This is a genomic window from Chitinophaga sp., from assembly GCF_035761305.1.
Taxonomy (GTDB): Bacteria; Bacteroidota; Bacteroidia; order Chitinophagales; family Chitinophagaceae; genus Chitinophaga.
Genome location: NZ_DASTRI010000023.1, coordinates 1 through 56717 on the forward strand (window position 1 = coordinate 1; position 56717 = coordinate 56717).

Here is a 56717-nt window from a genome sequence, read left to right on the forward strand (position 1 = left end):
GTGCAGTACAATATGCTAAAAACAGCATTCGATAAGGTGTACGGCAAAACCCGGCTGAACGACGACCTGGCGCTGGTAAGCTATTATATTGAGAACGGCGATTACTGGAAGGTAGACAACATTACTATCGGCTATAATTTCAATACCAGCCGGCTGCGTTACATTCAAAATGCCCGTGTATATGTAGCTGCCCTGAACCTGGCTACCATTACCGGCTATAAAGGAATAGACCCGGAGGTGAACCGTACCGGCCTGGCGCCCGGTGACGATGAGCGGGACAAATACCCTACCACCCGCACCTTTACCCTGGGCGTAAACCTTATTTTTTAAAGCTTAAACAGCAGTTGTTATGGAAAACAGGCATTACACATATATGGGACTGGTTACCGCAGCCATGCTTTTATTTGCCGGCAGCGCGTGCACCAAGCTCGATCCTGAAACCTTTTCAGAAATAGTAGAGGAAAATATTGTGTACAAAGAGGCTGATACGGCCGCTATTATTGCACAGGCCTATAGCCCGTTACGGCCGGTAATGGCAGACTGGATGGGATTGTTTGACCTGGAAGAGGAAAGCGCCGACGAGATCATAACCCCCGCACGCCCCAACGGCTGGTACGATGGCGGCACCTACCAGCGTATGCACCGCCATACCTGGACATCGCTGCAGGAACAGCCAAGCGCTTTATGGGGGCGGGTGTACAACGGCGTTGCAAACACCAACCGCGCCATATGGTTAATTGAATCAGGCACCCTGCCTGTGCAGGAAGCCAAAGGCAGCCTGCTGGCGGAGCTGAAAGCCTTACGCGCTTACTACTATTATCTTTTATGCGACAACTTCGGCAATGTGCCGCTGGTAACAGACTACCAGGATCTTTCTGTTCCCAAACAAAGCAAGCGGCAGGAGGTGTATGATTTTATTGTAAAGGAGCTGAACGATAATATGGCGCAGCTGCGCGAATCAGCCGGCACCGGTATGTATGGCCGCTTTAATAAATGGGCAGCCAAAACACTGCTGGCAAAAATGTACCTGAATGCAGGCGTGTACACCGGCACTGCCGCATGGGCGCAATGCCTGCAGCAATGTAACGATGTAATACAGGCTGCGGGTGAAGCAGGGTACATGCTGGAGCCCAAGTACCGCGATAACTTCAAGACCAATAATGAAACTTCCCGGGAGCTGATCTTCACCATTCCTTATGATGAGATCAATGCGCCGGGGTTTATTATTCATATGAAAACCCTGGACCCTTTAAGCCAGCAGGTGTTTCGCATGGAAGCGCAGCCCTGGGGCGGCAACTGTGCGGTGCCGCAGTTTATTGACACCTATGATGCTGCTGATACGCGCCTGCAGGACACCTGGCTGCAAGGGCCGCAGAAAACGCCGGCCGGCGTGGAGGTGATCAATTATGTAAAATTTGTGGAGAGCATTGAAAAAAGTAAATCCAATGAGGGGTACCGCATTGGCAAGTACGAGATAAGGGTGGGCGCCAAAGGCTCGCTGAGCAACGATTTCCCGGTGTTCCGCTATGCAGATGTGCTGATGATGAAGGCCGAATGCCTGCTGCGCACCGGCCAGGCAGCTGAGGCTGCGGCACTGGTAACACAGGTGCGGCAGCGCGCCTTTGCAGCCACTGACCCGGCTAAGGCTACCGTTACGGCAACAGCGCTGCAGCAGGGCAGCCGCTACCAGTATGGTTATTGGGATAACGGGCAAGTAACGGAGCTGCAGGGCGGCGCCGACATTCCATACGGCCGTTTCCTGGATGAGCTGGGTTGGGAATTTGCAGCAGAGGGCCATCGCCGGCAGGACCTGATCCGTTTTGGCGTGTTTACCACTAAAAAATGGTTCCAGCACCGGCCTAATGGAGATAACCGTAAACTGTTTTTTATACCGCAGGAAGAGATGAACAAGAACCCGAACCTGGTGCAGAACCCGTAGTGCCTTTATCATCATCCGTTGGCAGGGAGCTGCCGGCGCACACAAAACCGGCAATGTGCCATTGACGTCAGCTGGCCTGGAGCTGGACCACCGCCATACTGGTCAGTGTTCACGAATGCCCTGTAACAGCCCGCCGTAATTTATTATGGCGGGCGTTTTTAATATATAACAGCGGGCTTTTATTCCTTAAAAATACCTTTTGGAATTGCAGGTAAAACCCTTATTTTTGCATCCCTGAATTAAGATTTCAACCGGAGAAGTGCAGGAGTGGTTGAACTGGCACGCCTGGAAAGTGTGTAAACTCGAAAGGGTTTCAAGGGTTCGAATCCCTTCTTCTCCGCAAATATTTTATTTTCAATGAATTATGGCTTGTATATAAACTATACAGGCTATTTTTTTGTGTTAACCCTCCATAACTAAGTAACCCATCTTCTCTAACTGGTAACCTCTCAATTCATTTAAAACTAATTAGTTATGTAATTTCTTAAACTTTAGCTTCATTCTGAATATACAAGTCTAAAATCAATAAAAAAAGTCAATCACCTATATATTTTCGGATTTCAGTTGGTTCGCAAAAGAGTTGAAATTACGACAGGCATTTATGTTAAGGCTATTAATTGGAATGGAAAACGGCAGATAACATTGCACAAAGAACCGGACAGTGATTTAAATAATACTAAACTGGAACAACTAAGAAAATCCTTTAAAATATCTATAAAAACCTTGTTAAAAACGGCATAACCTACAACGCGGAATTTATAACGAACCGAATGATAGGTAACAGTGCTGAACATAGAACATTACTGGAAATAATCAAAAATCATAACCATCTTTGAACTCATAGGGGAATATGGCCGACTACACAAAAACAGGGGCATAAAGTCCAGTACACAATTTTCTTTCAGAATGATTGCCCTGCATCAACCTATCAATCCGCCAAAGAAAGTGTGTATAATGGACTGTAATTACATAAAAACAAACAGATGGAGGGTTTACTCCATCTGTTTGTATGAGGATTTAATATACTGTTATTTAGTCCATGTGCGATACAGAAGCCGGTACTTGTTAAGGGTATCGAAATCAAGAAAGAAACGAAATGTGATACACTCTAATCCACTATCCAAATCATTAGGCACCAGGTAATGGACATCTACCTTTTTTTCCCAATTCCACATATAATGATATGGATTGACACCTTCAAGCATATTACCATGTGCCACACTACCAATGCCAAAGATTTTATCTAGATAATCAACGAGGGAATATCCCGTATGATCATGTGGAAAAACTTTTATTGAGTTTATTTTTTTATCATCTTTGGTCGAAAAATAGATATATCGTGCTGAAAAGCTATCGCCAAACCCATTCTCAATACAGCTGGCATCACCTGAAAATCTATGCCAGTATTCCGCAGCAGGACCAGGCACAAACATTTTCTTATCGGCGGCATTGAATGGTTCATGATCGGGAAGGTTTATAATGTCCTCACCCAATTTGATTGAATCAATACCAAGTGGTTGCAATAACATTTTTAGCTATTTTTTACTAATATAAACAAACGTATTAACAGTCGCGACCCCTAAACTTCAGTGTCTTATATTGGGTGCCATCTTTGAGTGAAAAAGATGATGGGTCGAGATTAACACGAGCCGGATTTGCAGTAGGGGCATAGTCCCAATCATTGCGCAATAGGTCATTCAATGCCTCAATATGCGTTTTTGAAGTGCTGTCTTAGTTTGGCTTGAAGTGAAGCGCTATTTATCACCATTGAAGGTGTAATTTCCGGATTGGCAATTACTATCGCACTAAGAACCCCCGCAGTGGCCTGCTCGGCATCTGTAGCAGCTAATGTAGACATACCTTGTGCTATATTGGCTTGAATAATAGAACCGTCAAAGGTAATATATGGTAAACCCACCTCAATTGGGCCAACGTTTATAAATAATACTGACCATTACCAGCTCTATTATATAAACCAAATTTATAATCTACGATAACGGCACTTTGCCAATTACCTTGCCGAATGAAATTGTATGAAGCGCTGCAAGGGATATTTAAGACATCTGCTTCAGCGGCGGGAGCTGCTGATGGCAATTCAACATTAACAAAAGGATCAGGATTTGTACCTCCTGGTGGTGGAGTAGGCGGATTAGTCGGATCAGTAGGGGGTGTTGGAGGCGTTGGATCATCCGGTGTTTCAATACATGTAACACTGGTAGGCTCGCTACCATTCGGTGACCACATGGTACCTGGGCATAATCCACCAGCCGTAGTATGAGGTGCACAATCTTGACTGCCTTCTGTAGCTGTAACCTCTACTTGATTGCCTGAACAAATTCTGCTCCAAAAGCACCTGTACCTCGTAAAACACTCAAGATTTTCTGTGGTTGGACTTCTATGTCCATAATCTTTTGATGATGTACCGTCTTTATACTTCAAAAAATAACGTTTGCCATTAGCCTTTTCCTGAAGCAATACACCACTCCAACCTACCTTGCTACTTGATACGTTCTGAATATAGAGGCCAATAGATAGATCAATTGACCCATCAATGATTCTGCCTATTAAGTAAGGAGAATTACCTGATTGAACAATTGCATTCTTTACGTGGGAATGAGTTAACAACATAATAGGGTATATGTCAACAAACTTTTAATTTTTGAAAGGTATAGTTTTCAAAACTATTGTCCCTCATTTCTGCTAGACGGAACAAATATATAAAAGCAACTGAACTTTAAAACTATTTTTCAAGATTCAGGTTAATAAGAAGGGGCATGTTGTCAATGCCCCTCTTAGTTTCATTATATTGTTATTATTCCTGCCACGGCGACTGCCGGATAGCATCACAAAAATCTTTTCTTTGATAGCCGGGGATCATACAGGCACAAATGTCTGCATTAATGCTGCCATAGGTGGTATGTGGTTTATGTTTAAAGCCATCAAAGAAAGCCGGGATAATTTGCTTCTTAAACCCGTTGCGCGGAAATTGCCTGGTTATTTCTTCGCGGTAATTTGCCGGTAATTTGTCGTAACCCCGGCCTACTACATCCAACGCAACGCCATAGTTCAGTAATGCTACTTCCGGTTCTTTATACTCCGCAATGCCGGGCGACGTGTGAAGCGCAATGGCATCCCAAACCAGCTGAAGCATTTGGGGTGACACACCGTAGCTTTTAAGGAAATCGCGTGCTGCATTGGCGCCATCCACTTCAAATCTTTTATCCTCACTACGGTAATGCGGTGTTAAACCTAAGTCGTGAAACACTGCGCTCACATATAAAAGCTCCGGATCGTACCGGGTATTGTTTTGCTGCCCTTCCAGGGCAGCGAAAAGAAACGTCCTTAATGAATGGTTGTACAAAAGGTCGGAGCCATGTTCGCGCAGCAATTCAGTTGCCTGACCTGCAATTGCGCTGTCTGGTATTTTAATTCCGGCGATCACTTTACCTGTTGCCATGTTTTTCCTTTTATGAGTAAACGGATGTTTTAGATTGCTTCTGTTTTAGTAGAAATGCCTACCCGGTTTAAAAAGTTCATGTGGCAAATGCAGATGATAATATCAGTTATCCCTTGTTCTGTAAAATAGGATCTGAGATTTTCATATGCATCGTTTGAAAGACCATGAAAAAAAATATTGGTTATTTCGTCCGTTACCTGCAGAACAGCCCGTTCAACGGCGGTAAACAGCGGACTTTCCTGCCATGCAGACAGCGCGAATATCCGGCGGGGCGTTTCCCCGTTTTTCAGCGCTTCCTGTGTATGATAGTCAATACAAAAAGCACACTTGTTGATTTGCGAAACCCGGATTTTGATAATTTCCAGCAGGCTTTTGGGTACTGTTGATTCGTATAAGCGTTTGTCTATTTTCGATACCAGGTCCCAGTATAAAGGTTCCTCCTTCCATACATCAAGGCGATGTTTAATAACTTTAGCCATAAAGTTCGTTTGTTTTGTTTCGGCAAAGTTCGAAAACATACATCCCGCATCGCTTAAACCTGTTTAAGAAAGATACTTTTTCCTGATTTCACTCAGGTATTCTGGTGTGAAACCCAGAAAAGAAGCAAGCAGGTATTGAGGCACACGTTGCGTAAACGCAGGAAAATGTTGTAAAAAATGCTGGTATAACTCCTCTTTCGAAAACTCAAAAAGAAATCTAAATCTCATTTGGCACGCAGCATATGCCCGCTGGAACACCAGGTGAAAATATGCATGGAGTTCAGGCATTTGTTTGAAAAGCGCTTGCTGACGATCAGCTGTAATAGACAGCACTTCTATATTTTCTATGGCACGAATGGAAAATTGCGCGGGAGCGCCTTGCTGGAAAGCTGTAAAATCTGAAGTCCACCAGTCTTCCAACGCAAAGTCAATCGTTTGTTCAGTTCCATTTTGCCTGAGATAGTATAAATGAACGCAGCCTTTTATAATAAAAAACTTTTCGTAGCACCGGTGTCCCTCTGTCAGCAACAGCTCTTTCTTTTTATATTTTTTATGCTCAAAGAAAGATTCCGGCAAACCGGCCTCACTTACATGAATTGTGCTGACTTTTTCTATGTGATCTATAAGGTGTTGTATCATTACCAATGCATTTGCCGCCCAACAAAATTATTACAATTTGGAATGCGGACTGATGGGCAAAAAAATTCCGACCGTTTTGCCGGGCTAAATCGTCAAAAGATAAATTTAAACAACATGCAAAATCTAAAAGACAAAGTAGCCGTTGTATTTGCCGCATCCGGTGATATTGCGGGAGCAGTTGCACGGTCGTTTTCACAGCACGGGGCAAAGGTGTATGTTACCGCCCGGAACCTCAATGCCGTAAATGTATTGGCCGGGGAGATCAGGGCCAGCGGCGGACACGCGGAAGCTGCCAAAGTAAACGCATTGAACGAGATGGAAATTGATACCTTTTTAAAGAAGGTGGCATCGGACAACGGCAGGCTGGATGTGATATTCAACGGCATCGGGGTTGATTATAGCGAAATGGGGGGCCGCCCGCCTACAACAGCGGCAACTTTTGAACAATTTATGGCCCCCATGGAAAAGATCTGCGGATCGCAATTCCTTACTTCAAGGGTAGCGGCGAAGTATATGATGCAAACCCAATCGGAGGGCACTATCCTGCTGCTCACAGCTGCATTATCCAGGTCAAAGCTTCCCAACCTGGCGGGTATTACGGCCGCCAGCGCAGCGGTAGAAGGGTTAACCCGGGTAATGGCGGCCGAATGGGGAGGCAATGGAATAAAAGTGATCTGTATCTGCGCCGGCGCACTGATGGAAACAAGGCGGATTTCCGGATGGATAGATGCTGCCGCAAAACATCTCGAAATGCCCACGGAACAGCTGGTGGCGCAGTACAAGGCCTTTGACATATTAAAAACAAGTCCCACACTGAAACAGGTGGGTGAAACCGCTGCTTTTCTCGCCTCTGAAACGGGGGTAGCTTTCAACAGTCATATTGTGGATGTGGATTGCGGTAAGCTGAATATTTTGTAGCACATAACCTTTCTTATGGTACATTAGCGGTTGCGGCCCCCTGGTGGAGGGCTGCAACCTCATTTTTATTAATGAATTGAATGGAAAGAGAAGATATCCTCCAATCGGCCATAGCCGGCGATGTAAATGCATTCCAAACACTGTTTGCCGAATTTCAAAACCAATTGAAATCGTACCTGTACCGTTTGCTCACCGACCGGGATGATGTAGATGACCTTACCCATGATACTTTTATCAAGGCGTTTACCAATATATCTACCTTCAACCAGGCGTCTTCGCTGAAAACCTGGGTATTCAGGATAGCCACCAACCTTGCTTATGATCATTTAAGAAAACTAAAAAGATGGCGGCCGGATGCCCAGGACCGGGCCGCAGACCTGGCCATAAGTTCAGAGGAGATCAGGCAGGTCTTTTGGATGGTTCACGATACGTCGCCTGCGGGGGCTTACGAAATGAGAGAGCATATCGACTACTGTTTCACCTGTATTTCAAAGACGCTGCCCATAGAAAACCAGGTAGCGCTGATCTTAAAGAATATCTATGATTTCCAGGTAAAGGAAATTGGTCTTATTCTCGAAAAAACAGAAGGCGTGGTAAAACACCTGTTGAACGATGCCCGGAATACAATGACAGATATTTTCGAGCACAGGTGCGCGTTAATCAACAAGAACGGCGTTTGCCACCAATGCAGCCATATAAATGAAATTTTCAACCCTAAACAAAATCAGCAGGAAGCGCTGATGAAGCTGGAGCTGGTAAAAGCCTCAAAGAAATATAACAGGGAGCAGCTTTTTACGCTGCGCACATTATTGGCAAAAGCAATCGATCCCCTGCACGCTGCAGGCACCGACTTTCACGAAGAAATTATGAGATGCCTTAGAACGGCCATTGGTGAAAAAAGTGATTTTTTTGAGCGGAAACCGGGTAAAGACCGCAATAGCAGCTAATTCACAAGTATTTCATCTGCAAACAGCCATGCTTTCTGCCCTTTAGCTGCATGCCAGCCCGGCAGCTTCGGCAGCGGTTTTGCAACAATCTTGATATAGCCCAGGTTCGTGGTTTGGAAGGGGCAATCTATGCGAATGCTGCCGGGAGGCTCGCTCTTACCGGGCATTGGCGGCCTGCACCTGTTAAGGAGCCGCAATTGCGCAGGGCTGCTGCCGCCCCATACCTCTACCATGGCGGGCGGAAACACCCAGCCGCCGGTATTCCGCAGCATAGAGAGTGTGACGTTCTTTACGGGCTGCGGCTCCCTGAAGGTGAGCAACAGCTCCATGGCGCCGTTCTGGTAGCCCAGCCACTTGCCGTTGCCGTAATCCATATCGCCCTTTTCCATATCCACCAGCGTTTGCCCGCCGTTGCCGCTGTATTTGGGCGCGGGTGCGGTTAGCAGCACAATGCTGTCGGGTTTATAGGTGGTTTTATAAAAGCTGAACTCCGCTACATCACTGCCATACCAGCCGGCTTTGTAAGCTTTTGCGCGGATAACAGCGCTGCTGTCCAGCTGCATGCCTGGCCGGAACACGTTGGAGTGAATGCTGTCGGGCATAGAACCATCGGTAGTGTAACGGATCTCCGCACCGCGTACGGGATGTTTTAGCTGGATGGTTGTTACGCCGGAAAATATAGGCGTGTAGTTGTCTGCCAGGGGCTGGGTTAGTTTCAGCGGCTCGCCGCCATCGTCCGTAAAACCTTTTATAAAGGCAATTTGCCGGTGCTGCTTTGCCAGGCTGTCAAGCTCTTTACCCGTGAGGTGAGTGTTCCAAAGGTATAGCTCGCGCAGACTTTTACTTTTCAGCAGCGGCTGCAATTGCGTATAGCTTACGGGGGTGCCGCTGATGGCCAGGGATTGCAGGTGCGGCAATGCGGCCAGCTCGGATAATGTATTGCCTTGTATGGAGCTGAAATCCAGGTTCAGCCGCCGCAGCTGCTCAAACTGCAGGATGGTCCTCATGTCTTCATCCTTCACCGGCATCTTTTGCAGGTGCAGCTCTACAATCTGTTTCTTCAGCGGCAGCAGCTCTTCCAGCGCTTTGGCGGTATATTTATCCCTGTTATAGAAGTTGACCACCAGCGCCGGGGAACTCATGGCAACGGGGTAAATAACGCGGTAATTGTTATTGAGCTGCCGGATGGTTTTTTCATCTGCCGCGGCAAAGTCGTAAACAGGCGCGGAAGCGCCGGCAGCGGGCTGCAACCGCTCGGCAGCAAGCAGCCGCAGGCTGTCTGTAGCCGCCAGGGATATAACCGCTTTATCAAATGGCGCTCCTGCTTTCACCCAGTAATACAGCAGCTGCATTTCCTCTGCGGTCAATTGCGGCTTGCCATCCGGGGGCATATGTTTCTTTTCAGCTGCCGGCAGGTGAATGCGCTGCAGCAGCAGGCTTAGTTCCGGTGCGCCGGAAACCCATAACGGGCCGGTTTTTCCGCCGGCCAATAATTTTTCCCGCGTGGTCATTACCAGGCCTCCTTTGGCTTTGGAAGCGTTGTGACAGCCGAAACATTTTTCTTCCAGCACCGGCTTTACCAGGTGCTCATATACCATTGCTTTGTTCAGCGGTACTGCTACCGGCGTGCGTACAGGCGTTACCGGCGCCAGCAGAAAATTATCGCCGTGCGTGATGCCTGCGCCCAGGTGCCCTGCCAGCAGCAGGCAAACGGCGGTGAGCACTGCGCCGGCCTTTGACAGCAGCTGCTTTTGCATACGCCGCTGCTTGTACCAGCACAGTAATGAAGACAAGGCCACGATGCCTGTGCCGGTCCATTTATGCCAGCTTAGCGCCTCACTTTCGTACCCGCCTTCCCGTGAGAGGAACAGGCCCATGATCACCGTAAGGGCGGCTGTTAATGCGCCTGCCAGCAGCACGTCACCGGCAATGTCTTTCATGCGGGGAGTAAATTCAAGGAACGCTGCCAGTAACAGCAGCACAATAGGAAAGTGCAGCAGCAGCGGGTGCATGCGCCCAAGTACCTGCAGCCATGCCGGTATTACGATCCGTTGTTCAAATACGAGAAAAAAGAGAATGAAAATATCCGCGGCAAATAACAAGTTAATAGCCACACGCCTGAGTTGCTGCATCTATGGTTTGTTTACTAAGCAAGAATGTCCTTCACTACGGTACCCGCTACATCGGTTAAGCGGTAGCGCCTTCCCAGGTGTTTGTATGTCAGCTGCTCGTGGTTCAGGCCCATGAGGTGCAGGATGGTGGCATGAAAATCATGCACATGCACCGGGTTTCTTGTAATGTTGTAGCCCAGTTCATCTGTTTCGCCGTACACCAGCCCGGGTTTTACGCCACCGCCGGCCATCCATACGGAGAAGCAGCGTGGATGGTGGTCCCGGCCGTAGTTGTCCTTTACCATTTTGCCCTGGCAGTAGTTGGTGCGGCCAAATTCACCGCCCCATATCACCAGTGTTTCATCCAGCAGCCCTCTTTGTTTGAGGTCTGTGATCAGCGCAGCGGAGGCCTGGTCCACATCCCTTGCCTGCCCGGCCATCTCCTGCGGAAGATTGCCGTGTTGATCCCATCCCTGGTGGTAGAGCTGTACAAAGCGAACACCGTTTTCAGAGAGTTTGCGGGCCAGCAGGCAGTTGGCGGCATAAGTGCCGGGCACCAGGCAATCGGGGCCATAGAGGCGGATGATATTATCCGGTTCCTTTGAAAGGTCTGTTATTTCCGGCACCGCAGTTTGCATGCGGTAAGCCATTTCATATTGCTGGATGCGGGTGTTGATTTCGGGATCGCCGAATTCCTGGTACGAGAGCTGGTTCATTTCGGCCAGCTTGTCCAGCATTTTACGGCGGTCTGTTTTGCTCATGCCACCCGGGTCATTCAGGTACAGCACCGGGTTTTCACCGCTGCTGAACTGCACGCCCTGGTGAATGCTGGGCAGGAAGCCATTGCTCCACAGCTTGGAGTACACGCCCTGGCCGTTGCCTTTGCCGCGTGACAGCAGCACGCAAAAGGCAGGCAGGTTTTTATTCTCGCTGCCCAGGCCATAGCTAAGCCAGGCGCCCATGCTGGGCCGGTTGCCCTGCTGCGCGCCGGTTTGGAAGAAGGTGAGCGCGGGATCATGATTGATGGCTTCCGTGAACATAGACCGGATGATGCAGATGTCGTCTACTACCTTGGCCGTATGTGGAAACAGGTCGCTCACCCACGCGCCGGCAGCGCCATATTGCTTGAAATCGTAGAATGAGCCTACCAGCGGAAAGGAGGCCTGCCCGGAGCTCATACCGGTAAGGCGTTGGCCCATGCGCACAGAGGCCGGCAGCTCCTGTCCCAGCATTTCGCGGAGCCTGGGTTTATAATCAAAACTTTCCAGCTGTGAAGGCGCCCCGTTCTGGAACAGGTAAATCACTCTTTTAGCCTTAGGCGCAAACTGCGGCATGCCGGGGATAAAGGCGCTTTCCGCCGCATCACTGCCGCCGCCGAAGAGATCCGGTATCAGCAGGGAGCCCAGCGCCACGCTGCCCAGGCCAAGACTAAGCCGGGAAAGAAAGCGGCGGCGGTTCATATTGAGGCCATGTTCTAAAAATTCTTTCATACAAATTATGTTTTTGTAATGGCTTCTTCCAGGTTATACACCATGGTTACCACCTGCATCATGGCGGCCAGTGCGGGTTTGCTAATGTTCTGCGGCAGCGGGTACTCGCCTACGGAAAGTATTTTCTCCGCTTTGGCGGGCGCTTTTGCAAAGGTTTGCTGCTGATCATGGTAATAGGCCGTGAGCAGCGCCATCTCCTTTTCTTCGGGCTGCCTGCAGATGATGAGGCGGAACGCTTTCCGCAGGCGTTCATTTTCCGCGCCGGGCGTTTCCAGCAGGCGGGCTGCCAGCACGCGCGCGGCTTCTAATACCTGTGGATCATTCATCATTACCAATGCCTGCAGCGGCGTATTGGTGGTAAGGCGTTTTACTTCGCACTGATCACGGTTGCTGCCGTCAAATATCATGAGGACGGGCGGGGGCACCGTTCTTTTTATAAAGGTGTACAACCCGCGCCGGTACAGGCTTTCATTATGATCCTGGCGGTAGGTAGCCAGCTGTCCCCTGCCGGAGGTAGCCATTTCCCACAGGCCGGGTGGTTGGTAAGGTTTTACGCTGGGGCCGCCTATTTTATGCACCAGCAGCCCGCTGCTTTCCAGCACCAGGTCGCGCACCAGCTCTGCCGGCAAACGGAAGCGGGGTCCCCGCGAAAGGTAAATGTTCTCAGGATCGGTGCCGAGCTTATCGCCGGTGATCGCAGACGATTGCCGGTATGTGGCCGACATTACTATCTGCTTCATGAGCCGTTTAATGTTCCAGCCGTGCTCCATGAAATCAACTGCCAGCCAGTCCAGCAGCTCAGGGTGTGAAGGCAGCTCGCCTTGCATGCCAAAGTCGCCGGCTGTTTTCACGATGCCCCTGCCAAACACTTCCTGCCACATGCTGTTCACGAAAACACGGGCTGCAAGCGGGTTTTTAGGGCTAAAGAGCCATTGGGCAAGCCCCAGCCTGTTGGATGGGTATTGTTTATTGTCAAACGGCAATATGGCCTTTGGCGTTGCGGGATAAACCTCCAGCGTAGGCGCGTCATAGTTACCACGGTTAAGTACATACGTTTTACGTACCGTATCGCGGTCACCCATAACAGATACTATCAGTTTATTGGTGTCTTGTTTGTTAATGAATTTAAGCACGTCATGGAGGTCTTCTTTGGAAATCTCCATGAAGGGTTTTTTGGCATAGGTTTCAGGGCCGCCCACTAACGACTCCAGGCCTACTTCCTTTACGTTGTTGAAGAAGGCATAGAGCTCGTAATATTCTTTCTGGGAAAAGGGGTCATACTTATGATCATGGCAGTGCGCGCATTCAATGGTAACGCCCAGCAGCGCCTTGCCGAAGGTATTGGTACGGTCGGTTACATATTCCACGCGGTATTCTTCATCTATTACGCCGCCTTCTTCGGTGATCTTGTGGTTGCGGTTGAAGCCTGTAGCCAGCAGCTGTTCGCGGGTGTGATCAGGCAGCAGATCGCCGGCCAGCTGCCAGGTTACAAAGCGGTCGTATGAGAGGTTTTCATTGAATGCATGTATCACCCAGTCGCGCCAGGGCCACATGCTGCGATAGTTATCATCCTGGTAGCCGTGGGAGTCGGCATAGCGGGCCAGGTCCATCCAGTGCACGGCCATTTTCTCGCCGTAGGCGGGTTGCGCCAGCAGGGTATCTACCATGCGCTCGTAACCTGCTGCGCTGGTGTCTGCCAGGAAGCGGTCCATCAGCGGTATGGAAGGCGGCAGGCCGGTGAGGTCCAGGCACAGGCGTTTCAGCAGGCGTTGGGGATCGGCCACGGGGTTGGGAGAGAGGCCGTAGCTGTCCATTTTATGCAGCACAAAGCGGTCAATCTCGTTGCGGCACCAGCTTTGGTCCGGCACATCGGGCAAGGGGGCTTTTACAGGCGGCACAAAGGCCCAATGCGGCTTATATTTCGCACCTTGTTTGATCCATTTTTCTATCAGGGCAATGTCATGCGCGGAAAGCGGCATGTTGGCGGAGGGAGGCGGCATCCGTACAGCGGTATCTGTTGAACTGATGCGCCGGAACACTTCAGAAAGTGCGGGATTACCGGGTACCAGGGCGTGTGCGCCGGGCGTTTCCTGCAAAACTTTATAGGCGCTGTCTGCAATATCCAGCCGCAGGCCGGCCTTTCTTTTGTTGGCGTCGGGACCGTGGCATGCAAAGCATTTATCCGAAAGGATCGGGCGTATGTGAAAGTTGTAGTCCACCACTTCCGGCAAACCGTCTGCAGCGGTAGCAGGGCCTTTGTGCTGCCGGCATGCTGTTGCCGATAATAATAATAATAATAACAGGGCCGCTAACAGCCCTTTGCTATAACGTGAAATACACATGATTTGAACCTGTATGTTCAAATTACATTTATATTTCCGGTTTTGCAATAGTTAGCCCTTATTATCTCCCGCTCCCATCTTTCTTAAATAAATACCAGCCCATTGTAACAACCGGCACCGTTAAAGCTATCCATGACAGCCAGTGCCATAAGCCTGTTCCAATAAGGGCAGCCAGCAACCCAAACATAATAAGCGCCGCTAACAGCAGGGGCCATCCCCAGAGTTGTAAAAAGTTATTGTTTTTCATAGCTGCTCATTTAAAATAGCGGCCTGTGTAACTGCCTCACTTTGCAATATCCTGTTAATACGCGCCGCTGTTGCTTTGCGGCGGGCAAACCACAAATACAGCCCGCTGATGAGCACTATAATAGTGGCTATATCAAACAGCGCCCATAAAATTTTCAGCGGCAGGCCGCCGTAATCGCCAAAGTGAAGGGGTTCTGAAATAAATAAGGCGTTTACATACCATGGCATGGTGCGGATGTCTGTAAGCCGGCCTGTTTGGGCATCTATCAATGCAGGCTTGATCAGCCGGGAGGTTACCGGTGTATTGCCTTTCATAAACACTGCATAATGATGCTTGCTGGTAAAAATAGTGCCGGGAAACGCCACAATGCGCGGCTTCATTTCCGGGGCCGCTTTAACAGCCGTTTTTACCGCGGCATCCAGTGAGCTAAGCTCCCCGCTGATGGCCGGCTTGTTTTTATAAGGCGCTACCATCTCTTTCAGCTGGCCGGATTGCCACATGAACAACACCACATCTGAAAGGGTATTAATAACGCCGGTAATGCCTACCACCAGCGTCCATGACAGTACTACAACGCCCAGCAGGTTATGCATATCCAGCCATTTTAGCCGGGTAGATTTATCCCTGCGTATCATACCAAAATCAAAGCGGCGCATAACAGGGCCATATAACATCACGCCGGAAACAATGGCTGCTACAAACAACAATCCCATGAGGCCCAGGAAAAGCTTTCCAATAATACCTGCAAACATATCTGTATGCAGCTCCAGCATTACATGCATGAACCCTTTATCGGTTTCAGGCGCCTTCAGCACTTCAGCGGTGCGCTCATCCACCACTACCAGCTTATATACATCTGCCGGCGCGTTAATGGAGTCGGCCAGGTTTACCGTTACAATATTGGGCTGCTCATCGTCCCAGTAAACATAACGAACCACATCGTGCGGGTACTGCTGCCTGCCGGCTTTTACAATGTCATCCAGGCTGGCTTTGGGCGTGCCTTCCGGCATGGGCGGCGCAGCCTGTGTTTTGCCCTGCAGCTGGTTTATTTCATCATGAAAAACAAGCGGCAGGCCGGTAACGCACAGCATCAGCAAAAAGAGGGTGCATATGAGGCTGGTCCACTTGTGTATCGTGAACCAGCGCTTTACATTTTTTATAGTTGCCATAAAAAGCCCTTTAAGTAGTGTGGTATTGCCTTATTGGAGCTTTACAAAGCCCCACAGGAAACCGCCGTCTTTAACATTAAATGCCTGTGTGGCGGTATTGCCGTTCAGTGCATAATAGCCTGCTATTTTCTGGCCGGGGTTTTCCACCCAGAAATAGATGGTGCCGTCTATTTCTATAATGCCCTGGTCATTGGCCCAAACATAATGGGTTTGCGGCATGCCGGCTATTTTAGTGTGTTGTTTGGTGGCCAGGTCAATGGCGTAATAATCATACACAATATCCTCCAGGTTAGAGAAGTCTGACTTCATAGGTACAGATGAAAGCTCGGTATATAGCTTGCCGCCTTTTACCAGGGCCGTGGCAAAGGTGCTGCCTTGCTGGTAATCGTCGGCCTTAATAATCCAGGTTTTGTCAAAATCAGTTTCACCGGCTTTAATGCGGATAATAGCAGAATTAGTAATGCCGTTGCTGAAACCGGAGCTGTAGAAATACAGGGCGCCATCGTCACCGGCAGTCCAGAACTTATTGGCAGAAGAGCCCCATCCAATGCCTTTTATACCATCGTACTGGATGGTTTTTTCCAGCTGGCCGGTGGCAATATCAATCACCGCAAACTGCACGTTATTATAAAGGTCGTCGCCATAGCCGGCGGTAGCTGTTTTACCATAGGTAATGCTGGCATACAGCTTACCTTCTTTGGCCGCCAGTATATGTTTGCCGATCACCTCATACTCCACGCCGGCTTTTTGCAGCGATGAGAAATCCAGCTCACCGGTACGTTTCATGGTAGACGGGTCAAAGGTTTGCAGCTTCAGCAAGCCCCTGTTCTCATCCTGGTAGTAGCCGGTATGATCGTCCACTACCAGGTACTGTGCAGCGCCGCTTATAAACCCACCATCTGTAATGCCGCCGTTTGTATTAACGGTATATTTCTGCAGGCCGGCATCGCCGGCTGTACTGCTGCGTGTAAACACCCAGCTCTTGTAAGACCTTATACCAAAAACATTTGCCACCTGCAGTGATTTGCTGCCAATATTGCTCACGTCACCGGAAGGCAATCCGCTGAATGCGCCGATGTAGCCGGCGCCCCATTTTTCACTGGCGGTTATCATTACATAGGTGCCGTTCTTTTCACCGCCGTTTCCGGGACCCGGGTTGTCGTTATCGCTTTTGCTGCAGGACGATAACAGGGTTGCGCCCATAATACCGGCCATTGCAGATAGTAGAAATACTTTTTTCATTTTTTTATCTGTTAAGGATGATGTTTTTTACCTGAATAAATAACCCACTTTCAGATGCAGGCTTCTGCCGGCATTCTGTATGCGGAAGTTGTCATACACTGCCTTGTTAAAAATGTTCTTTACCTGGAAGCCGATGGACAAGCGCTCGTTAAAAGGATAATACGTAAAGCCTGCAGTATGCAGCTGCTGCGACGGGATAATATTGGGCGCGTCAAAACCTGCTTTGCCCCACAGCCCTAAAAAGCCGTCCGGCTCCATGTCTTTTGGTATGTCGCTGAGATAATACTGGCGTACAAAAGTATAGAACCAGTACACCTGCAGCTTATCGCAGCGGGAGACAACATGAGAAAGATAGCCGTTCAGTCCCAGGTTAGCGAAGAAATAAGGTGTATTCCGCAGCCTTGCGCCTTCTGTAGTGGCAAAGCCGGTATTGAACAGGCGAAAATCCTGGTAGGTAAAATTGCCATTAGCCTTCAGCCAGCGGAAGATGTTTACCGTAGCATCTGTTTCCAGGCCAATGCCTTTCACATTCTGTATATTCTGGTGTTGCAGGAATATCAGGTTGGTGGGCACATTCAGGATCATATCCCTGGTAATGCGGTAAAAGCTGTTGGCTTCAACCGCATAGTGTTGCGGTTTTTCTATGCGGTACCCCAGGTTAAAATTGAGGCTTCTTTCAGGCTTGAGCGCAAAGTTGGACAGCTGAAAGTTGCCATCGCCAAAAATTTCGGTTTGTTCGGGCAGGCGGGTGGCAGCTTCGCCCGACAGGCGGAAGAAAGCATAGGGAGATACATTGAACTTAATGGCTTCCGCCACGCCCATGCGACTGCCGCTGGTGGCATAACGCTGCTCATTACCGGCATAATCCCCATCGGTAGCGTTTACCTGGTAGTAATAATATTTCACGACCAGGTTATTCACCAGCATGTTGCCGGCCAGGCGGGTTTCGAGCCCCAGCGCGGTTACCAGCTTTTTGTAATGCGCAGGCAGGGTAAGTATATCAGTGCCGGACCCTCTTAGCTTAGCGCCGTAAGGATCGCTGCCCTCCCTGCCCATGGAGGAGAACACCGCATTCAGCTCCAGCTTGTTGGCTGCATTCAGCTGCCAGGAAAGGTTAGTCCTGGAGGTGAAGTAAGAAAAACGTATATCCGATAACGTGCCCTGTCGGGTAATTTCACCTACCCTGCTGTTATCCGGCGTAAAATTGCCATACCAGTCATATTTCCCCCTTGCCGTATCTGTTTGCCGGCTGTGTACTGTATTGGCTACGAAAAACTGGTCAACAAACAATTTATTATTAAAAAGGTGTTTGCGGTACCGCAAGGTAGGGATCACTGCATATTGTTTGTTAGCGGCTGCGCCAAAAACATCTTTCATAGAAGCGCCGAACTGGTTTTGCCGGTTTATGAGAAAGCCGGTTACGCCAATCCGCAGCTCGTCGGCCCAGCGGGTATTCATCCAGCCGCCGTACACTTCTGTATAAAAATTACTGAACCTGCTATGGAACAGCTTTACCTTTTCATCTACCAGCGTGCCGTTATGATCAACCGGGGCGGTTACTTCATAGTTATTACGGGAGTAATTGAAAAATGCATCGGCGCCCACAAATATTTTCCGGGCGGTATCGTTATAAAAACCGTTTAAAGATACACGGTGTGTGTTAAAGGAAGCTATTTCGTAAGCCGCATCGAGGTATTTTGCAAAGGGTTTTTTGGTAACCATGTTCACGCCGCCGCCCAGCGCATCGGCTCCCAGGGCGGCCGGCATCACTCCTTTATAGATCTCCACGCGCACCAGCATATTCACCGGCACCAGCGTAATGTCATAGCCGGCGCCCAGGTAATCCATAGGAATGCCGTCTTTGAAATATTTGATGGCTTTATCCTGGAACCCGTTTAACATAAGGCTGGCCGCGGAGCCCAGGCCGCCGGTTTGCCGTATTCTTACACCGGCAGAGCGGTTCATGACCTCTATTAATGATGAGGGCTGGTGCTGTATGGCGCGGGTATCAACAACTTCTGCCTTGATCGTTTGTTCCCTGGCCTGCCGGGTGGCGCTTTTTCCCTGTACGGTAACACTGTTAAGATGGTTTATATCTTCTTCCAGCCTGAAGGCCAGCCTGGTAGTATTGTTGCTTTGAACAGTCACTTTTTTTACAACCTGTTTGTAGCCGATATATGTTATGCCTACCGAGTAGGTACCTGCGGGCAGGTTCCTGAACAGGAAACTACCATCTTCCCCGGTAATCGTATTCCTGTGTAGTTCGTTAATGGTAACGGAAACACCGCTCAAGGCCTTGCCCGCGGCGTCCGACACAGCTCCGCTGAGTGTTGCATTTTCCTGCCGGCCTTGCGGAAACAGCGTTTGCGGGATAAACAGGCACAAAAACAGCAGGCAGTGTTTACTAAAGCGCACAAAACAATTGTTCATCAAAATAAATTGGGGGAAATACTGCACTTTCCCTTGTTATAAGTAGCTTCCTGGCAAAAAATTGCTCAAAAATACACGGATGGCAGGGCGTTGGGTTTACGCAATCGGGAAATAGAATTACGCAATCGGGAAAAACAAAGAGGGGTACATGCAGGGGTAACACAGGAAGGGTCTTTCCTTAAAAGACCCGGGTTGCGGTATAGGCGTATACACGTTTATGTTAGTGCGCTACCTTTATATATCCCCAGCCTTCACGTTGTTTGGAAATGATCTCATAAATAGCATCGGGCACAATCTCCACACCCGGAAGCAGCTGGCTGGCATCCTTGTTATTTCTTTTCATAGTAAAGCCGCATACTTTTACGGTTGTCTTTTTTTGGTTGATCAGCTCAGTGAGCGCGGGCGCTATGGTTGATTTATTTTTCAGCACCATATCCAGCGCTTCCCCGTATACAGCTACTTCCAGCTGGGCTGCGGGGTTGCTTTTTGAAATGGCAGTTACCTGGCGTATGATCGTGTTATAATCTTCCGGGTCTTTACTGGTAATATCAAAAACAACCTTATAATCGTCCTGTGCATAGCAGTATATATTTGCCAGTAAAAACACCAGGAGCAAGAACCGCTTTTTCATAATAATATTTTTTGGAAGTTATTGTTTATGTTCACGGGCAATTGGTCCGAATGGCCCGTATTTATGCTGCTTTGCAGGGAAGGTGTCGCTGAATGGACCGAAAGGATGATCAGGCGGTTTGGTGTTGATATTGGGCCAGTCCAGCGGAAAGGCTTTGACCGGGCGGGGTTGCGAGTTTACAAATGCCGCCACATTCCATGCTTCTTCATCTGTGAGCTGTATGTTATTATAGCCGGCGCCCTGCGGCATATTATACTTCACATATCCTGCAAAGCGCGATATCCTGTACAGCCCCGCACCTGTGTTATAGCTGTTTTTACCCCACAAGGGAGGATAACGGTATTCAATGCCATCACGGTTAAGCTGGCCTGCACCATTGGGCCCGTGACACCGCTGGCACTTTTGTTCAAATACTATTCTTCCTTTTATTGTATCGGCAGCTTTGGGAAGATATACCAGCTCCCGGATGCCGCTGCCCGGTGCTTTATATCCTTTGGGCAAATCTTTGCCCAGCCACCGGATGTATGACACGATAGCCCGCAGCTCCCTGCTGTTGCTGTCAAGCGCGGCGCCGTTCAGGCTTCGTGTGATGCAGTCGTTCACTCTTTTTTCTATTGTTTCAGTTGCGCCGCTTCTTGCCCTGAACTTAGGATAGGTGGAAGCAGTGCTTCCATAGTTATTACCCCATGGCCGGGTACCGGCTGCCAGGTGGCAGTTCTGGCAGTTCATACCATTGCTGATGCGGGCTACACGGCCTTTGGGCCCAAGGTACACCGCCGTATGCGCAACGAGCGATCTTCCATACCTGATCAGCTCTCCCTCTGTGGTGTAAGGAATGGTTGCTGTATCGGGCGCAAGCCAAAGACGGGCCGGCCGCAGACCTGCGGGGTAGAAATAATACCAGCCCGCAGCTGCTAATAATAAAACTGCCGGTAAGCCTGTTATGAATGCCGGCGATCTGCTGAAAAATTTCATCCTGTAAAGCAGTAGCCGCAATTCCTTTCCTGCGCACGGCCAATAGCCCACATACCGGAAGGAACGGGTTGCATGCCCGGCAGCAAACCATCAATCCACTCCTGTTTCACCATTTGCGGATCAGCGGATGTTTTCTGGGCCACCACAGCGCTGTATACTGTAATTGCCATATTGCAAACCCCGAACAGCACACCACTTGACTGCAGTTCATTGATACCTATTTCCACATTGCCGATACCCGGCACTGAAAAATCGCCCGGCTTGGGCATCCAGAAAGGATTACGCGTGGCAGGCGCCTTGGTTTTGGGATCATCCACCTTAAACAGTTCTCCGAACTTGTATTTTTCCCACAAATTATCCTTCATGGCGTAAGGAATGGCCTCATGCCGCAATACCACTACTACGCAGCAATTGTTCTCTGTTGCATCTGTAGCCTGGTTGGTCATCAAAAATACCTTTGCCCAGGCAAAAGGGAAGATTTCATGAGGACGGGTAACATCCAGCACTATCCTATGCTTTCCGGTAATCTTATTCAGCCAGGCTTCGGGATCGTCTGTACTGATTTTCATGCCTTCCTGCCCCAGAACCGGCTGCATGCCTAACGGAGAAAAAGATGGCAGGCCCAGGATGGCGGCTCCTGTAATTACCTTCCCGATAAAGTCGCGGCGATTGGATGAAGTATTCATTTCCCTGTAGTTTTAATTTATTGAAAAGGGATGGGGAACTCACGGGAGAAGGCCAAAAAAAGCTTTGAGAGAGAGCATGAATGTAGGAAAATAAAATACCGTGTTATCGGATAAAAGTGACAAAATTTACATGGACCAAACCTGTTCCATATCACTTATAACGGTAGAAAATTCATGCGGCAGGCAGCCGGCAAAGTGCCGGAATTCATTAATAAAATGTGTTTGATCACTGTACCCGGCCTTTTGCGCCAGCACACTCCATTTTGGCCAGCGCTCCCTTTGCAGGTATGCTATTGCTTTCCTGAAGCGCACAATACGGCAGAACGTTTTAAGATGTAACCCGGTTTGCTCCAGGAAAGCCCGTTCCAGTGTTCGTTTGGTAAGGTATACGGCCAACTCCAGCTGCCGTATGGTAATATTACCATTTGCTGCAAAGATTATACGGATGGCCTCATCAATATTCCGGGTAGATTTTTTATGTTCAGATAATTGCTTCAGCAGGTAAGATTGTAATATATCTACCTGTTGCTCCATGTTGGCGCAGCCCCTGATCCGCTTCCCGGTTTCTTCGGCATGAGGGCCGAGTATGACAGATAGGTCGGCACTCCGGTTGCAAAGATGGCGCGGCGATATTCTGAAAAGCCCGAACCACCCACCCGGTTTGAGGTTGGCAACAAGCTGCGTGGCAGCGCCTTCCAGCCGGAAACCGGATACTTTATCGCCCGCGCCTGTAACCGCATTTACTGCCAGGTATTCGTGGTTGGTAATATCATACATTGTTTTACCGGGTCCCAGGTGGAAAATGAGTTTTTGTGCAAGATGCGGCAATACCGTTATTTCCCTGCTTTCATGCTCCCGGAAATCGCTTTCCAGGATTTGATAAGAAAGTACGTAGCTGTGAAGCAAACCTACCGGCCGGTAATTTTGCGCCCTGAACATATACATGACTTTTTGGGGTTTACCTTACAAAGGTCCTGAAAATTTTCATGCCCAACTATTTTTCACCGGCGCGGTCCTTCTGTTTATTTCAACCGTCTTTAGTGTGAAACCCTTATCTGACCACCCAAAATTAACAACCATGAAAGTATGTATTCCTGTGGCATGGGCTGTTGCCTTGTTTACCCTGACAGCCTGTAAAAAAGAGCGCACTGTATTAAACGGCCTGTTAAACCACGAAAAAGTTACCGCCACAGTAACCAATTATTATGTGAACGGCAGTACCGGTAATGACGCCAATAGCGGCACTACTGCATCTGTTGCGTTGAAAACTATCCAGGCGGCATTGAACAAAACAACAGATGGCGCTTACTGCACTATTTATGTAGCGGCCGGCACTTACCACGAAAGGCTGTACTGGCCAAGCTCCGGCGCGTCCGATACCGAGCCGCTTACGCTTACCAACTATAATGGCGGTATTGTGACAGTAGATGGTGAAAATGCCAGTAACAGCGGCCAAACGGCTATGATAGCTGTAAACAGTAAAAGCCATATCCGCATATCCAACATCCGGATCGCCAATAATATCAGGGCCGATGCCTGCGGCATTTATATTGTGGGCTCCGGAACGGATGTGAAAATTACCTCCTGCAAGCTGTATAATATCGGGTGGACCGCCGACTCCACAGCCATTCCTGCTTCCACCAATAACGCCAACCCCCTGGTTATTGTAGGGTCACTGGCGGCCCCCTACGAAAATATTTATTTTGGCAGTAACGAGATATATAGCTGCAATACCGGTTATAGTGAAGCCATGACGCTGAATGGTAATATTAACAACTTTCTTGTGGAATACAATGTTATCCATCATGTGAGGAATATAGGCATTGTGGCTGCCGGCCATTACGCCTGGACGGGCGCGCCGGCCAATGTTAACATGGCCCGTAACGGTAATATTAAGCACAACACAGTATATAAATGCAAATCGCCGGCGTCTGTTAATGCCGGTATATATGTAGATGGCGCTAAATGGATAAATGTGGAAGGCAATACCTGCTATGAAAATTCCGTTGGCATTTCAATAGGATGCGAAAACAGCGGCTATACGGCAGAAGGAATTAATGTACGCAGCAACTTTGTTTATAATAATGAAGACGGCGGTATTTACGCGGGCTCCAATGCGGCAGGCAGCCAGGTGGCCTATTCAAAAATTATTAATAATACTTTTTATCATAATTATCCCAACGGCGTTTGGCTGGGAGAAATTATCATACAAAACGCCAATTCGCTGGATATACGGAACAACATTATACAGCCGGCCGGTAATATTGCTATTATTGGCGGGGCGGGATATACAGCCACCAATCTTACTATAGATTATAACCGTTATTATTCTGCCTCCGGCAGCGCAGGCGTTATTACATTTGATTGGTTCGGCAGCGCCACTTATACGGCTTTATCGGCCTACCAGGCCGCCACAGGGCTTGACAGCCATGCTTCATACGGCAGCCCCTCTTTTGTAAGCGCTGCCAATTTACATTTGGCTGCGGGCTCACCGTGCATTAATGCCGGCGATCCTTCATTTGCTGCAGCTACAGATGAATATGATATTGACGGGGAAAGCAGGGTTAAAAACGCCCGTGTTGATATTGGGGCAGATGAACATTAGCGCCTGCTGGTATTATTACGCGAACCGGTCAAAAGCCGGTTCGTGTATATACCCGATGTAGCGTTTACTACCGGCGGCATTTGCTGCGAATGGGCAGGCAATGTGCCGATCATCAGCGCTGCGGTGTCTGAGATAGGCATTGTTTGTACCGGTTTGCGGGAGTGGGATAGATGGCAGTTAAATCAATGCAGCGCGCCTTTCAGTATAAAGCCGCAGGGCTTTAAGCCGGCTTTCTGCAAAGTAGCTTTGGAAGCCTGGTTTTTAATATTGCACCGGGCGGCCGGCACCCGGCCCATAAGGTAAGCTTCCTTTTTAAGCTCCTGCACCATCAGGCTGCCCAGGCCTTTTTGCCGGAAGCCTTCTTTTACGTTCATGTATATATCTGCATAGGGCAGGTTATAGTTCAGCATTAACCCGCCGTCTGCCACCTCCTCACCATCCAGCTCCAGTATGTAGCCGCCCGCGTTGTAGATGTTGGGTTCTGTAACCAGTTTACGGCGAAAAACAACCCCTGGCAGGTGCAGATGCGTGGTGTAATGTTCTTCAAAAAGAATGGCTTCTGCCTGGATGGAATGCCCGTATTCATACAGCATGGCTGCCAGCAGGGTATCGTTACTCTGGCATTCTATGAACGTGGCGCCGGAAACAGTTTGTAATTCAGGGAACATTAAATTGGCCAGCGCGCGGAAGGGCGGCAGCATGTAAAATTCAAAAACAGCGTCCCGGTCTTCCCGGCGGCTTTGGCCCCAGATGGCCGCATAGCCGGCTTTTTGCCCGTTTACCTGGCACAGGTAAGTATCTGCCCAGTCGTACAGGTGGCACTTGTTATAAATGAACTGAAAATTGCTTTCGTGGAGGAATATGCTGCGCAGGGGTTCAATATCCGCCAGCGCAACAGGTATAACTTTTATTTCCATATACGCGGTACTAGGAGGTGAACGGGATAAAGCATTCCATCACTAATGTACAAAATGGGCATGGAAACGGGCGGGTACAGGCATAAAAAAAACCGGACAGGAAAATCCGGTTTTTTTCCGCATGAATGCGAAACATGCATATATAATTCCTCACTGTGAATTTCACTGTTTTAATGGTTTTATCAGGTAATGATTTGTTAATGCAATCGTTAATCTGGTTTTAACGGGTGCATGATTATTAGTATATTTATATGGCCTGAAAGATGGTCAATGATCACCTATGAAGAGAAAAACAATTGTTGATATTATTGCTTACCTGTTTATTCTGCTGTTCATTTACGCCAGCGTTAACAAGCTGATGGATTATGAAAAGTTCAGTACAGAGCTGGGGAAATCGCCCCTGCTAACGGCTTTTGCCAACCAGGTGGCCTGGGCCATCCCCGCTGTTGAATTAGTGCTGGTGGTGCTGCTAACCGTGCCAAGATGGATGCTGATAGGCTTTTATGCAGCCTTCAGCCTTATGACCATGTTTACGGCTTACATTATTGCCATCCTGAAGTTCAGCGACTTCATACCCTGCTCCTGCGGGGGCGTGCTGCAGGCAATGTCGTGGAACCAGCACCTGGTATTTAATATCTTTTTTATCCTGCTGGGATTTATCGGCATCCTGCTGTATGAGCGGAAGGATTATAAGGCGGAAGGAGCTGCACATAAGCGCGCTTAGCCGGATAACCTGGCCAGCAGCTGCAGCTCTGCCGCGTCGCCCAGCACCTCATCTACCAGCCCGAAATTTTTTGCTTCTATTGCATTCATGAACTTATCACGCCGGAAAGTTTCTTCAATTTCATCGCGGGTGTGGTTAGAGTGCTGCCCCATCATGTGGAACAAACGGTTCTGCAGCCGCTCCTGCTCGCGGTAGGCAATGCTCACATCTTCGGTATAGCCTTTGGCGCCGCCGCTGGTGGGGTGCATGTGAATAGTGGCATTGGGCAGCGCATAGCGCTGGCCTGCGGTGCCGGCTGTTAATATCACGGTGCCCATGCTGCCGGTAAAACCCACTGCTACAGTAGAAATAGGCGACTTCATGATTTTCATGGTGTCGTAAATGGCAAGTCCTGCATACACGCTGCCGCCGGGGCAATGAATATATAAGCGCACGGGATAATGGTTCTCACTATCCAGGAACAACAGCTGCGCTACTACCAGGTTGGCCACCTGGTCGTCAATAGCAGCACCCAGGAAAATAATACGCTCCTTTAAGAGCAAACTATAGATATCATAGGCACCACGCGTGGTGCTATCCAGTACGGTTGGTATTAACATGGCAGTAAAGTTTATTTGAAAATGGCGGCCAGGGCTGCCTGAAAAGTGGTATCTGTGGTTATAAGGTTATTGAAAACAGCGTTTAGCTGTTCACGTTGGGTTGCCCTGCCGGCCAGGGTTATCAGCCGGTGCGCCTGCTGCTGCGCATGCACATTCTCCCGCAGCGCGGTATTAGTAAGCATTTGCGCCTGGAACACCAGCTTGTCTTCCACTGTCATCCGGCGCAGCAGGTACCGGTCAATATGCTGCGCTTCATCCAACAACTTCCTCATAAGCAGCGCTGCTTTTAATGTGATTGCGTACTTTTTCCAGGCATTTATATTTCTGTACCGTGGCCGAGTGTATGGTCCTGTAGTTAAATGTTTGGGCAATTTCCTGCATGCTGCGCTGTTCATAGTAAAATGCCTGCAGCAGCTGCATGCATTTTTTACCGGCTGTTTGCAGGTATTGCAACAGGGAGCGGGTTTTTTCCGGCACGGGCGTATAAAAGTCCTCCGGGATGCTATAGGCGTCTGTAATATAATCTTCCAGCGGCTGTTGCCGGCTGTCGTTCCTGAACTTGCGCAGCCATAATATCCGGGTAATGCCTACCAGGTAGGCCTGGGCCGATACCTGTATGTTAAGCTGCTGTTGCTGCTGTTTTTCCAGGTATATGACCAGGGCGTCGTGAAAAAGGTCTTTGGCTGTTTCCAGGTCCCCGCCCAGTTGCTGCACGATACGGGCTACTTTCGGAAAAGTGTCCCGGTAAAGTTCTGTTAGCCATTGTGCTGCTTGTTGCTGCATAACCATTGGTTTTATATAATAGTGTCAGCAAAAGGGGAAATATCACCTTTAATGTAAGAAAAAATTTTGAGGGCCATGCGGCCTATATAACGGCGTGTGCAATAGAGGTGCGCCGCGGCGGCTCCAGGCCGTCTGTTCTGCTGGCAAAGTACCCGGCTGCTTTTTCCGGCGTAAAAAAAGATACTGTAGTGAAGCCATGTTTTTGCAGCAGCTGCGACAGCGCTTCCGGGGAAAAATGTGTGATCCATGGTTCGCCCAGGTCCGCTGCCCTTTGGCCCAGGGCAGAAAACCAGCCGGCGCTTTTTTGCTGCGAAAATGTGAGCACCAGCTCACTGCCCTTTGCTAAAGCGCCCAGGCAGTTCAGGGTAGCTGCTATTGCATCCATGCTCAGGTAAGTAAGTACTCCTAACCATCCGATAAATACGGGCGCCTGAAGATCCAGCGCGCTTTCCTGCAATGCAGCCTGCAGGCTGCCGGTTTCAAAATCAACAGGTACAAAGTGAAGGTTGGAAGGTAAGGCAATGCCGGTTTGCGACAGGCGTTCGCGTTTCTGCGCCTGGCTGCCGGGATGGTCTACCTCAAAGATCTGCAGGTCCGCGGCCCATGCCGGTTGCCGGTAGGCGAATGTATCAAATCCCGCTCCTAATATTATATACTGGCGTATACCTTTATTAAAGGCCTGCTGCAGCGCATCTTCTGTATACCGGCTGCGCAGCACCACATGCGTGCGCATGCGGGCCGGTTCCGGCAGCTGGTAAAGATGCGGGTGCTCCTGTATATGCTGTATAATACCTGGTTCCAGCAGCTGTAGTATCACCTCATCCTTCAGCAGTTTGGGTGCTCCGTCTAACAGCTGGTGTGCGGCCCGTAATGCGGCTGCGCCAATGGCGGTAGCGCTGGCTGTTCTCATATGCTAAAGTTAATGCCTGGCTCAATAAATACAATCAAAATGTTACAGACATTCCCGTTTGAATATGTGATCTTTATTAAGCGGTCAAATGTTGCCACAAGAATTATAAAATAAAGCTTGTTTTTAAAAAAAATAAATGCTAATTATGTGGCAGGTTCGGCAAAGGAAGTAGGCCGTAAATAATTATAACACCACACGTGATTCCGTTAAATCTCCATTGTGGGGGACGTTTTGAAAAGACTTGTTATCGTACTTTGGAAAGACTTGTTATAATTTCAATCAGCATTATTGAACATGTGATGAATAATGGAACAATGAAGTAACAACCAAAATCTTGTCATTCAGGAAAAAACAGCGCAAAAAAAGCAGTGAACAACAGTCATTTTTGTGACCATCTCACAAAAGTGAAAGCCGTTAAATACGTAAAGGAAATGCATGCCTCCCTCAGAGGTGTAATGGCATCTCTCTATCTCAAACCAAAATCTACAAGTAATATGTACAGAGGAACAATACATAACTGCAACACATAGTGGCATAACCGCCATATTATGCCTGATAACTGCATGCTACCCTGTAGCATGAAGCCCTTTTTATGTCTAAATAAAACCAAAAACTAAATCCAATAAATGATGAAGCAACTATGTCTGCTGGTAATTGTGCTGCTGCTTGGCTCGGCAGCCAGTGCTCAAACAAGGCAGTTAACAGGTACTGTCAAGGATGCGAAATCGGGAGCGCCGCTTCCGGCAGTAACCGTACAAATAAAGGGAAAGAACCTGGCTACCGTTACCGGTAGTGATGGCTCTTTTACCTTAAAAGCGCCGGTAGGTGCTTTTACGTTACAGCTTTCGCTTGTAGGCTACGGTACTAAAACAATGGAAGTGTCGGCCAGTGAAACCAACCTGGATCTATTGATGGATGAAACGTCCTCTGAACTGGGCGAAGTAGTGGTAACCGCATTGGGTATTTCCCGCGAATCCAAAAAGGTAGGATATGCCGTTACAAAAGTAGATGGCGCTGTAATGACGCAGGCGCGCGAAACCAACATCGCTTATTCTTTGACCGGCCGCGTGGCAGGGTTAAACGTAAGCAGCACCAGCGGCGGTCCTGCATCTTCCGCCAGGATATTATTAAGAGGCATGGCCAGCTTTAACGCCAGCAGCCCGCTGTTTGTAATTAACGGCGTGCCGATGGACAATACGCAACGCGGCGCTGCCGGTGAATGGGGCGGTTCTGATAACGGTGACGGTATTGCCAACTTGAACCCGGATGATATTGAAAGCATGACCGTGCTGAAAGGCGCCGCTGCTTCTGCATTGTATGGCAGCCGGGCTACCAATGGTGTGATCATTATCACTACCAAAGGCGGTAAAAAAGGCGGCCTGCAGGTAGAGTACAATATGAACTATGCGGTGGATAAAGCAATTGACTTTACCGATTACCAATACGTTTATGGCCAGGGGCAGCTAGGCGTACGTCCTGCCAACGCCAATGCAGCGCTGAACAGTACCCGCCTGAGCTGGGGTGAAAAGCTGGACGGCGCTCAAACCATACAGTTTGATGGCAAGGAATATGCTTACACTGCCTATAAAGACAATGTAGAAAAGTTTTACCGTACCGGTCCTACCTTCACCAACACTGCAGCGGTTTCCGGCGGCAATGAAAACGGCGCCTTCCGCCTGTCGCTTTCCAATATGGATAATAAATCTATTGTACGGAACAGTGGCGTGGACCGCAAAACGGTTAACCTGAATCTTTCGCAAAAAGCCAATAAGCTGAAGATAGATGTAATGGCTAACTATATCGACGAGCAATCCAAGAACCGCCCGCAGCTGAGTGATGGTCCCAATAACTCAAATAACATTGCATTCCTGGCCAACAACGTAAACCAGGCCCTGTTAGCGCCCGGTTATGACCCTGTTACCGGGAAGGAAGTAACTTTTACAGATGATATTTATGTAACCAATCCCTGGTTTGTAATTAACCAGTATCATAATGACCTGAGCAGGAAGCGCCTGATCACCTCAATTACTGCGCGCTATGACCTTACCGACTGGATATATGCACAGGCCCGTGTAGGTTATGACCAGATCAACGACCGCCAGTGGCAGATTGAAGCATGGGGTACTGCGTACCAGTGGAAAACAGATGCAGTAAGCGGCAACCCGCTGAGCGGCACCATCAACCTGCGCACCCGCGCCAGCTCCGACCTGAATGCAGATGGACTGATTGGTATTAAGCATGATATTACCAAAGACCTGAACTTTAACCTGGCTTTGGGCGCCAGCGCCTGGAAAAGAAGGGAAGAGAACGTGAACATCAGCGGTACTGATTTCATTATTCCTTACTTCTACTCTTATAACAACGTAAAGAGCTACAACCGCGAAAATACCCTGTACCGCAAGGAGCAGCATTCCGCTTACTACTCTTTAGACCTGGCGTATAAAAATTACCTGACCTTAACCACTACCGGCAGGTATGATACATACTCCACGCTGCCCAGCTCCAACAGGGGTATCTTTATTCCTTCTGTTGCCGGCAGCTTTATTTTCTCAGAGCTGCTGCACTCCACAAAGCTTAGCTACGGTAAGCTGCGTGCTTCCTATGCAAGGGCCAGCGGTGAGCCGAGCGACTACTATATCACGCAGCAATATTATAGTGTAGATAATACCATAAACGGTACTTCTTACGGCAGCTTCACCGGCGACCTGCCCAACCTGTTCCTGAAACCGTTTACCATGACGGAAGTGGAAGTAGGTACAGAGCTGAAGTTTTTTGATAACCGTTTAGGTTTTGACATAGCTTACTTTACACGCAAAACCAATAACGAGATACTGAAGGGCGACCAGAGCTGGTCTACCGGCTGGAACCGGGTTTACATCGGCACCGGCTCTACACAGAACAAAGGCGTGGAAATGATGGTGAGCGGCACACCTGTTACCAGCAAAAACTTTAGCTGGAACGTATCGGTGAATGCTACGCATATCAAGAACAAAATCCTGGACATCTATGGCCCCGGTAACAGCAACACCACCTTTACCCTGGGCACTTACCGCCCGCTGAACGCCAATACCGCCCTCGTAAAAGGCATGGCTGGCCCGCAGGTAATGGCATATGATTACCTGCGCAATGATAAAGGCGAGATTGTATTAAGCGACGACGGTTTGCCGCAGCGTGGTAAGCTTACCCCTTCCGGCAGCGTGCTGCCTACCTGGTTTGGCGGTATCAACAACGATTTCAGCTACAAGAACTTTAACCTGTCTGTACTGGTAGATGGCAAGTTTGGTAACAAAATGCTGTCTGCCACGGAACACTACAGCATTTACCGTGGTTTGAACAAAATGACGCTGGCAGGCCGTGAAGGCGGTGTAACAGCGCCAGGTGTAAAGGCCGACGGTTCTGCCAACACTACCGCTGTTGAAGCGCAAACCTACTACCAGGCCCTGGCCAACAATATTTCCGTACAGGATGTGCTGGACGCCAGCTTCATTAAGCTGCGCCAGGTAACCCTGGGCTATACCATCGGCAGCAACATACTGGGCAAAACACCGTTCCAGTCCATCGGCATATCCCTGGTAGCGCGTAACCTGCTGGTGTTAATGAAACATACAGACAATGTGGATCCGGAAGCTGGTTTCTCTCCGCTGATTAACTATGCCGGTATTGAAGGTACCAGCTTGCCAAGCACCCGTACTTATGGCATTAACGTAAATGTTAAATTCAAAAAATGAGGACCATGAAAATGAAAAAAGCAATATATATAGGTGCGGTGTCGCTGGCAATGCTGACGGGTTGTACCAAGAACTTTGATGAGCTGAACAGCGATCCGGGAAAAGTAACCGGCGACCTGTATGATCCGAACTACCTGTTATCAAAGGCAGAGTTCCAGTTTGCCAACACCGGTTACCGGCAGCTGCTGTTCCAGAGCATGTGGACGCAGGCCCTGTCCTCTACCTTTAACTACTACAGCAACGGCGATAAGTATTTTGGATCGTCCAACCTGGTGTCTTACCAGAACAGCGTTTGGGAGCAGGACTACCAGGCAGCCAACTATGTTGTTCAAATGGGTAAACTGGCGCAGGACAAAGGGCTGGATAACCTGGCGAACATAAGCGTGATCATGAAAGTGTTGATCATGGAGCGGGTAACCGATTGTTATGGCGATGTACCTTACTCCGAAGCATTTAAAGCGCAGGAAGGTGTTGCTCAGCCGGTTTATGATACACAGGAAAGCATTTACAAATCCATGCTGAGCGAGCTGGATGCCGCTGTAGGCGCGTTAGACGCCGGTAAGGCAAAACCTTCTGCCGACCTGCTGTACAAAGGAGATATCGGCCAGTGGAAGAAGTTCGGTTACTCCCTGATGCTGCGGGTAGCCATGCGCCTGACCAAAGTAGATGCGGCTACTGCTAAAACCTATGCTGAAAAAGCAGCCGCCGGCGGCGTATTTGCCGGCACGGCAGATAATGCCTATGTGCTGTCTGACAACAGCACCGGCAATGGCAACAGCACCAGCAGCTCTTTGTCGCTGACAGACGATTTCCGGGAAGTAAGGTGGGGCAAAGTCATGATCGATTTCCTACGTGCTAATAAAGACCCGCGCCTGACGGTGATTGGTGAGGTGTCTGATGATGGCCTGGCAGCCAACAATAACCCGGCATTGCCCGGCGACCGCGACTCCAGCATACAAATAGGCATGCCTAACGGTTATGACCTGAAGGGCGGCCCGCAAGACATCAGCCATGCGCCCGGCTATCCCGGCGGTACCGGCTCCGGCGCTGATTTTGCAGCGCTGGGCAAATATTCCCGTCCTACAACCGCAATATACAGGAACCTGAACGGGCCCAACTTTATAATGAGCTATGCAGAAACTGAGCTGCTGCTGGCCGAAGCGGCAGCCCGCGGATGGAATGTTGGCGGTACAGCCAGCGGACACTATGCTAACGGCGTAATGGCCGCCATGACCTCCATTGCTACCTTTAACGCCAGCGTAGGCGCTATCAGCACTACTACTGCGCAGGCATATGTAACAGCACACCCGCTAAATACCTCTTCCCTGGAGGCTTCGCTGAAAATGATCAATGAGCAGTATTGGGCAGCTACCGCTACCCTGTTTAACTTCATTGAAACCTGGAATAACTGGAAACGTTCCGGCTACCCGGCATTAACGCCGGTGAACTACCCGGGCAACTTTTCCGGCGGCGCTATTCCCAGGAGAATACCTTACCACTCCGGTGAGCCCGCCAACAACCCAACCGGTTACCAGGATGCTGTGACCCGCATGGGTGGCGATAACTTTACCGTTCGCACCTGGTGGGATAAACAGCCGTAAACTGTTTAGTGTTTGATGCAAGAGCAATAATTGTGGACCCGATGCAGCGGCTTAGTCCCGCTGCATCTTCCTTTGTAACCATAACTGACAAGGTGCGGTTGAAAACTATATACACCATGCGACATCTCATTATTTTATCTGTTACAGCAGTGCTTCATTGCTGGCTGTTTGTTCCTGCAAAGGCGCAGCAGCCGCTTTTTGAGCTGTTATCTGCCAAGGCTACCGGCATACGGTTCAGTAACGGGATCAGCGAAACGGAAAACCTGAACGTATTGGCCTATGAATACTTTTACAACGGGGGCGGTATAGCGGTAGGCGATATTAATAACGATGGACTGGACGATCTTTTCTTTACTGCCAACATGGGCAGCAACAAACTATACCTGAACCAGGGCAACCTGCATTTTAAAGATATTACCCGCGAAGCCTGCAAAGACCTGGAAGGCCGCACCGGCGCCTGGAAAACAGGCGTGGCCATGGCCGATGTGAACGGCGACGGCCTGCTGGATATTTATGTTTGCTATTCGGGCAAAACACCTACCGAGCAACGCCGCAACCAGCTGTTCATTAACCAGGGTAACCTGCACTTTAAAGAAAGTGCAAAGGAATACGGGCTGGATGATCCCAGCTACAGCACCAACGCCGTATTCTTTGATTATGATAACGACGGCGACCTGGACATGTTTCTGCTGAACCACAACGTAATAAAAATAGATAACCTGGAGCTGGCCAAACGCCGTGCGGAAACAGACTCGCTGGCCGGCAACAAGCTATATGAAAATAATAACAACCACTTTACCGATGTTTCGCAAAAGGCAGGCATTATACAAAACCCGCTTACTTTCGGTTTAGGCGTTGCCGTAGCCGATATAAACAAAGACGGCTGGCCCGACCTGTATGTGACCAACGATTATAATGAGCCGGACCACCTGTATATTAATAACCACGACGGCACTTTCAGGGAAGGCACACAGCAAAGTTTCCGCCATCTTTCCCAGTTTTCAATGGGCGTGGATATTGCCGATTATAACAATGACGGCCTGCCGGATGTAATGACGCTGGATATGATGCCCGAAGATAACCGCCGACAGAAGCTGCTGCAGCTGCAGGAGAACTATGAGTCGTTTGCGCTGATGCTGTCGCAGGGCCTGTATAAACAGTATATGCGTAATATGCTGCAGCTGAATAACGGCGATGGCACCTTTAGCGAAATCGGGCAGCTGGCCGGCATATCCAATACCGACTGGAGCTGGTGCCCGCTGCTGGCCGACCTGGATAACGACGGGTATAAAGACCTGTTTGTAACCAACGGCTACCTGCGGGATTACACCAACAAAGATTTTTTACGCTACTGGGGCGATTATAAAGTAAAGAAAGCGGTAGACCGGGAGCCGGTGATGCTTATGGACCTGGTAACCGCCATGCCCTCTACCAGCCTGATGAACTATGTTTTCAGGAACGAGCACGATCTCACCTTCTCCAATAAGCAGAAAGAATGGGGCATTACAAAAGCGGCTGTTTCCAGCGCAGCCGTGTATGCCGATCTTGATAACGACGGTGACCTGGACCTGGTGATCAACAATATTAATGAGCCGGCAACGGTGTACAGGAACAGGAGCCGGGAACAAAATAAAGGCAATTACCTGGCGGTGAAGCTGCACGCCAAAACACCAAATACTGCTGCCATTGGCGCAAAGGTAACGGTATATGCCAACGGCGGCCTGCAGTATGAAGAGGTAAATCCCGGCAGGGGCTATCTTTCATCCCTGCCCGCCAGCCTGCATTTTGGCCTGGGCAATACTACCCATGCCGACTCCATACGCATTATATGGCCTGATAAAACCACGCAGCTGCTGACAAATGTAGCTGCTAACCAGCAGCTGGCAGTAGACTATGCGGGCATTAAAGCACCTGCCGCACAAAAAGATACTGCCACCCAAACACTTTTCAGCCGGGCAAAAGGTATTATTGGTTATAAACATGAAGATGACCAGCTGAATGACTTTAAACGGCAGCCGCTGATGATGTTCATGTATTCCAGCGCCGGCCCTGTGCTGGCTAAGGGCGATGTGAACAACGACGGCCGTGAAGATGTGTACATCAGCAGCGATAAAAACCAGCCGGGCCGCCTGTTTGTGCAGCAGCCCGGCGGCGCTTACACCATCAGCAACGAGTCTGTGCTGGATGCGGAAGACGGCCCCGTAACCGCTGATGCGCTGTTCTTTGACGCCAATGGCGACGGGTTTAACGACCTGTACCTGGCCAGGGGCGGCTATGCGCTGTTTGAGCCCAATACGCCCGCCCTGCAGGATGCCCTGTACCTGAATGACGGAAAGGGGAAGCTGGTGCTGGCAAAAGATGCGCTGCCCGATGTGAGCGCCAACAGCAAATCGTGTGTACGTGCCTGTGATTTTGATAATGACGGTGATATGGACCTGTTCATCGGCGGCAGGGTAATACCCGGCAAATACCCGGTACCGCCTGCCTCCTGGCTGCTGGTAAACGACGGCAGGGGAAAGTTTACGGCCGCCGCCGTGCCCTTTGCCAATATTGGGATGGTCACCGATGCGCTGTGGACCGATGTGAATAAGGATGGCCGGAAGGATCTGCTGCTATGCGGCGAGTTTATGCCCGTAACATTGTTCCTGAACACACCTGCCGGCTTTACAGATAAAACCAGTGATTATTTTGAACAAAAGCCAAATGGCTGCTGGTTTAGCATGGCGCTGGCCGATGTGGACGGCGATGGAGAGGACGATATAGTGGCCGGTAACCTGGGCCTGAACACGCAGGTGCATACATCGGCAAAAGAACCTGCGGAGTTATATTATGCCGACTTTGACGGCAACGGTTCTGTTGATCCGTTCTTTAATGCCTATATCAACGGCATTAGCTATCCCATGGTTAGCCGCGATGAGCTGAATGACCAGATCTACCCGATGCGCCGTAAGTTCAGCTCATACAAGAGCTATGCAGATGCTACCATCAAAGACATTTTTTCACCTGATGAGCTGTCTAAAGCCGGCAAGCTAACATTAACCGACTGCCGTTCGCAATGTTTCCTGCGCAGGAACGGCAAATTTGTTGCCCGGCCGCTGCCTTTGCAGGCGCAGTTTTCCATGGTTACTAAAATTATGGCCAGCGACTTTAACCATGATGGTAAAACAGACCTGCTGCTGCTGGGTAACCATAGCGATAACCGTTTGAAAATGGGCAGCCTGGATGCCAGCTACGGCTGCCTGCTGCAGGGCGATGGCAGGGGACAGTTCAAATACGTACAGCCGTCTGTTTCCGGGTTGTCTGTTTCCGGCGATGTAAAATCTGCCGCAGAGGTAACCATTAATACAACAAAATATATGATGATAGGCGTGAACAACGTAGGTGTTTTACTATATAAAGAACAATAACTATGTGGAAATGGATATTAGCCTGTTTATTGATATGCCGGCCGGCATATGCCCAGCGTACGGCCACTGCTTTTGCCAATGAGGTGCAGCCCGCTGTTTGGGCTATTACTATGGTAATGCTGCACGATGTGGTAAACCCTGCTGCAGCAGCCCGTTACTATGCCTACTGCACGGCGCCGGCCTATGAAATAATAACGCAGCATAACGGCAATATGCCGCGTATGAGCAGCTTTGTTAAGTCGTACCCGGCTGTTACGATCAGCGGCGCCAAAGACGATTACAATTATGAAGCCGCAGCTTTGTACGCCATACTTGAAACGGGGCGCCTGATGCTGCCCTCCGGCTTTATGCTGGAGGAACAGGAGGAAAAAATGCTGCGCTTCTTCAAAAAAGAAAAGCTGTCGCAAAAAGAGATAAACCGTTCCGTGGCAGTAGCAAAGGAAGTGGTGGCGCAAATCATAGGATGGTCAAAGGCCGACCATTATAACCAGCTGAGCGCGAGAATACGTTATACGCCCATCAAAGGCGAAGGCTACTGGTACCCCACGCCGCCGGCTTATATTGAAGCTGTGGAGCCGCACTGGCGTACCATACGCCCCATGGTAATAGATACCTGTGATGCGTTTAAGCCTTTACCGCCCGTGCCTTTCAGCAAAGACACCACCAGTGCATTTTACGCGCTGAATAAAGAAGTATATGAAGCAGTGCTCCATCCTAAAAAAGAAGAGCTGGTGATTGCCTCCTTCTGGGATTGCAACCCCTTTGCAGTATCTACCGCGGGGCATATGGCCATCGGGTTTAAAAAAATAACACCCGGCGGGCACTGGATGAATATTGCCGGCATTGCGGCTAAAAAAGCAAACCTCGATTTTGATAACACAGTGCTGCTGCACACCTTAACGGCGGTTACGGAAATGGACGCCTTTATCAGCTGCTGGGACGAAAAATACCGCAGCAACCGCATACGGCCCGAAACCTATATTAACCGCTATATTGATGTGGAATGGAAGCCGCTGCTGCAAACACCGCCTTTTCCCGAATACACCAGCGGGCATAGTGTGGTGTCTACCGCTGCCGCGCAGGTGCTTGCATATATGATGGGCGATAGTTTTTCATTTACAGATGATTCGGAGATCATGTTTGAGATACAGCCGCGCAGCTTTACCTCCTTTATGCAGGCGGCTGCGGAAGCAGCCATCTCCCGCCTGTACGGCGGTATTCACTTTCGTGACGCAATAGAGAACGGGCAGCAGCAGGGTATGAACATCGCCAATGCGATCATTGCAAAGCTGAAAGCAGCAGGTGTGCAGCCGTGCGTTCATAACAGTATGGCACGGTATATGTGAGCTAATACAACACAGTTACTTACTAACCCATTATAACATCACTCCTCCACTTTTACCGGTGGCAGGAGTGATTGCTTTTTACGGCGGTAGCACTGCTTCGCGGCGCGCAAAAAAGGGCCCCGGTTTACCGGGACCCTTACATTGTCACAGGGGTGGGATATTGTTAGTGTTTAATTACCTTACGGGTGATCACTTCATTACCAACATATATCTTCAGCACGTACATACCAGTGGGCAGGCTGGAGAGGTTAATGGTTTGCCCGTTGCTGATACGCTGGGCAGGCCTTACTTCTGTGCCGCTCATGTTATACACGCGGATGTAATACTGGTCGGCCTTGCTCTTCACTTTTACAGATAGGTTATCTGTAAACGGATTGGGCGCCAGTACTACGCTGATGGTGCCATCGTCATCGGTAGCTGCTGCAGCAGATGTTTTACCCGGTGCAACCAGGGTAACCGGGTTGCTCATAACAGCTTTTGCGGCTGCTGTAGAAGGCTGTACCACCAGTGAGGTAGCCCAGTCGTTCAGGTTCAACGGCTGGCCGTTCAGTGAAAGGTTGGCCAGGCAGGAGAAGTCGCCGCGGAACACGTAGGCATTGCCGCCGAAATTAATGTCCTGGTAAAGGATCACTTCATAACCACTCTTCACCTTTAACGCGGAAATATCATCGTTCGGAACGCCCAGGGCATTCAGGTCGGCCATGTTATAGCGGCCGGGCGCCAGGCTAACCGCATAACCGCCGTAATTGCAATCCTTATAAACAGTGGCTGCGCCGCTGCTGCTGCCGCCGGCAACATTGCCGGTAATGGTATAAGCGCCAATAGAGCCGTAGTTGGAATAACCGTCTGTAGCAGGGTTGCCGGCGCCGGTGCCGGTTACTGCTACATAATAAGTACCTGCTGCCAGGCTTGCATTAATGCTTGCCGGTAAACCGGAAGGGTTAGCGGTAGCCACTACGCCGCCGGTGCCGTTATACAGGGTAGCCAGTATATCCAGGTTGCCATGGTGGGGTGCGGGGTTGAAATTAATGCTGGCATTGCCGCCGGTAGTGGTGAAGGAAAACACATCCACATCCGCCGTACGTTCAATAATACCGCTGCTGCTAACATTACCGCTGCCATCTACATTCAGCACGGCGGCAGCGCCAATGGCATTGCCGTAATCATCTGCGCGGTAGCCTACGCCATAGGTAGCGCTGGTGATCTTTGCCAGGTCGTCCTCTTTCTGGTTGGCGTTGTTATATTCGCCTTTGCTCCATTGCACAATGGGTTTGTAGTAACCTACGCCCATAATGGGGGCCCAGTTGCCCTGGCCGGCGTAGTATTCTTCCGCAGGAGAGGTTCTGCCGTCGTGGCTCAGGCCAAAGGTGTGGCCTACTTCGTGGGAGGCGGCATCGCCGGCGCCTTTTACACCGCCGTTAAATACCCAGCAGGGGGTATCGTCATTCCAGTTAAAAGAGCCTACATAAGCTACGCCGCCTGCGCCGGGGGCTGCGGTGTTGGTGGGCGTAAAAATGCAGCGCATTCTCCTGTTCTTGGGATAGGTGTTAAACACAGCTTCGCTGGTAGTAACGTTCACGTGGAAAGGTTTGTAATCTTCACTTACCAGCTCCCATACTTCCTGCATTTCTGCTTCGGTAAGGGTAGCCGGTGCGGCATTAATGGGATTGCCGTTGTTCCAGGGAGTGCCTGAAACGTACTGGCCGTCAAAGTCCAGCAGCACACAGCCGTTAGCGCCGGGGTAGCTTTGCAGGTTAGCGGGTACGGCCGCCGCATTTACGCCCTGCGTTGCCCTAGCGGCGCCGGGCGCCTGCTCCATATTAATGCACAGTACCTTGTTAATGTCCTCTTCTTTCACATAGGCGTTACCGGTACTGTCTGAATAATATTTGTATGCTTTTTTGCTTTGCCTCAGCACAATGTTACCTTCTACCGTGTTGCCCTGTATGCGAACAAAGAAGGAGGAGCCGGGGGTATTGGCTATTTCACCGGCCAGGAACTCTTCTGTATCGCCGCCGGTGGAGCGGAAATTCACTTTAGCATTTAATGTGGTATTGGCGCTTATTCTCAGCTGTGCGCCGCTTACAAACTGTTGCTGCCGGGCAGTGGCCTGCTGGCGGAATTCGCGCACCAGGCTGCGGGTATTGCCCAGCTGAAATCCTTTCTGCTGGCCAAACACGGCAGATGTGACAAGCAGGAGCAGGAGGCCTGCGGTATATTTTAGAGCTCTTTTCATAAGGATATTGTTTAAGGGTTTTAAAGTTTGGTAATACGGAACCAGTTAATATTCCATCCGCCCGCCGCCGCATAAATGCCAAAGTTGTAGGTGCCGGCATTTATGTTCACGGTTTGGGAAATGGTGGTCCAGTTCTGCCATCCGCCGGTGCTGGGTACATCAATAGCGCCCAGTACTATGGAGCCTGCATTCAGGTCCTGCGAAAGGCGGCCGCCGCCATTAAGGCTGGCCACACGGTATTCGATTTTATAAGCGCCTGATGTGGGTACGGTAATATTGTTGTAGGCCATCCAGTCGCCGGTATCTATCCAGCCTACGTTCTGGCCGCCGCCTGCGTCGGTGGTGTTTTCTGTTTGCACGCCCAGCATGCTGCTGTAGCTCTCTGCCTGTACGGTCTGGCTCCAGGCAGGCGGGTTGCTGCCGCCACCATCCTGGTACACGCGTACATAGTCTACATACATCTTTGCGGGGAATGCGTTGTTGTCAATGTTGAAGCCGGGCCAGTTGCCGCCAATGGCAAAATTCAGCAGGATGAAGAAATTGCGGTGAAACTCTTCGGTGCTGTTAATGTTGTTGGCAATATTTGCTTCATTATACTGCACACCATCTACAAACCACTTGATGGAAGAAGGGTTCCATTCTATGCTGTAAACATGGTAGCCGGTAACGTTTACCGGGGTGCTGGAGCCATACGATGCATGATTGCCGTCCGGCCCCTGCCAGTGAATGGTGCCTACGGCATTGGCATCGGTGTTCACATGTTCCATAATGTCAATTTCGCCGCAGGCAGGCCAGCCAACGGAGCCTATGTTATCGCCCAGCATCCAGAAAGCGGGCCAGGCGCCGGAGAACGCCGGCATTGCAATGCGGGCCTCTATCTTACCATACGTCCAGGATTTTCTGCCCTGGGTTTTCATTCTTGTGGAGGTGTAGTTATAGCCGCCATAGCTTTCATGCCGGGCGGTAATTACCAGCTGGTTGTTTTCAATGGTAGCGTTTTCGCGGCGGTAATACTCCAGCTCATTATTACCCCAGCCGCCACCGCCGGTTTCAAATACCCAGTCAGGGCCAATGCTACCGTTAAACTCGTCTTGCCAAACGAGCTGCCAGTTTTGTGAGAATGCCGCTTGCTGTATGCCGGTAAGGGCTAACAGCAGCAATAGAAATTTTACTGGTTTCATGTGTTGTTTTTTTTGTGTTTCTAATGTGTGAATGGTTTTGAGATGGCTGTTGCCAGCTACAGTAATGATTGCCCCGTTAGTATGGGCCGGGTTAAAAGCCGGTATGCCTAACGGGGCATCGGCTAATTGCAGGTAAAACGGGTTTTGCATATGGTTAAGGTTTAATCTGCAGTGAGGGAAATATATTGTTCAATAACAGCCGTTCTGCATCAATAAACGAAGCGGCGGCTATGGACCGCAAATGCGGTACGCACAGCTTGTATGCCGGTAAAAGTGAGGTGGTTGTAATAATTTGGTAAAAGGGTTGTGTAAATGTTTTTGCTTCATGCATGCTGGTTTTTAATGAGTACAATGCTATTATCAAAAGGGAATGGTCCCGGAATAAACCGGGACCATCTCATTTTTCATTTTTAACTATTACTGTAGCCTTATCACTTTAGCAGTGGCTACGCGATGGGTGCTCCTGTTCTCTACTTTCAATATCCAGATGCCTGCGGGCACCTGGCCTGTTTGCAGCTTAATAAACTGTGTGCCTTTGCCGGCCGCCGTTTGTTCGGTGGTTAGCACAGGCGCGTTGCCTTTCATATCCAGCAGGGATATTTGTAACCTGTCGCCGGGCTGCGCATCCACCCTTACCTGCAGCTCGTTGCCGGTTAACGGGTTGGGATATACCAGCAGGTTCGCATTGCCTGTTGGCTGCGTTACTGTTTGTACGTTGGTGCTTGCAGCAGTGCGCGCCAGGCTGGCGCCGCAGGCGCCCAGCGGTTTCCACCACCAGTCGGCAGTGCCGGGGGTTACGTTGTACAGCGCATCTGACAGGCTTTCGTACAGCATGCCGTTGTACACAACACGGTCGCCTTTGTTGTAAATTTTCGGGTAAGGCTCATACGTGGGTACGCCTGCGCAGTTGCCGGTACCGCCGCCGCTGGTAACTACAACGGTTACTGCTGCAGATGTAGTGGCTGCGCCTGCATTGTCGGTAGCTTTGGCAGTAAGGGTATAAGTGCCGGCTGCTACGTTAGCCCAGGTGTAGCTGTAAGGGGCAGTAGTGCTCTCGCCCAGTTTGCTGCCGCCGTTAAAGAATTCCACTTTTGCTACGTTTCCATCGCTGTCGGTGGCGGTAGCCTGAATGGTAATGTTTGCAGGCGCTGCAAAAGATGCGTTGCTGGCAGGAGAGGTGAGGCTGATGGCGGGCGCTGTATTACCACCGCCGCCGGTGCAATCGCTCACGTATTGCCAAACCTTGCCGTCGCCGTTGTTAATGTCGGGCCGCTCATTCTGTGTCCACCATTTTGCTTTGTAAACTTTGCTGTTGTACACTACCTGCATATTTGCCGTGTACACGTCCGTTGCGGTCCACGCGGCTATACCGTTACAACCGCCGCCACCGTTGGTGCCTACCACAATGGTTACAGCGGTGGATGTGGTTACTGCGCCTTTGTTGTCAGTAGCTTTGGCAGTAAGCGTGTAGGTGCCGGCAGCTACGTTGGTCCAGCTGTAGCTGTAAGGGGCTGCCGTGCTTTCACCCAGCCTGGTGCTGCCATTGAAGAACTCTACTTTAGCTACAGAGCCGTCGCTGTCATTGGCGCTGGCCTGTATGCTTACGGTGGCGGGCGGCGTAAAGGTGGCATTGTTAGCCGGGGAAGTGATGCTTACAGTAGGGGCATTATTTCCGGGGTTGTTATTGCCAAAGAAGTAATCGTAGTAGTTGGTGGCAAATTCATCGCCATTCACCTTGTCCCAGTTAACAGACCAGGTCATAATGCCACGCAAACCAGGATAACCGGCCCCCTTTCTTAACGTATAGGCGCCGCCGTATGACTGGCCTTTGGTGAGGTAATCCAGCGCTTTCTTTACGTTGGCCGGAGTGGTGTAACCGCTGCCTGCCGCAGAGGTGGAGGCAGGTAAGCCAAAAGCTACCTGGTCTTCACGCAGGGCAGGGAAGGTTTGGCTGGTGCCGCTTACGGGGAAGCCGGCCAGCAGCATTTCCGTCATGGAAACAATGAAGTCAGAAGTAGCCGGGTTATACACCTTATTATCCAAACCCGTTACAGAACCGGTGTTGTACAGCTGCGGATGAATAAAGGTAAGCTCATCTTTCAGGCCGTATATCACCGGCAGGTAAGCGCCTACCAGCGGGGAATAGGCCGAGCCGTAAGCTGTTTGCACATAGTAGGTTTCCGGCGCCATGGTCAGCCAGCAATCTTTACCCTGGCCTTTGCGGTAGTTGATCACCTCTTTGCAGGCGGCAACCAGGTTCACCACTTTGGCAGTAGTAGGGTGGGTAAAGTCTTTATCGCCATTATCCAGTATCAGCGTGGTGCCGCCTTCCAGGTCAATGTCAAAACCATCAAAGTTGTACTGGTCCATTAAGGATTTGAGAGAGCTTACAAAGGCGGCTTTTTGTGTGGCAGTAGCTAAGATAACAATACCATTTTGCCCGCCTATTGACAGTAATACTTTCCGGCCCTGTGATTGCAGCAGCGCAACGTCCGATTTGAAATCGGCCGCGGAAACACCGTCCGGCGTAAACATAAGCGTAGCCTGGTCAGCGCCTGCTTCTGCAAAAGCAACGTCTATTACATTGTATTTGGCATTTACATCGCGCAGGCGAATATAGGGTGCATTCGCATCATTCCAGTTATGCCAGTAGCCTACTATTACCTTACCGGTGCCCTGGTTGCCGCCGCCGGTTGTAGCGGTGATGGTAACTGCGGCGGATGTGGTTACAGCGCCTTTATCGTCTGTGGCTTTAGCGGTAAGCGTATAAGTGCCTGCAGCAATATTGCTCCAGGTATAGGTATAAGGTGCAGCGGTTTTTTCACCCAGCTTGGCAGCGCCGTTATAGAATTCTACTTTAGCTATGGAGCCGTCATTATCGCTGGCCGTAGCTGTAATGGTTACACTGGCCGGCGCAGTAAAGGATGCATTGTTAGCCGGTGAGGAAATGCTTACCGCAGGTGATTGATTGCCGGTGCTGCCATTGGCAAATACTTCATTCAGCTTGTTCACCAGCTTGGATTTGGTGTTGGGGCAGTAGATCAGCTTTCCTTTGGCAACAGTGCTGCTGGTCATATCGGTCATATCGCCGAATACCTGCCATACGATTACGCCTGCCAGGCCGTTGTTTACAATGTATTGCGCCTTTTCACCAATAGAGCGTTCGTTATCGTAGCTCAGGAAGTAGTTGCCTTTTGTTTTGTAAGGCACTTTGGCCACATCATCCCAGTACTCCGTCCAGCCGGAGCCTGCGCCGGTGGCCTGCAGTATATAGCTGTAGGGCGGCGTACCGTCCCACAGGTCCTTTGCCCAGTTGGTATAGTCTGCGCAGGTTTGTATAGGACCATCTGGCTGCACGGTTTCGGCACGTTTGGTAGTGGCGCCGTTCAATGCTGCGGGGCCGCTGGTAATTACGCCGCGGCCATAAAAAGGCGCGCCCAGGTTTACCTTACTCATGTTAGCGCCCAGTTGGCGCAGGCCTTTTACAGTAGCGTCCAGCGAAAAGCCGCTGTACTCGGCACCCGGGTAATCATACAGCGGCGCGTTATGGCCTGCTTTGTTTGACCAGCCGCCGTTGTAGTCATAGGTCATCATGTTAAAATAATTCATGGAATTATTTAACCGTGACCACGGAAAGCCCTGCAGCTTGGAAGGCACTGCAGAAAAAGCGGCGCTGATCAGCTTATTGGGGCCAATGGCAGCGCGTACTGCCTCTACTAAAATGGCAAAGTTGGTATAGTCTGCCTGGCTGTAATGCTCAATGTTCATACCCGGGTCGTTAGGGTACTCCCAGTCAAAGTCAATACCATCAAAGCCCATGCTCATCAGCTTTTGGCAATCTGCCACAAACTTGGCGCGCTTGGTAGCATCGCCCGCTACTTCGGGATAGTGCTTGCACATGCTCCAGCCGCCGATAGAAGCCATTACCTTTACGCCTTTCTGGTGGGCCAGGTCAATAACGCCCGGTGCCCCGCCCTGTTTGGGAACCGACAGAGGGAAAGCGCCGGTAGCACCGGTATTCACATTCTTCCAGCCGCTGCCTTCATTGCGGTAGTCCAGGGAATAAGCATAACTGTTATCGGAAATATAGTACAGCGGGGCATCCAGCTCGCCATAGAGCAGGAACATGTCCCAGCTGCTGTAAATGTCTTCATTCACCAGCGGGGCAGGTTCCTGTACGGCGCCTACCTGGTAAATGTTCTTGTTGCGGAAATCGCCGCTGTGCAGCGATCCGTCTTTTGCCACACCAAAAAAAGAAAAGTTCAGGATCGTGTACTGGGAGTAGTCAACGTTCAGGTGGTTGTAGCCGCCTTTAGGCACCAGCCCTGCTACGTCTTTCCAGGCATCCCATTGGGTGATGTAACCGATCACCTGCTTGTTGTGCTGTTTGGTGGTAGCCGGCACAGATGGACTTACCTGTGCATGCGCGCTGCCCTGCCATAGCAATAGGGATAAACAGCATGCCTGCTTGATCCGGCGTAGCCAGCCGCCGGAATAAGGAGTAACTTTCAAGGTTCTCATATTAGGATAAATTTGGTTTGTTTAATGGCACACAGAAGTGCATCTGCCACAGGTGCCTTTACATCAACGAATTATAGGTTTTAATGAATAATGCATAGGTTCAATAAAAAGATATAGCGCGCGCAAAATCGATTTGGCCAAAGGTTACAAGATCAGCTCATGCATAGGTGTCGTTTATACAATCAAGAGGTACTACCAGGCCACGGTTTTTTTTACAACAAATATGTTCACTACACTATTCAGGGAACAAAGATATTGGGTACGGGAAAGATAAAAAACGCAGGTTAACAGGGATTACACATCGAAAAAATACGCATAAGTGCTGCGTAAATAACGGTACATAGTGTGAGTTGTACATTAAGCCCACACAGCGTTTCAGGCATCATCCATTTTTCGTATATGCAGGAACGGGCTAACCGGTCAGCGCCACGTTCCGGCAGCGCAATACTGTTTGCGGCTCATGGCCACAGAAGCGGGCGCGCCATATCAAGGGATGGCTTTTGACAGCGCCCCGCGGTTATTTCGCAGTTGGTTTACAGCTAATCTACTTTCCATTCCATAATGCCGGCGGCATGCTCTTTAGGCAGCTGCACTTCCATTCGCAGCGCGCTGGTTTGCACGGCTTCAAACTGCACATTATTGAAAGCATCTTTATTTGTCGTATAGGCGTTGCTGTTTTTAACAGGCGTCCATTTACCCGCAGCATCTTTATACAGCAGCTTCCAGCTCGCAGGCACCCGGCAGCCGCCCCAGGGGCCATCGTCATACCAGTATACCTGCGCATTGGAAACTTTAGCCGGGGCAGCAAAATCATACTCTACCCACTGTACCGTATCTTTTAGCGGCCACCAGTGGTAATAAGGTACGCTGCCGTCGTGTGAGCTGGCGGGCTCCAGCTGGTCGTTAAGCGCTCTTAATGTTTTGGTGGTATGTGAACCGCTTACCTTACTCCTGGAAGCTACGGTAGCGGGCCGCAGCGGTGTAACTGCAGCAGCCTTGTCTGCCACCCATACAGTCATATCACCGGGGCCGCGGTTAGCCCAGGCATAGTAGGGAATGGCGGTTACATTCGCCTCCTTTTCCACCACTTTATTACCGGCAGTAATAGCCTGCGTAACAGCAGCAGTATGTATTACTTCCACGCCGTTCAGCAGGTTGGGCTCAAAGCTGGCGGTGGCGGCATTTTGCTCATTTATCAGCAAATGCCTTACCGGTGCTTTGTTATCGGGCCATTCAAAGCAATACACCAGCGGGCCGCGTTGCAGGGCGGTCTTATTTTCATCTGCCCGCACCTGCGATTTGGCTTTTACATAACGTACATCCATGGGAAAGTGCACTTTAACTGCATCGCCTTTTTTCCAGCTGCGGTGAATGACAGCATAGCCATGTTCGGTTGTATACTCCGCCGGCCGGCCGTTTATGCTGATCGTGTATTTTTTTGTTTCAGGCGTGGCAAAGGTGTACAACCCGCCGGGCATGGGTGCTTCGTTTAGCCATGCCGGCAGGCGTATGGCCATGTCAAAGGTTTGGTTGCCGGCAGGGTTAATGGTAAAGGTAATATCACCATCCCATGGGTAATTGGTTTGCTGGTTTACCTCCACTGTTTTTTGCTGCAGGGGAATACGGGCGGTGCTTTGTACGAACAGGTTGGCGTAAATGCGGTTTTTACCCGTTGCATACACATAACCCGGTACAGAGGGAATAAAGCGGCATACGTTGCTCGGGCAGCACGCGCAGCCGAACCATTCGCTTCTTTCATGCTGGCCCATAGACTCCAGCGGGTTGGGATAAAAGAAACGGTTGCCTTTAATGGCCACGCCGGAGATCATGCCGTTGTAAAGTATCTGCTCCAGCACGTCGTAATATTTGGCATCTCCATGCAGCAGAAACAGGCGGTAATTCCAGTAAATATTGCCAATGGAAGCACAGGTTTCATTATACGCGCTCATGTTGGGCAGCGCATAATCCGGTCCAAAGCCTTCATGGCCGGCTTCTGCGCCAATGCCGCCGGTAATGTAGATCTTGTGGTCCACCACATCATGCCAGATGGCGTCAATGGCCTGTACATAGCCTTTATCGCCGGTAAGCGCCGCTACATCGGCCATGCCGCTGTACATATAGGTGGCGCGTACCGCATGGCCCACAGCGCGCGTTTGTTCTGTTACAGGGGCCTGCGCCTGGTTGTATTCACTGCCGTTGCCGCGGATGTCCAGGAAATATTTGGCCAGGTCCAGGTAGCGTTTGTCATTGGTAACGCGGTACATTTTTACCAGTCCCATTTCAATGATCTGGTGGCCGGGATAGTATTTCAAACCGCCTTCTATAAAGTCATGATATACCAGGTTGGCGTTTTTAATGGCAATATCCAGCAGTGTTCTTTTGCCGGTAGCCAGGTAATGGGCGGTGGCGGCTTCATATAAGTGGCCGGAGTTATACAGCTCATGGCTCAGCTCCGGGTCTTTTTCCCATCGCTTTTTGCCGGCCCAGCGATGCAGCTGCCCGCTGTCTTTTGCAATGGTGCGGTTGGTATATAAGTAACCATCCGGCTCCTGTGCTTTGCCAATGTAGTAGATCAGCGTGTCCAGCTGCGCCTCCAGCTTTTTATCGGGGTAGGTTTGCAGCGAGTAGCTGGCGCCTTCAATGATCTTATAAATGTCTGTATCATCAAACGGGTACTCTGTTTTGAACTTGCCTTTCTTGAGCTTGCCGGCTATCATGAAATTATCCACGCGGCCGGTTTTGTAGCATTGCTCCAGGGCAATGGGAATGGTTACCTTGTAGTTGGAAAGGATGCGCGGCGCCCAGAAATGGTCCGTTACCTTTACATCGGTAAAAGGTACCGGCTGAATAGGATAGTCCTGCGCAATAGCTGCTGCCCCGTGGATAAGCAGCAGGATAAGTGTCAGATGCACAATTTTTTTCATGTCAACGGATTTAGACCTGCATATGGAATTACTGTAAATGTAGGGATATATGGTTTTTATTAGTGACAATATTTTAACTGGTTTCGACCGGAATTTATTGTTCATCTGCGCGTTATGGAGTAACTTTTAGGTATTATAAAGGTTTTTATTCAACATAACGGGGATGCCATGAACAAAGAACAGGAACGGCTATTGCACAAAGACTGGAAAAAGTGGGGGCCATATGTATCAGACAGGCAGTGGGGCACCGTACGCGAAGACTACAGCGCAGACGGCAATGCCTGGGACTACACCACGCATGATATGGCACGCAGCAAAGCCTGGCGGTGGGGAGAGGAAGGGATTGCCGGCATTTGCGACAACCAGCAGCTGCTGTGCTTTGCCATAGCCCTCTGGAATAAAAAAGACCCCATCATCAAGGAACGGTATTTTGGGCTGAGTGGGCACCAGGGCAATCACGCAGAAGATGTAAAGGAGCTGTATTACTACCTGGATAGTACCCCTACCCACTCCTACATGAAAATGCTGTATAAGTACCCGCAGCAGCCTTTCCCATATACGCAGCTGCTGGAGGAGAACCGCCGCCGCGGCAAACAGGACCCCGAATTTGAGCTGATAGACACCGGCATTTTTGACAGGGATGAGTATTTTGATGTGTTTGTGGAATACGCCAAAGCCGCCCCTGAAGACCTGCTGATCAAGATTACCGTACATAACCGCGCGCAAACGCCGGCCGACCTGCATGTGCTGCCAACCCTATGGTTCCGCAATACGTGGGACTGGGGCTACGATAGCACCAAACCTTTGCTTTCCGGCAACGGGGCGGATGTAATAGATATTACCCATAAAAAGCTGGGCTATTACCAGCTGTATTGTGAGGATGCGCCGGAAATACTTTTTACAGAAAATGAAACCAACTTTCCCCGCCTGTACAATTACCAGGACGGTAAGCGCTTTTATAAAGACGGCATCAACGATTATGTGGTGCAGGGCCATACAGCAGCGGTGAATGATACGCTGCAGGGCACCAAAGCAGCAGCCAACTATCATTTTACAATACCCGGCGGCGGCGCCGCCACCATACGGCTGCGGCTGATGAAAGGCGCAGACTCCCATCCCTTTAAGGATTTTGATCTGACCTTCAATGCCCGGCAGCTGGAGGCCGATACTTTTTATCACACCCTGCAGCAAAAGCTGGCCACGGACGATGAAAAGCTGGTGCAACGGCAGGCCTTTGCCGGCATGTTGTGGAACAAACAGTTTTACTATTACTATGTAGCCCAGTGGCTGAATGGCGATCCGGCGCAACCCCCGCCGCCCGCGGAGCGGCTGACCGGCCGTAATAAAGAGTGGAAGCACCTGAATAATGAGGATATTATCTCCATGCCGGATAAATGGGAATACCCCTGGTATGCTGCCTGGGACCTGGCTTTTCACTGCATACCCCTGGCCATGGTTGACAGCACCTTTGCCAAGGAGCAGCTAAGCCTTTTAACCAGGGAATGGTACATGCATCCCAGCGGCGAGCTGCCGGCCTATGAATGGGCCTTTGACGACGTAAACCCGCCGGTGCATGCGTGGGCCGCCTGGCGCGTGTTTCAGCTGGATAAAGAATACAACAACGGCCAGGAGGACATTGCTTTCCTGGAGTCTGTTTTTCATAAGCTGCTGCTCAACTTTACCTGGTGGGTGAACCGTAAAGACACCAACGACAACAACATTTTTGAAGGCGGTTTCCTGGGCCTGGATAATATAGGCGTGTTTGACCGCACCGCGTCGCTGCCAACCGGCGGCTATATTGAGCAGGCAGATGGTACCAGCTGGATGGCCATGTACTGTTTAAACATGCTGCGCATATCCCTGGAGCTGGCCAGGCATAATAAGGTATATGCCGACCTGGCCACCAAATTTTTTGAGCATTTCCTGTACATAGCCGGCGCCATTAGCCGTATGGGAGAAGCCGGCGGGGAAGAAGGATTATGGGATGAGGAAGACGGCTTTTTTTACGACCAGATACGTTTTACCAACGATGGGGTTACTAAAATGAAGGTGCGCAGCATGGTAGGATTGATACCGCTGTTTGCCGTAGCGGTGCTGGATGAGGAAGTATTCACCACCCAGCCGGAGTTTACAAAGCGGCTGAAATGGTTCCTGGATTTCCGCCCCGACCTGGCCAGCCTGGTAAGCCGCTGGTATGAAAAAGGTACGGGAGAAATGCACCTGCTTAGCCTTTTGCGCGGCCACCGCATGAAACGCATACTGCGGCGCATGCTGGATGAAACAGAGTTCCTGAGCGACTACGGCGTGCGCTCCCTCAGCAAATACCATGAGCAGCACCCCTACGAATTTTGGCTGGATGGTAACCGCTTTACCGTAGCCTATGCCCCGGGCGAAAGCAACACCGGCATGTTTGGCGGCAACAGTAACTGGCGCGGCCCCGTATGGATGCCTGTGAATTACCTGATCATTGAAAGCCTGCAATACTTTCACCGCTATTACGGCGATGATTTTAAGGTAGAATATCCTACCCATAGCGGCAATTATTTAAGCCTGAAAGAAATATCAGTGGAGCTGAGCAAACGCCTGGTGCGCCTGTTCCTGCGCGATGAGAACGGCCGCCGCCCGGCAATGGGGGCACATGACAAGCTACAGCACGATCCTCACTTCAGGGACTACCTGCTGTTCTACGAATACTTTCACGGAGATAACGGGCGTGGCGCCGGCGCAGCGCATCAAACCGGGTGGACCGGGCTGGTGGTAAAGCTGCTTGAAGGCGTTACTGTGCATTTCTTATAAAAATAGGATCATACCCGTAATACTTTTCAAAGTCGCGGGTAAGCGCCAGGCGGTTACGGTACCCGGTTCTGTAAGCAATGTTATTAAGGCTGGACCTGGTTTGCAGCAGCAGGTCATAGGCCGCCATCATTTTTTGCTGCAGTATGAAATCATTTACCGGTATGGCAAATACCTGCTCAAAAGCTGTTTGCAGCACTACTTCGGGAGCCCCAAAGTGCTCGGCCAGCGCTGTGCTGGTTAACCTTTCCTGTACATTATGCTGAATAAAGTCCTGCACGCGGTTTGCCAGCGCAATGTGCGAATCAGGCAGGTGCACCGGCAGCTGCAGGGATTGCGCGTACTGCATGGCAAATTGCAGGTACAGGTCTACACAGCAGCGGTACAGGTAACATTCCGCCTGTACTTCCACATACCGGCAGGATAATAGCCTGCGCAGCAGCAAAGAGCCTATGACATTTATCCGGTAAGGCTGCTTGTTCACCGGGCCGTTTAAATGGTCGGTAGCGTGCAGGGTAAGCGGCAGCAGGCCGGGAAATTTTTCCGCCAGCGCAGGCAGCGTATCGGGCTGCAGGTTAATATGAAAGCTGGTAATCCGCTGGCCGGTGTCCAGCACGGCAGAATGAAAATCGGCGTGCAGGCTGAAAAGGTTCACCTCCTTCTCACTCAGCCGGAATGGTCCCATCTGGTCAATTACCGCATGTATGCTATCATCGTGCATATAATGCAGCGCCAGTATGTGCCGCGAAGTATAAGGGCGTAGAATAAAGTATTTGCGGGCGAAAATATCGTGGCCGAGTATGGAAAACTCGCTTACTTTAATATGCTGCGTAAGCATATCACAATCCTCATCCCGGTAAAAATAAGCGCCTGCATAAGGCATTAGCAGGTGCAGGTATTCATCGGGAATTTCTGCTGCAGGTGTATAGTTTTTGTCATCACGCTCAATGAGCAGCCATTTTTCTGAAGGAGTACTTGATGCATGCTTTTCCATGTGGAATAATGTTTAAATGTTAAATTCAGATGGCGTAACACAATACCGGTTTACGTTGGCACAAAATTATCTTGCGGCTTAGCTATAATATTCGCACGGGAACAAACAATCAATCAGGCGTTTTATTTTGTTAATATACGTAGCATCCTGTAAGCAGGATTTTCCTGCCGGCATTCCTGACAAAAAAATTATACAACCTGCCGTACCGGGATTAAATACTGGCAGGAAGGAGGGAAAAGCATCCGATGAAGATATGATTATGCCGCTGGAATAAAATGTTCCACCTGGAAAGGCAGAACCTGACTATATGTTCAAATAACCATAAAGACACCATATAGGTAGTGAACCTAGTTGAGTGTGAATAGAAAGTTGCTGAATGTATTAATCTCAAAACTTTTTACCGGAGCAGCACCCATCCCTTCAGTGTGATGGGAAGCTGCCACCGGTGGGAACAACGGAACCAGGCGTGAGCCGCCTTATATATATATAACGAAAGCTAAAGGTGCTATGCATGGCATTACAGGCATTGATAAATGTAGGTGCTGATGGGGCACTGTGTATATAAAATTCCTTAGAAAACCAGAATTATCACTTATCCGGCCCGTACTTTCTGCATATCATTTCCGGACAATCTCACCAAACAATCTCACCGGATAATTTACCGTGTATTGCGCAGGGCTTGTGGGGTAATGCCGTGATGTTTTTTGAACGCCCGGTTAAAATTGCTCATCTCTGTATAGCCCAGGTCATAGGCAATATCCGCAAGGTGCCGGTTTGTTGTGGTGATCAGGAAATAAGCCCTGGCCATACATTGCTCATGCACAAAGGCAGGCAGGCTTTTTTTGAACAGGCGCATAAAGTGGCGGCTGAGCGTTTTTTCATGCATATGGTTTTCCCGCGCCAGCCTGGAAAGCGTAAGATGAATATGCGGGTTAGCCTTTATCATTTCCCATATTTTAACCAGCAGGTTTTTATTGGGCATGGCCGGTAACCCGCTCAGGTGCTCCTGTTCGGTTAGCGCTTTACAATATTGGGTAAGTATTTTAAGTATGCCGGTTTTAAACTCCATCAGCAGTATGCCGCCGGTTTCCCGGCTATGGCGTATGGCCTGCAGCGCATCTGATACCGTATAATCTATCAGCACCGGCTGCAGCAGCTTGCCTTCGCTGCTGGCTGTCATTACCCGGTTCATTAATTCAGCTATCTCCTTGCTGCTTTCCGCCATCTCCTCCAGCCAGGTGTATTCAAGCTCCATGTGCAGCGACTCGGCATCGCCGGCCTCAAACCACGCTTCATTAACACTGTTAGGTAAATAAATTAAATTATAGCATTGCGGTTCCAGCAATACGCGGCCAAAGCCCTGTACCTGTGCAAACACTTTACCGGCCAGCATATGCCGTAATGCAAGGGTTGGCTGGTCAACAGAAAAGTAAAGGCTTACCGGCCGGGTAATCATGAAACGATAAATATAAATGCGGTAATGCTTATGAATAAAGGTTTGAATAAGAATGGTGCCAAACTGGTATTGCCTGTACTGGCGGTCACTCCAGGGCGCCAGGTAGGGTTGCAGATGATCGGGGATGGGTATGTCTTTACCCGGATCATGGGTTTGATCAGGGGCGATCAGAACGTTCATTACGTGAATAAATTATATGAGTTGATTAGGTTGATCTGTTTTTAAAGCAGGTTAATGTTGAATGTGCTCGTTTTTCATATATGGAACATAACTCCGGTACTTTCCGTAACAGAAACACTATAAAGCAATATTAAACAAAAACTGTTGAATTCAGCGCCACTGCTGCTAAATAGCTATAATGGACAATAGCGTATAACCTTTACCGTAGTAAAACAGATACCCCCTTCTTGAATACTTTTTCACCGGTGTCTTTATTCGTATAGCTCAGCATCCAGGCATAGGTGCCTACCGGCTGCGGCCGGCCGTTAACTGTACCGTCCCATTTATTGCGCCAGTCATTGGTTTCAAAGATCAGCTGACCTAAACGGTTGAATACAGAAAATTTGAGGTTAATGGCCTTATAGCCGTTAAGGGGGTACAGGTAATCGTTAATGCCGTCGCCGTTAGGGGTAAAGCCGGTTGGCACATCAATATAGCAGCTGGGCACGGCTTTGATAATATGATGGGCCGTATCAAAGCAATTCATGTTGCTTTGCACAATAAGCATGGCATCGTACTCCCGCTCCTCGTTAAACTGGGGATAAATTTGCGGCAGAGGGTTCATCGTAGTGGTAATAACGCCGTTGCCAAACTGCCACATGTAGCCTACAATGCCGCTGCCGGTGCTTTTATTCACAAAGGTAACCGCATCCTGCGGGCACAGTATGTCTGCAGATACGGTAAAATCCGCATGCAGCTCATTGGTTAATACAATATCCTGGCTGCTGCTGTCTGTGCATACGCCGTTTGATACGGTGAGCTGAATGGTATGCGGGCCAAAAACATCGTACGACTTCACAGGATTTTGCGCCGTGCTGAAGGTGTTCCCGTCAGAGTTCCATATCCATTTATTTACCCCGTTGGCGCCGTTGTGGGACAGCACTACGGTATCGTACTCGCAATGCAGGTGCATGGTATAGGTGAAGCTTGCATTTACAGTATCGCTGGTATTAAAGGGCAGCGATGTGCCGGCCGGCGATGGCTGCCAGCATTCGCTTAACAGGGTGTTGCCGTCGCTGCCTGGCTTTAATGTTACCTGGTAGGCGCCGCCCCGGTATACCGGGGTAGAGAGCTGTAAAACAATCGTATCTGCCAGGCCGTTATGGCAAAGGCCTGCAGCGCTTTGTATGTTTATAGGCGATGTGCCGCTGATACTGAAATCAGTGCCATTGGGGGCAATAGAGCTGCAGCGTACGGGCTGGGATAATACCACCTGTACCTGCTGTGGGGCGCAGCTTACCGGTACAATATGATCCAGGTAAGAGGGCGTGTATGCGGCTACAGTAAAGGCTGTAGGCGGTATGTTGTTACCGGTGCCCGCGGAGTTTTCGCAGGCATCCAGCAGGGAGTTGCCATCGGTGCCGGTTTTAAGGCGAACCGTATAATTGCCGGCCGGCAAAGGGCCGCTCAGGGTAAGCACAATGGAGTCCATATCAAACCCGTTTGTGCAGTTCACGCCCGTAGCGCCGGTAATGGCAACGCCCGCGCCGCCCAGCACAAAATCACTGCCGTTGGCTGCCAGGCTTTTGCATTGCACCTTTTTATTCAGCTTAACGCCAATGGCCGGCAGGCCGCAATGATAGCCTGCATGATCTATTTGTGGTACCAGGGGATCTGTAATGCTGGCTGTGCCACCGTTAAACTTCAGGTCGTACCCGCTTTGCGAGTCGGAGAAATGGCTGATGAGCAGCAGGTAATCGTGGCCTTTCTGAATGGTAGGCATGGAGCTCCATAAAGGCTGCCCAAAGCCGCCGCACACCTCCAGCGCGGCGCCTGCATTGGAAGCGCCGGTAATGCCATATTCACCGGACCATCCCGAAGCTACAAACAGCTGGTTGTTGGTGAACACCTGGCTTAACGAGCGGTTGGTTACATCAAACAGCTGCCAGTCATAATCTTCTTCCAGCGTATGCGGGGTAATGGTGAACCCCAGGGTGCCGGTGGCGTAACAGGTAAATTTATACCAGAAAGGGTTTTTATCGGTATAAGCATCGGGGCAGTTCATACCGGGAATAGTTCTGCCGCCGCAGATAGGTACGGATGATTGGGTGAAGGTTTTGGTACCGCATAC

At 49.9% G+C, this 56717-nt stretch carries 37 protein-coding genes, 1 tRNA gene and 1 pseudogene; 12 read left to right on the forward strand and 27 right to left on the reverse strand.

What is annotated here, in order from left to right; translation table 11 throughout:
• The 3 genes and pseudogenes from VFS25_RS02430 to VFS25_RS02440 all read left to right on the forward strand — a co-directional run.
• Nucleotides 1-330 (forward strand): annotated as a pseudogene (locus VFS25_RS02430) (SusC/RagA family TonB-linked outer membrane protein); the annotation flags it as partial.
• Between the two features lie 19 nt (nucleotides 331-349).
• Entirely contained in the window at nucleotides 350-1939 is a 1590-nt protein-coding gene (locus VFS25_RS02435; protein WP_326460520.1) for a RagB/SusD family nutrient uptake outer membrane protein, read from the forward strand.
• A gap of 253 nt (nucleotides 1940-2192) precedes the next feature.
• Nucleotides 2193-2279: transfer RNA gene (locus tag VFS25_RS02440), tRNA-Ser, on the forward strand.
• A 688-nt stretch (nucleotides 2280-2967) separates the two neighbouring features.
• On the opposite strand, the gene VFS25_RS02445 is transcribed toward VFS25_RS02440, so the two are convergent.
• The 5 genes from VFS25_RS02445 to VFS25_RS02465 all read right to left on the reverse strand — a co-directional run bounded on the left by VFS25_RS02445 (nucleotide 2968) and on the right by VFS25_RS02465 (nucleotide 6514).
• Nucleotides 2968-3468 carry a hypothetical protein gene (locus VFS25_RS02445; protein WP_326460521.1) on the reverse strand — a complete coding sequence of 167 codons (501 nt, stop codon included), beginning with the start codon at nucleotides 3466-3468 and terminating at the stop codon, nucleotides 2968-2970.
• A 406-nt stretch (nucleotides 3469-3874) separates the two neighbouring features.
• The gene (locus tag VFS25_RS02450; protein WP_326460522.1) at nucleotides 3875-4567 is read right to left on the reverse strand and encodes a hypothetical protein; all 693 of its coding nucleotides are present in this window, start codon (nucleotides 4565-4567) and stop codon (nucleotides 3875-3877) included.
• Between the two features lie 184 nt (nucleotides 4568-4751).
• A complete protein-coding gene (locus VFS25_RS02455; RefSeq protein ID WP_326460523.1) occupies nucleotides 4752-5396 on the reverse strand; it encodes an HD domain-containing protein in 645 nt (214 codons plus the stop codon).
• Between the two features lie 29 nt (nucleotides 5397-5425).
• On the reverse strand, nucleotides 5426-5875 hold the full coding sequence (locus tag VFS25_RS02460; protein WP_326460524.1) for a carboxymuconolactone decarboxylase family protein: 450 nt from the start codon (nucleotides 5873-5875) through the stop codon (nucleotides 5426-5428).
• 63 nt (nucleotides 5876-5938) lie between these two features.
• Nucleotides 5939-6514 carry a Crp/Fnr family transcriptional regulator gene (locus VFS25_RS02465; protein WP_326460525.1) on the reverse strand — a complete coding sequence of 192 codons (576 nt, stop codon included), beginning with the start codon at nucleotides 6512-6514 and terminating at the stop codon, nucleotides 5939-5941.
• A 114-nt stretch (nucleotides 6515-6628) separates the two neighbouring features.
• Between VFS25_RS02465 and VFS25_RS02470 the strand changes: the two genes are divergently transcribed.
• Nucleotides 6629-7432, forward strand: coding sequence for an SDR family oxidoreductase (locus VFS25_RS02470; protein WP_326460526.1), 804 nt, complete (start codon nucleotides 6629-6631; stop codon nucleotides 7430-7432).
• A gap of 80 nt (nucleotides 7433-7512) precedes the next feature.
• Nucleotides 7513-8379 carry an RNA polymerase sigma factor gene (locus VFS25_RS02475; protein WP_326460527.1) on the forward strand — a complete coding sequence of 289 codons (867 nt, stop codon included), beginning with the start codon at nucleotides 7513-7515 and terminating at the stop codon, nucleotides 8377-8379.
• Here VFS25_RS02475 and VFS25_RS02480 read toward each other — a convergent pair.
• The 10 genes from VFS25_RS02480 to VFS25_RS02525 all read right to left on the reverse strand — a co-directional run bounded on the left by VFS25_RS02480 (nucleotide 8376) and on the right by VFS25_RS02525 (nucleotide 22641).
• Complete coding sequence (locus VFS25_RS02480) at nucleotides 8376-10511, reverse strand: c-type cytochrome domain-containing protein (RefSeq protein ID WP_326460528.1); 2136 nt, start codon at nucleotides 10509-10511, stop codon at nucleotides 8376-8378. The genes VFS25_RS02475 and VFS25_RS02480 overlap by 4 nt on opposite strands.
• 14 nt (nucleotides 10512-10525) lie before the next feature.
• A complete protein-coding gene (locus VFS25_RS02485) occupies nucleotides 10526-11980 on the reverse strand; it encodes a DUF1501 domain-containing protein (protein ID WP_326460529.1) in 1455 nt (484 codons plus the stop codon).
• A 5-nt stretch (nucleotides 11981-11985) separates the two neighbouring features.
• On the reverse strand, nucleotides 11986-14322 hold the full coding sequence (locus VFS25_RS02490) for a PSD1 and planctomycete cytochrome C domain-containing protein (RefSeq protein ID WP_326460530.1): 2337 nt from the start codon (nucleotides 14320-14322) through the stop codon (nucleotides 11986-11988).
• 243 nt (nucleotides 14323-14565) lie between these two features.
• Complete coding sequence (locus VFS25_RS02495) at nucleotides 14566-15738, reverse strand: PepSY domain-containing protein (RefSeq protein WP_326460531.1); 1173 nt, start codon at nucleotides 15736-15738, stop codon at nucleotides 14566-14568.
• 30 nt (nucleotides 15739-15768) lie between these two features.
• Nucleotides 15769-16980 (reverse strand): hypothetical protein, encoded by a 1212-nt coding sequence (locus tag VFS25_RS02500; protein ID WP_326460532.1) that lies wholly within the window; start codon nucleotides 16978-16980, stop codon nucleotides 15769-15771.
• A gap of 27 nt (nucleotides 16981-17007) precedes the next feature.
• Nucleotides 17008-19410, reverse strand: a complete 2403-nt coding sequence (locus tag VFS25_RS02505) for a TonB-dependent receptor (protein WP_326460533.1) — start codon at nucleotides 19408-19410, stop codon at nucleotides 17008-17010.
• A gap of 220 nt (nucleotides 19411-19630) precedes the next feature.
• Nucleotides 19631-20041, reverse strand: coding sequence for a DsrE family protein (locus VFS25_RS02510; RefSeq protein WP_326460534.1), 411 nt, complete (start codon nucleotides 20039-20041; stop codon nucleotides 19631-19633).
• Between the two features lie 18 nt (nucleotides 20042-20059).
• Nucleotides 20060-21016: a c-type cytochrome gene (locus tag VFS25_RS02515; RefSeq protein WP_326460535.1), complete on the reverse strand. Its 957-nt coding sequence runs from the start codon at nucleotides 21014-21016 to the stop codon at nucleotides 20060-20062.
• Nucleotides 21013-21702 carry a hypothetical protein gene (locus VFS25_RS02520; protein ID WP_326460536.1) on the reverse strand — a complete coding sequence of 230 codons (690 nt, stop codon included), beginning with the start codon at nucleotides 21700-21702 and terminating at the stop codon, nucleotides 21013-21015. The genes VFS25_RS02515 and VFS25_RS02520 overlap by 4 nt, the downstream gene beginning before the upstream one ends.
• Before the next feature lie 126 nt (nucleotides 21703-21828).
• Nucleotides 21829-22641, reverse strand: coding sequence for an AraC family transcriptional regulator (locus tag VFS25_RS02525; RefSeq protein ID WP_326460537.1), 813 nt, complete (start codon nucleotides 22639-22641; stop codon nucleotides 21829-21831).
• A 139-nt stretch (nucleotides 22642-22780) separates the two neighbouring features.
• Between VFS25_RS02525 and VFS25_RS02530 the strand changes: the two genes are divergently transcribed.
• A complete protein-coding gene (locus VFS25_RS02530; RefSeq protein ID WP_326460538.1) occupies nucleotides 22781-24307 on the forward strand; it encodes a choice-of-anchor Q domain-containing protein in 1527 nt (508 codons plus the stop codon).
• Between the two features lie 182 nt (nucleotides 24308-24489).
• Here VFS25_RS02530 and VFS25_RS02535 read toward each other — a convergent pair whose 3' ends face one another.
• Nucleotides 24490-25224 (reverse strand): N-acetyltransferase, encoded by a 735-nt coding sequence (locus VFS25_RS02535; protein ID WP_326460539.1) that lies wholly within the window; start codon nucleotides 25222-25224, stop codon nucleotides 24490-24492.
• 280 nt (nucleotides 25225-25504) lie between these two features.
• Here VFS25_RS02535 and VFS25_RS02540 point away from each other — a divergent pair, with 280 nt between their 5' ends.
• Entirely contained in the window at nucleotides 25505-25948 is a 444-nt protein-coding gene (locus tag VFS25_RS02540; RefSeq protein ID WP_326460540.1) for a MauE/DoxX family redox-associated membrane protein, read from the forward strand.
• Here VFS25_RS02540 and VFS25_RS02545 read toward each other — a convergent pair.
• From VFS25_RS02545 to VFS25_RS02560, 4 genes are all read right to left on the reverse strand, one after another.
• A complete protein-coding gene (locus VFS25_RS02545) occupies nucleotides 25945-26547 on the reverse strand; it encodes a ClpP family protease (protein ID WP_326460541.1) in 603 nt (200 codons plus the stop codon). The genes VFS25_RS02540 and VFS25_RS02545 overlap by 4 nt on opposite strands.
• Nucleotides 26548-26558: 11 nt before the next feature.
• Nucleotides 26559-26819: a hypothetical protein gene (locus tag VFS25_RS02550; RefSeq protein WP_326460542.1), complete on the reverse strand. Its 261-nt coding sequence runs from the start codon at nucleotides 26817-26819 to the stop codon at nucleotides 26559-26561.
• The gene (locus VFS25_RS02555; protein ID WP_326460543.1) at nucleotides 26800-27330 is read right to left on the reverse strand and encodes a sigma-70 family RNA polymerase sigma factor; all 531 of its coding nucleotides are present in this window, start codon (nucleotides 27328-27330) and stop codon (nucleotides 26800-26802) included. Before VFS25_RS02555 ends, VFS25_RS02550 begins: the two co-directional genes overlap by 20 nt.
• Before the next feature lie 82 nt (nucleotides 27331-27412).
• Nucleotides 27413-28240, reverse strand: a complete 828-nt coding sequence (locus VFS25_RS02560) for an SAM-dependent methyltransferase (protein ID WP_326460544.1) — start codon at nucleotides 28238-28240, stop codon at nucleotides 27413-27415.
• A 626-nt stretch (nucleotides 28241-28866) separates the two neighbouring features.
• Here VFS25_RS02560 and VFS25_RS02565 point away from each other — a divergent pair.
• The 4 genes from VFS25_RS02565 to VFS25_RS02580 all read left to right on the forward strand — a co-directional run bounded on the left by VFS25_RS02565 (nucleotide 28867) and on the right by VFS25_RS02580 (nucleotide 38322).
• Nucleotides 28867-31968 (forward strand): SusC/RagA family TonB-linked outer membrane protein, encoded by a 3102-nt coding sequence (locus tag VFS25_RS02565; protein WP_326460545.1) that lies wholly within the window; start codon nucleotides 28867-28869, stop codon nucleotides 31966-31968.
• A gap of 11 nt (nucleotides 31969-31979) precedes the next feature.
• Complete coding sequence (locus VFS25_RS02570; RefSeq protein WP_326460546.1) at nucleotides 31980-33569, forward strand: SusD/RagB family nutrient-binding outer membrane lipoprotein; 1590 nt, start codon at nucleotides 31980-31982, stop codon at nucleotides 33567-33569.
• Between the two features lie 116 nt (nucleotides 33570-33685).
• Nucleotides 33686-36976, forward strand: a complete 3291-nt coding sequence (locus tag VFS25_RS02575) for a VCBS repeat-containing protein (RefSeq protein WP_326460547.1) — start codon at nucleotides 33686-33688, stop codon at nucleotides 36974-36976.
• A 2-nt stretch (nucleotides 36977-36978) separates the two neighbouring features.
• Nucleotides 36979-38322 carry a vanadium-dependent haloperoxidase gene (locus VFS25_RS02580; protein ID WP_326460548.1) on the forward strand — a complete coding sequence of 448 codons (1344 nt, stop codon included), beginning with the start codon at nucleotides 36979-36981 and terminating at the stop codon, nucleotides 38320-38322.
• A 163-nt stretch (nucleotides 38323-38485) separates the two neighbouring features.
• Here VFS25_RS02580 and VFS25_RS02585 read toward each other — a convergent pair whose 3' ends face one another.
• The 4 genes from VFS25_RS02585 to VFS25_RS02600 form a co-directional block, all read right to left on the reverse strand.
• Nucleotides 38486-40558 carry a T9SS type A sorting domain-containing protein gene (locus tag VFS25_RS02585; RefSeq protein ID WP_326460549.1) on the reverse strand — a complete coding sequence of 691 codons (2073 nt, stop codon included), beginning with the start codon at nucleotides 40556-40558 and terminating at the stop codon, nucleotides 38486-38488.
• 20 nt (nucleotides 40559-40578) lie between these two features.
• Nucleotides 40579-41739: a carbohydrate-binding protein gene (locus tag VFS25_RS02590; protein WP_326460550.1), complete on the reverse strand. Its 1161-nt coding sequence runs from the start codon at nucleotides 41737-41739 to the stop codon at nucleotides 40579-40581.
• A 417-nt stretch (nucleotides 41740-42156) separates the two neighbouring features.
• A complete protein-coding gene (locus VFS25_RS02595) occupies nucleotides 42157-46260 on the reverse strand; it encodes a glycosyl hydrolase family 18 protein (protein ID WP_326460551.1) in 4104 nt (1367 codons plus the stop codon).
• A gap of 539 nt (nucleotides 46261-46799) precedes the next feature.
• Complete coding sequence (locus tag VFS25_RS02600; RefSeq protein ID WP_326460552.1) at nucleotides 46800-49184, reverse strand: glycoside hydrolase family 127 protein; 2385 nt, start codon at nucleotides 49182-49184, stop codon at nucleotides 46800-46802.
• A gap of 168 nt (nucleotides 49185-49352) precedes the next feature.
• Between VFS25_RS02600 and VFS25_RS02605 the strand changes: the two genes are divergently transcribed.
• Nucleotides 49353-51980, forward strand: coding sequence for an MGH1-like glycoside hydrolase domain-containing protein (locus VFS25_RS02605; protein WP_326460553.1), 2628 nt, complete (start codon nucleotides 49353-49355; stop codon nucleotides 51978-51980).
• Here the strand turns inward: VFS25_RS02605 and VFS25_RS02610 are convergent.
• The 3 genes from VFS25_RS02610 to VFS25_RS02620 all read right to left on the reverse strand — a co-directional run.
• Complete coding sequence (locus tag VFS25_RS02610; RefSeq protein WP_326460554.1) at nucleotides 51961-52971, reverse strand: AraC family transcriptional regulator; 1011 nt, start codon at nucleotides 52969-52971, stop codon at nucleotides 51961-51963. The two genes, VFS25_RS02605 and VFS25_RS02610, sit on opposite strands and share 20 nt — an antisense overlap.
• A gap of 658 nt (nucleotides 52972-53629) precedes the next feature.
• Nucleotides 53630-54607, reverse strand: coding sequence for an AraC family transcriptional regulator (locus VFS25_RS02615; RefSeq protein WP_326460555.1), 978 nt, complete (start codon nucleotides 54605-54607; stop codon nucleotides 53630-53632).
• 199 nt (nucleotides 54608-54806) lie between these two features.
• The coding region (locus tag VFS25_RS02620; RefSeq protein ID WP_326460556.1) for a gliding motility-associated C-terminal domain-containing protein at nucleotides 54807-56717 on the reverse strand (1911 nt) is incomplete at its 5' end.

What these genes read in the sequence shown, in the direction of transcription:
- VFS25_RS02575 (WP_326460547.1), top strand. Translation starts at nt 33,686, where the DNA reads ATGCGACATCTCATTATTTTATCTGTTACAGCAGTGCTTCATTGCTGG.
- VFS25_RS02585 (WP_326460549.1), bottom strand. Translation starts at nt 40,558, where the DNA reads ATGAAAAGAGCTCTAAAATATACCGCAGGCCTCCTGCTCCTGCTTGTC.
- VFS25_RS02520 (WP_326460536.1), bottom strand. Translation starts at nt 21,702, where the DNA reads ATGAATACTTCATCCAATCGCCGCGACTTTATCGGGAAGGTAATTACA.
- VFS25_RS02610 (WP_326460554.1), bottom strand. Translation starts at nt 52,971, where the DNA reads ATGGAAAAGCATGCATCAAGTACTCCTTCAGAAAAATGGCTGCTCATT.
- VFS25_RS02615 (WP_326460555.1), bottom strand. Translation starts at nt 54,607, where the DNA reads ATGAACGTTCTGATCGCCCCTGATCAAACCCATGATCCGGGTAAAGAC.
- VFS25_RS02450 (WP_326460522.1), bottom strand. Translation starts at nt 4,567, where the DNA reads ATGTTGTTAACTCATTCCCACGTAAAGAATGCAATTGTTCAATCAGGT.
- VFS25_RS02455 (WP_326460523.1), bottom strand. Translation starts at nt 5,396, where the DNA reads ATGGCAACAGGTAAAGTGATCGCCGGAATTAAAATACCAGACAGCGCA.
- VFS25_RS02460 (WP_326460524.1), bottom strand. Translation starts at nt 5,875, where the DNA reads ATGGCTAAAGTTATTAAACATCGCCTTGATGTATGGAAGGAGGAACCT.
- VFS25_RS02570 (WP_326460546.1), top strand. Translation starts at nt 31,980, where the DNA reads ATGAAAAAAGCAATATATATAGGTGCGGTGTCGCTGGCAATGCTGACG.
- VFS25_RS02545 (WP_326460541.1), bottom strand. Translation starts at nt 26,547, where the DNA reads ATGTTAATACCAACCGTACTGGATAGCACCACGCGTGGTGCCTATGAT.
- VFS25_RS02590 (WP_326460550.1), bottom strand. Translation starts at nt 41,739, where the DNA reads ATGAAACCAGTAAAATTTCTATTGCTGCTGTTAGCCCTTACCGGCATA.
- VFS25_RS02530 (WP_326460538.1), top strand. Translation starts at nt 22,781, where the DNA reads ATGAAAGTATGTATTCCTGTGGCATGGGCTGTTGCCTTGTTTACCCTG.
- VFS25_RS02470 (WP_326460526.1), top strand. Translation starts at nt 6,629, where the DNA reads ATGCAAAATCTAAAAGACAAAGTAGCCGTTGTATTTGCCGCATCCGGT.
- VFS25_RS02600 (WP_326460552.1), bottom strand. Translation starts at nt 49,184, where the DNA reads ATGAAAAAAATTGTGCATCTGACACTTATCCTGCTGCTTATCCACGGG.
- VFS25_RS02475 (WP_326460527.1), top strand. Translation starts at nt 7,513, where the DNA reads ATGGAAAGAGAAGATATCCTCCAATCGGCCATAGCCGGCGATGTAAAT.
- VFS25_RS02580 (WP_326460548.1), top strand. Translation starts at nt 36,979, where the DNA reads ATGTGGAAATGGATATTAGCCTGTTTATTGATATGCCGGCCGGCATAT.
- VFS25_RS02605 (WP_326460553.1), top strand. Translation starts at nt 49,353, where the DNA reads ATGAACAAAGAACAGGAACGGCTATTGCACAAAGACTGGAAAAAGTGG.
- VFS25_RS02565 (WP_326460545.1), top strand. Translation starts at nt 28,867, where the DNA reads ATGATGAAGCAACTATGTCTGCTGGTAATTGTGCTGCTGCTTGGCTCG.
- VFS25_RS02595 (WP_326460551.1), bottom strand. Translation starts at nt 46,260, where the DNA reads ATGAGAACCTTGAAAGTTACTCCTTATTCCGGCGGCTGGCTACGCCGG.
- VFS25_RS02485 (WP_326460529.1), bottom strand. Translation starts at nt 11,980, where the DNA reads ATGAAAGAATTTTTAGAACATGGCCTCAATATGAACCGCCGCCGCTTT.
- VFS25_RS02480 (WP_326460528.1), bottom strand. Translation starts at nt 10,511, where the DNA reads ATGCAGCAACTCAGGCGTGTGGCTATTAACTTGTTATTTGCCGCGGAT.
- VFS25_RS02435 (WP_326460520.1), top strand. Translation starts at nt 350, where the DNA reads ATGGAAAACAGGCATTACACATATATGGGACTGGTTACCGCAGCCATG.
- VFS25_RS02555 (WP_326460543.1), bottom strand. Translation starts at nt 27,330, where the DNA reads ATGCAGCAACAAGCAGCACAATGGCTAACAGAACTTTACCGGGACACT.
- VFS25_RS02560 (WP_326460544.1), bottom strand. Translation starts at nt 28,240, where the DNA reads ATGAGAACAGCCAGCGCTACCGCCATTGGCGCAGCCGCATTACGGGCC.
- VFS25_RS02465 (WP_326460525.1), bottom strand. Translation starts at nt 6,514, where the DNA reads ATGATACAACACCTTATAGATCACATAGAAAAAGTCAGCACAATTCAT.
- VFS25_RS02505 (WP_326460533.1), bottom strand. Translation starts at nt 19,410, where the DNA reads ATGAACAATTGTTTTGTGCGCTTTAGTAAACACTGCCTGCTGTTTTTG.
- VFS25_RS02500 (WP_326460532.1), bottom strand. Translation starts at nt 16,980, where the DNA reads ATGAAAAAAGTATTTCTACTATCTGCAATGGCCGGTATTATGGGCGCA.
- VFS25_RS02540 (WP_326460540.1), top strand. Translation starts at nt 25,505, where the DNA reads ATGAAGAGAAAAACAATTGTTGATATTATTGCTTACCTGTTTATTCTG.
- VFS25_RS02515 (WP_326460535.1), bottom strand. Translation starts at nt 21,016, where the DNA reads ATGAAATTTTTCAGCAGATCGCCGGCATTCATAACAGGCTTACCGGCA.
- VFS25_RS02510 (WP_326460534.1), bottom strand. Translation starts at nt 20,041, where the DNA reads ATGAAAAAGCGGTTCTTGCTCCTGGTGTTTTTACTGGCAAATATATAC.
- VFS25_RS02445 (WP_326460521.1), bottom strand. Translation starts at nt 3,468, where the DNA reads ATGTTATTGCAACCACTTGGTATTGATTCAATCAAATTGGGTGAGGAC.
- VFS25_RS02495 (WP_326460531.1), bottom strand. Translation starts at nt 15,738, where the DNA reads ATGGCAACTATAAAAAATGTAAAGCGCTGGTTCACGATACACAAGTGG.
- VFS25_RS02550 (WP_326460542.1), bottom strand. Translation starts at nt 26,819, where the DNA reads ATGAGGAAGTTGTTGGATGAAGCGCAGCATATTGACCGGTACCTGCTG.
- VFS25_RS02535 (WP_326460539.1), bottom strand. Translation starts at nt 25,224, where the DNA reads ATGGAAATAAAAGTTATACCTGTTGCGCTGGCGGATATTGAACCCCTG.
- VFS25_RS02525 (WP_326460537.1), bottom strand. Translation starts at nt 22,641, where the DNA reads ATGTTCAGGGCGCAAAATTACCGGCCGGTAGGTTTGCTTCACAGCTAC.
- VFS25_RS02490 (WP_326460530.1), bottom strand. Translation starts at nt 14,322, where the DNA reads ATGTGTATTTCACGTTATAGCAAAGGGCTGTTAGCGGCCCTGTTATTA.